At 70.1% G+C, this 57,671-nt stretch carries 48 protein-coding genes and 4 pseudogenes; 29 read left to right on the forward strand and 23 right to left on the reverse strand.

Features of this window, described 5'->3' with window-relative positions; translation table 11 throughout:
• Nucleotides 1–197: 197 nt before the first annotated feature.
• The 4 genes from TR46_RS05145 to TR46_RS05160 form a co-directional block, all read right to left on the reverse strand.
• The gene (locus TR46_RS05145) at nucleotides 198–962 is read right to left on the reverse strand and encodes a hypothetical protein (protein WP_042394266.1); all 765 of its coding nucleotides are present in this window, start codon (nucleotides 960–962) and stop codon (nucleotides 198–200) included.
• A gap of 287 nt (nucleotides 963–1,249) precedes the next feature.
• Nucleotides 1,250–1,450: a DoxX family protein gene (locus TR46_RS39085; protein ID WP_084717946.1), complete on the reverse strand. Its 201-nt coding sequence runs from the start codon at nucleotides 1,448–1,450 to the stop codon at nucleotides 1,250–1,252.
• A gap of 155 nt (nucleotides 1,451–1,605) precedes the next feature.
• On the reverse strand, nucleotides 1,606–2,292 hold the full coding sequence (locus tag TR46_RS05155) for a VOC family protein (RefSeq protein WP_042394279.1): 687 nt from the start codon (nucleotides 2,290–2,292) through the stop codon (nucleotides 1,606–1,608).
• A 68-nt stretch (nucleotides 2,293–2,360) separates the two neighbouring features.
• On the reverse strand, nucleotides 2,361–2,972 hold the full coding sequence (locus TR46_RS05160) for a serine aminopeptidase domain-containing protein (RefSeq protein WP_052432559.1): 612 nt from the start codon (nucleotides 2,970–2,972) through the stop codon (nucleotides 2,361–2,363).
• 258 nt (nucleotides 2,973–3,230) lie between these two features.
• Here TR46_RS05160 and TR46_RS05165 point away from each other — a divergent pair, with 258 nt between their 5' ends.
• Nucleotides 3,231–4,460: an ROK family protein gene (locus TR46_RS05165; RefSeq protein ID WP_042394280.1), complete on the forward strand. Its 1,230-nt coding sequence runs from the start codon at nucleotides 3,231–3,233 to the stop codon at nucleotides 4,458–4,460.
• Between the two features lie 501 nt (nucleotides 4,461–4,961).
• Here the strand turns inward: TR46_RS05165 and TR46_RS05170 are convergent.
• Complete coding sequence (locus TR46_RS05170; protein WP_084717950.1) at nucleotides 4,962–5,984, reverse strand: hypothetical protein; 1,023 nt, start codon at nucleotides 5,982–5,984, stop codon at nucleotides 4,962–4,964.
• Nucleotides 5,985–6,193: 209 nt separating this feature from the next.
• Here TR46_RS05170 and TR46_RS05175 point away from each other — a divergent pair, with 209 nt between their 5' ends.
• On the forward strand, nucleotides 6,194–6,787 hold the full coding sequence (locus tag TR46_RS05175; RefSeq protein WP_042394284.1) for a DUF4291 domain-containing protein: 594 nt from the start codon (nucleotides 6,194–6,196) through the stop codon (nucleotides 6,785–6,787).
• Between the two features lie 306 nt (nucleotides 6,788–7,093).
• Here the strand turns inward: TR46_RS05175 and TR46_RS05180 are convergent, their stop codons facing one another.
• Entirely contained in the window at nucleotides 7,094–7,543 is a 450-nt protein-coding gene (locus TR46_RS05180) for an ester cyclase (protein WP_236655208.1), read from the reverse strand.
• Between the two features lie 86 nt (nucleotides 7,544–7,629).
• On the opposite strand from TR46_RS05180, the gene TR46_RS05185 reads away from it, so the two are divergent.
• The gene (locus tag TR46_RS05185) at nucleotides 7,630–8,547 is read left to right on the forward strand and encodes a LysR family transcriptional regulator (protein WP_042394291.1); all 918 of its coding nucleotides are present in this window, start codon (nucleotides 7,630–7,632) and stop codon (nucleotides 8,545–8,547) included.
• A gap of 388 nt (nucleotides 8,548–8,935) precedes the next feature.
• Entirely contained in the window at nucleotides 8,936–9,799 is an 864-nt protein-coding gene (locus tag TR46_RS05190) for a class I SAM-dependent methyltransferase (protein WP_042394295.1), read from the forward strand.
• A gap of 31 nt (nucleotides 9,800–9,830) precedes the next feature.
• Here the strand turns inward: TR46_RS05190 and TR46_RS05195 are convergent.
• Nucleotides 9,831–10,145: pseudogene (locus TR46_RS05195) on the reverse strand (helix-turn-helix domain-containing protein); the annotation flags it as partial.
• On the opposite strand from TR46_RS05195, the pseudogene TR46_RS45520 reads away from it, so the two are divergent.
• From TR46_RS45520 to TR46_RS05225, 7 genes and pseudogenes are all read left to right on the forward strand, one after another.
• A pseudogene (locus tag TR46_RS45520) lies at nucleotides 10,144–10,227 on the forward strand (alpha/beta fold hydrolase); the annotation flags it as partial. The pseudogenes TR46_RS05195 and TR46_RS45520 sit on opposite strands and share 2 nt — an antisense overlap.
• Before the next feature lie 240 nt (nucleotides 10,228–10,467).
• The gene (locus TR46_RS05200; RefSeq protein WP_152626314.1) at nucleotides 10,468–11,469 is read left to right on the forward strand and encodes a LacI family DNA-binding transcriptional regulator; all 1,002 of its coding nucleotides are present in this window, start codon (nucleotides 10,468–10,470) and stop codon (nucleotides 11,467–11,469) included.
• Between the two features lie 291 nt (nucleotides 11,470–11,760).
• Nucleotides 11,761–13,143, forward strand: coding sequence for an ABC transporter substrate-binding protein (locus TR46_RS05205; RefSeq protein ID WP_042394299.1), 1,383 nt, complete (start codon nucleotides 11,761–11,763; stop codon nucleotides 13,141–13,143).
• A gap of 19 nt (nucleotides 13,144–13,162) precedes the next feature.
• Nucleotides 13,163–14,080, forward strand: a complete 918-nt coding sequence (locus TR46_RS05210; protein ID WP_042394302.1) for a carbohydrate ABC transporter permease — start codon at nucleotides 13,163–13,165, stop codon at nucleotides 14,078–14,080.
• Nucleotides 14,077–15,003, forward strand: a complete 927-nt coding sequence (locus TR46_RS05215) for a carbohydrate ABC transporter permease (RefSeq protein WP_042394306.1) — start codon at nucleotides 14,077–14,079, stop codon at nucleotides 15,001–15,003. The genes TR46_RS05210 and TR46_RS05215 overlap by 4 nt, the downstream gene beginning before the upstream one ends.
• Nucleotides 15,004–15,065: 62 nt before the next feature.
• Nucleotides 15,066–17,210, forward strand: a complete 2,145-nt coding sequence (locus TR46_RS05220; RefSeq protein WP_042394311.1) for a beta-galactosidase — start codon at nucleotides 15,066–15,068, stop codon at nucleotides 17,208–17,210.
• 143 nt (nucleotides 17,211–17,353) lie between these two features.
• The gene (locus TR46_RS05225; RefSeq protein ID WP_084717952.1) at nucleotides 17,354–19,180 is read left to right on the forward strand and encodes an RICIN domain-containing protein; all 1,827 of its coding nucleotides are present in this window, start codon (nucleotides 17,354–17,356) and stop codon (nucleotides 19,178–19,180) included.
• Nucleotides 19,181–19,476: 296 nt separating this feature from the next.
• Here the strand turns inward: TR46_RS05225 and TR46_RS05230 are convergent, their stop codons facing one another.
• Nucleotides 19,477–20,709, reverse strand: coding sequence for a PP2C family protein-serine/threonine phosphatase (locus TR46_RS05230; RefSeq protein WP_042394313.1), 1,233 nt, complete (start codon nucleotides 20,707–20,709; stop codon nucleotides 19,477–19,479).
• 548 nt (nucleotides 20,710–21,257) lie between these two features.
• Between TR46_RS05230 and TR46_RS05235 the strand changes: the two genes are divergently transcribed.
• Nucleotides 21,258–22,025 (forward strand): maleylpyruvate isomerase family mycothiol-dependent enzyme, encoded by a 768-nt coding sequence (locus TR46_RS05235; protein ID WP_042394315.1) that lies wholly within the window; start codon nucleotides 21,258–21,260, stop codon nucleotides 22,023–22,025.
• A 226-nt stretch (nucleotides 22,026–22,251) separates the two neighbouring features.
• Here the strand turns inward: TR46_RS05235 and TR46_RS05240 are convergent, their stop codons facing one another.
• Nucleotides 22,252–22,722 carry a nuclear transport factor 2 family protein gene (locus TR46_RS05240; RefSeq protein WP_042394318.1) on the reverse strand — a complete coding sequence of 157 codons (471 nt, stop codon included), beginning with the start codon at nucleotides 22,720–22,722 and terminating at the stop codon, nucleotides 22,252–22,254.
• A gap of 102 nt (nucleotides 22,723–22,824) precedes the next feature.
• On the opposite strand from TR46_RS05240, the gene TR46_RS05245 reads away from it, so the two are divergent.
• From TR46_RS05245 to TR46_RS05260, 4 genes are all read left to right on the forward strand, one after another.
• Nucleotides 22,825–23,403, forward strand: a complete 579-nt coding sequence (locus TR46_RS05245; protein ID WP_042394323.1) for a TetR/AcrR family transcriptional regulator — start codon at nucleotides 22,825–22,827, stop codon at nucleotides 23,401–23,403.
• Between the two features lie 124 nt (nucleotides 23,404–23,527).
• Entirely contained in the window at nucleotides 23,528–24,556 is a 1,029-nt protein-coding gene (locus tag TR46_RS05250; protein WP_042394325.1) for a nitronate monooxygenase, read from the forward strand.
• Between the two features lie 431 nt (nucleotides 24,557–24,987).
• On the forward strand, nucleotides 24,988–25,572 hold the full coding sequence (locus TR46_RS05255; RefSeq protein ID WP_042394327.1) for a hypothetical protein: 585 nt from the start codon (nucleotides 24,988–24,990) through the stop codon (nucleotides 25,570–25,572).
• 10 nt (nucleotides 25,573–25,582) lie between these two features.
• Nucleotides 25,583–27,868, forward strand: coding sequence for an FdhF/YdeP family oxidoreductase (locus tag TR46_RS05260; protein ID WP_042394331.1), 2,286 nt, complete (start codon nucleotides 25,583–25,585; stop codon nucleotides 27,866–27,868).
• 223 nt (nucleotides 27,869–28,091) lie between these two features.
• Here the strand turns inward: TR46_RS05260 and TR46_RS37685 are convergent, their stop codons facing one another.
• The 6 genes and pseudogenes from TR46_RS37685 to TR46_RS05285 all read right to left on the reverse strand — a co-directional run bounded on the left by TR46_RS37685 (nucleotide 28,092) and on the right by TR46_RS05285 (nucleotide 31,789).
• Nucleotides 28,092–28,616 (reverse strand): DUF2231 domain-containing protein, encoded by a 525-nt coding sequence (locus TR46_RS37685; protein ID WP_052432560.1) that lies wholly within the window; start codon nucleotides 28,614–28,616, stop codon nucleotides 28,092–28,094.
• Between the two features lie 270 nt (nucleotides 28,617–28,886).
• A complete protein-coding gene (phoU, locus tag TR46_RS05270; RefSeq protein ID WP_042394334.1) occupies nucleotides 28,887–29,540 on the reverse strand; it encodes a phosphate signaling complex protein PhoU in 654 nt (217 codons plus the stop codon).
• A 366-nt stretch (nucleotides 29,541–29,906) separates the two neighbouring features.
• On the reverse strand, nucleotides 29,907–30,188 hold the full coding sequence (locus TR46_RS43020; protein WP_169790632.1) for an MGMT family protein: 282 nt from the start codon (nucleotides 30,186–30,188) through the stop codon (nucleotides 29,907–29,909).
• 21 nt (nucleotides 30,189–30,209) lie between these two features.
• A pseudogene (locus tag TR46_RS43025) lies at nucleotides 30,210–30,725 on the reverse strand (DUF488 domain-containing protein); the annotation flags it as partial.
• A gap of 53 nt (nucleotides 30,726–30,778) precedes the next feature.
• The gene (locus TR46_RS05280; RefSeq protein WP_042394337.1) at nucleotides 30,779–30,997 is read right to left on the reverse strand and encodes a hypervirulence associated TUDOR domain-containing protein; all 219 of its coding nucleotides are present in this window, start codon (nucleotides 30,995–30,997) and stop codon (nucleotides 30,779–30,781) included.
• Nucleotides 30,998–31,249: 252 nt separating this feature from the next.
• A complete protein-coding gene (locus TR46_RS05285; protein WP_439654342.1) occupies nucleotides 31,250–31,789 on the reverse strand; it encodes a hypothetical protein in 540 nt (179 codons plus the stop codon).
• A gap of 547 nt (nucleotides 31,790–32,336) precedes the next feature.
• On the opposite strand from TR46_RS05285, the gene TR46_RS05290 reads away from it, so the two are divergent.
• Complete coding sequence (locus TR46_RS05290) at nucleotides 32,337–34,829, forward strand: DEAD/DEAH box helicase (RefSeq protein ID WP_052432561.1); 2,493 nt, start codon at nucleotides 32,337–32,339, stop codon at nucleotides 34,827–34,829.
• Between the two features lie 117 nt (nucleotides 34,830–34,946).
• On the opposite strand, the gene TR46_RS39095 is transcribed toward TR46_RS05290, so the two are convergent.
• Both TR46_RS39095 and TR46_RS05295 read right to left on the reverse strand, forming a co-directional pair.
• Nucleotides 34,947–35,120, reverse strand: coding sequence for a CsbD family protein (locus TR46_RS39095; protein ID WP_084717956.1), 174 nt, complete (start codon nucleotides 35,118–35,120; stop codon nucleotides 34,947–34,949).
• A gap of 62 nt (nucleotides 35,121–35,182) precedes the next feature.
• A complete protein-coding gene (locus TR46_RS05295) occupies nucleotides 35,183–35,362 on the reverse strand; it encodes a hydrophobic protein (protein ID WP_084717958.1) in 180 nt (59 codons plus the stop codon).
• Nucleotides 35,363–35,620: 258 nt separating this feature from the next.
• Between TR46_RS05295 and TR46_RS05300 the strand changes: the two genes are divergently transcribed.
• Nucleotides 35,621–35,995 (forward strand): hypothetical protein, encoded by a 375-nt coding sequence (locus tag TR46_RS05300; RefSeq protein WP_052432562.1) that lies wholly within the window; start codon nucleotides 35,621–35,623, stop codon nucleotides 35,993–35,995.
• 109 nt (nucleotides 35,996–36,104) lie between these two features.
• On the opposite strand, the gene TR46_RS05305 is transcribed toward TR46_RS05300, so the two are convergent.
• Nucleotides 36,105–38,105, reverse strand: coding sequence for an RICIN domain-containing protein (locus TR46_RS05305; RefSeq protein ID WP_042394348.1), 2,001 nt, complete (start codon nucleotides 38,103–38,105; stop codon nucleotides 36,105–36,107).
• Between the two features lie 518 nt (nucleotides 38,106–38,623).
• Between TR46_RS05305 and TR46_RS05310 the strand changes: the two genes are divergently transcribed.
• From TR46_RS05310 to TR46_RS05330, 5 genes are all read left to right on the forward strand, one after another.
• Entirely contained in the window at nucleotides 38,624–39,622 is a 999-nt protein-coding gene (locus tag TR46_RS05310; protein ID WP_042394350.1) for a LacI family DNA-binding transcriptional regulator, read from the forward strand.
• 219 nt (nucleotides 39,623–39,841) lie between these two features.
• The gene (locus TR46_RS05315) at nucleotides 39,842–41,143 is read left to right on the forward strand and encodes an ABC transporter substrate-binding protein (protein WP_042394352.1); all 1,302 of its coding nucleotides are present in this window, start codon (nucleotides 39,842–39,844) and stop codon (nucleotides 41,141–41,143) included.
• An 86-nt stretch (nucleotides 41,144–41,229) separates the two neighbouring features.
• A complete protein-coding gene (locus tag TR46_RS05320; protein WP_042394356.1) occupies nucleotides 41,230–42,114 on the forward strand; it encodes a carbohydrate ABC transporter permease in 885 nt (294 codons plus the stop codon).
• Nucleotides 42,115–42,119: 5 nt separating this feature from the next.
• Nucleotides 42,120–43,016 carry a carbohydrate ABC transporter permease gene (locus TR46_RS05325; protein ID WP_042394359.1) on the forward strand — a complete coding sequence of 299 codons (897 nt, stop codon included), beginning with the start codon at nucleotides 42,120–42,122 and terminating at the stop codon, nucleotides 43,014–43,016.
• On the forward strand, nucleotides 43,013–45,604 hold the full coding sequence (locus tag TR46_RS05330; RefSeq protein ID WP_042394362.1) for an alpha-L-rhamnosidase: 2,592 nt from the start codon (nucleotides 43,013–43,015) through the stop codon (nucleotides 45,602–45,604). Before TR46_RS05325 ends, TR46_RS05330 begins: the two co-directional genes overlap by 4 nt.
• Before the next feature lie 126 nt (nucleotides 45,605–45,730).
• Here TR46_RS05330 and TR46_RS05335 read toward each other — a convergent pair whose 3' ends face one another.
• The 4 genes and pseudogenes from TR46_RS05335 to TR46_RS43970 form a co-directional block, all read right to left on the reverse strand.
• Nucleotides 45,731–46,513, reverse strand: a complete 783-nt coding sequence (locus TR46_RS05335) for an SDR family NAD(P)-dependent oxidoreductase (protein WP_042394364.1) — start codon at nucleotides 46,511–46,513, stop codon at nucleotides 45,731–45,733.
• A 77-nt stretch (nucleotides 46,514–46,590) separates the two neighbouring features.
• Nucleotides 46,591–47,169: a TetR/AcrR family transcriptional regulator gene (locus tag TR46_RS05340; protein WP_042394367.1), complete on the reverse strand. Its 579-nt coding sequence runs from the start codon at nucleotides 47,167–47,169 to the stop codon at nucleotides 46,591–46,593.
• Between the two features lie 260 nt (nucleotides 47,170–47,429).
• Nucleotides 47,430–48,242 carry a nuclear transport factor 2 family protein gene (locus TR46_RS43965; protein ID WP_236655217.1) on the reverse strand — a complete coding sequence of 271 codons (813 nt, stop codon included), beginning with the start codon at nucleotides 48,240–48,242 and terminating at the stop codon, nucleotides 47,430–47,432.
• A pseudogene (locus TR46_RS43970) lies at nucleotides 48,228–49,166 on the reverse strand (NADP-dependent oxidoreductase); the annotation flags it as partial. The pseudogene TR46_RS43970 and the gene TR46_RS43965, both read right to left, overlap by 15 nt.
• Nucleotides 49,167–49,627: 461 nt before the next feature.
• On the opposite strand from TR46_RS43970, the gene TR46_RS05350 reads away from it, so the two are divergent.
• The 6 genes from TR46_RS05350 (at nucleotide 49,628) to TR46_RS05375 (ending at nucleotide 56,413) form a co-directional block, all read left to right on the forward strand.
• Nucleotides 49,628–50,614, forward strand: a complete 987-nt coding sequence (locus tag TR46_RS05350) for a GlxA family transcriptional regulator (RefSeq protein WP_042394370.1) — start codon at nucleotides 49,628–49,630, stop codon at nucleotides 50,612–50,614.
• Between the two features lie 298 nt (nucleotides 50,615–50,912).
• The gene (locus tag TR46_RS05355) at nucleotides 50,913–51,737 is read left to right on the forward strand and encodes an oxidoreductase (RefSeq protein ID WP_152626306.1); all 825 of its coding nucleotides are present in this window, start codon (nucleotides 50,913–50,915) and stop codon (nucleotides 51,735–51,737) included.
• Nucleotides 51,738–51,903: 166 nt separating this feature from the next.
• Entirely contained in the window at nucleotides 51,904–52,920 is a 1,017-nt protein-coding gene (locus TR46_RS05360; protein ID WP_042394379.1) for an NADP-dependent oxidoreductase, read from the forward strand.
• Nucleotides 52,921–53,436: 516 nt separating this feature from the next.
• Nucleotides 53,437–54,135: an SDR family oxidoreductase gene (locus TR46_RS05365; protein ID WP_042394381.1), complete on the forward strand. Its 699-nt coding sequence runs from the start codon at nucleotides 53,437–53,439 to the stop codon at nucleotides 54,133–54,135.
• Nucleotides 54,136–54,271: 136 nt separating this feature from the next.
• On the forward strand, nucleotides 54,272–55,723 hold the full coding sequence (locus TR46_RS05370) for a DHA2 family efflux MFS transporter permease subunit (RefSeq protein WP_042394383.1): 1,452 nt from the start codon (nucleotides 54,272–54,274) through the stop codon (nucleotides 55,721–55,723).
• A 117-nt stretch (nucleotides 55,724–55,840) separates the two neighbouring features.
• Nucleotides 55,841–56,413 carry a TetR/AcrR family transcriptional regulator gene (locus TR46_RS05375; protein ID WP_042394386.1) on the forward strand — a complete coding sequence of 191 codons (573 nt, stop codon included), beginning with the start codon at nucleotides 55,841–55,843 and terminating at the stop codon, nucleotides 56,411–56,413.
• Nucleotides 56,414–56,679: 266 nt separating this feature from the next.
• Here TR46_RS05375 and TR46_RS05380 read toward each other — a convergent pair whose 3' ends face one another.
• On the reverse strand, nucleotides 56,680–57,549 hold the full coding sequence (locus tag TR46_RS05380; RefSeq protein ID WP_042394388.1) for an alpha/beta fold hydrolase: 870 nt from the start codon (nucleotides 57,547–57,549) through the stop codon (nucleotides 56,680–56,682).
• Nucleotides 57,550–57,671: the final 122 nt, after the last annotated feature.

Below are 57,671 nucleotides of genomic sequence, written 5' to 3' on the forward strand. Positions count from 1 at the left end.
GGTGTGTGCTGCCGTCACGTCCGTCTCCTTTCGTCCTCGTCGTCGAGGACTCTGAAGCTAGGACGGCCCGCAGATGACTTCCAGGTTTCGTGGTTAACCCGCCATTAAGCTCTTAAGGTGCACCTCTGTTCATTTTGCTCACATGACCAGGCGACCCACCGCCGCCGACCGTAGCCCGCCGCGCCGACCGGGGCCCGTCAGGCCGACCCCGCCGCACGAACCGCCGCCGTGGCACGCGCCAGTTCGAATCGGGCGACGGTATTGACCTGCTCGTTCCACGGCTCCGCCCCGCACCAGGGTCCCAGCCGCCGGAACTGATCCAGGGCCGCGTCGTAGTGCCGGGCGTTGCACAGGTAGAAGGCGAGCTTGTGCCGCAGGCGCTGCACCCTGCCGTCGTCCTCGGCGACCTGGTCCAGCGACCGGGCAACCTGCAGCAGGGTCGCGCGGGCGGCCGCGGACCAGCTCGTGACGTGCGCGGCCTCGGTGCGGTTGACCCGGTTGCTCCGCTCTGACAGTTGGTTGGCGTAGCCGGTGCCGCGCGCTGCCCAGGCCTGATGCACCAGCAGTGAGGCATGGACGCTCAGGGCGTCGCCGTTCTGCGGTTGCGCCTGGAGCCAGGCGCCGAGCCACTGCGGGGTCCGGTCCGCGAGCTGCTGGAGCAGCTGGGTCCTGGACCAGCGCTCGTCGTAGTCCTGGCCCGCGCCCTCCGCATAGGCTGCGGCGGGCTTCCAGTCGCCCTTCCGTGCGGCCTCGATGACCGCGTCACGCTCACCGGCATGGTCGTCCGGCACATCAGGGCCTGCCTTGCGCGGGTCCAGCAAGGCTGAGGGGGCCAGCCCGTAGCGGACCGGATCGAAGTCCTTGGGCACGGCGCGCAGCAGGAAACGGCGGCGCCGGTAACGCAGAAGACCGAGCGGCCCGCCGATGAGGGCCGCGAGTATCAACAGGTAGACGATGGTCACACCGGTGATCTTGCTGTAGCGGCGGGTGGGGCGGCAAGAGGTTTCAAGGACCCGTGAGGGAAGGGTCAGGAGGACAATGTCGCTCGCCCCTCAGCGCTCAGGGCGTCGGCTGCCGGCGCCAGCAGCCGGTTTGCCGGGGCAGCAACTGAGCCGGACCTGCAGACGCATGCTCAGCCGCTGCCCTGCGGCGCGCTCTGCCCAACACAGTCAGTCGAGGTAGGCGGCGAGGCGCTGGGCGAGCTGCTCGGGGGTGATGACCTCAATTCCCAGGGTGCGGGCCTCAACGGTCACGACGTCGCGAGGCGCAGGAGGAGTACCGCGAGCGCAACCACGGCGAAGAGCACCGCAGGGACGAGGGCCTTCGCGACGTCCTTGGCGCGCAGGTGGGACAGGACGGCGCCGACGAGCATCAGGAGCAGCGCGACGGCAGCCGTCACGCCGAGCGGCCAGAGCCACAGGCCGCTGACCAGTCCGACCGCACCGGCCAGCCAAAAGAGCCGGACATCCGGGAGTCAGGAGAGGCAGGCGATGGCTGCTCACTAGCGGTTCTCGCGAGCGGAGGCGCATGCCCCCTCAGGGAGGGGCGCCCGACGCATGCGCGCGGACCTGCGTCCGAAAGCGCTGCCGCCGGGCTCTGGGATGTTCAGTCCTCGGCCTTCACCGGTGGCTCGGTCTCGCTGAGCATCTCCCGGATCTGCTCGTCGGTGGCGGTGGCCAGGAACTCGTAGATCTCGTCGGGGAAGGCCATGTGCGGCCTGGTGCGGTCCAGAGTCGGCTGGGGCACGGCCTCGGCGGGCCGGATGTAGTCGGCGGGCTTGCGGTAGCGGGCGAGGTCCTCAGCGTTGATGCCCGCCTTCTCGACGACCTCGGGGTCGAGCCAGGCCATCTCCGGAATCGCCTCGCCGGCGGTGAGTTCGAGGACCAGTCCTTCGGGCCCGGCGAAGTAGATCGAACGGCAGAAGCCGTGGTCGACGGGACCGATGACCATGATGCCGCGGCTGCGGATCCGGTCGCGCAGAGTCAGCAGCTCCTCGTCGTCGGCGACGTCGAGGGCGATGTGCTGCATGGCGCCGACGGCCACCGTTCCGGTCGGGGTGCCGGCGTGGGTGAGTCCGACCTCTATCTTGTCGGGGTTGTCGGGGTGCTGGACGAAGGCGATGTAGCACGTGGGGTTGAGTTCGAGAAAGCCGTGCCAGGCGCCGTCGACACCGTGCATCCAGAACAGAGCCTTGAGCCTGCAGCCCAGGACGTCGGTGAAGAACTCGATCTGGGTCTTGATGTCCCGGGTGGCGAAGGCGATGTGGTTCAGCGCACGGGGGTGGACAGACATGTTCGATCACTCCCTTGTGATCAGCGGCCGGAGACGGCCGGGATGCGATGGACGGACATGGTCGGTGATCAGGCGGCCTCGGCTGCCGGACGGGTCAGACGCTTCCTGCACCACTCGCTGACCACAGCGGAGTAGTCGGCGGTGTGGAAGATCATCAGCTGGTGGACGCCGTCGGGGTGCACGTGCAATTGGACAGGTCCGCCGGTCGCGGCGACCACGCCGCGGGCGATGTCCGGGGTGAAGACCGGGTCCTTCTCGCCGACCGTGAAGAGGATCGGCTTGGTGTTCTCGGCCAGCGGCACGGTCGGCTCGTAGCGCATGAGGGAGCCCACCGAGGACAGTTCGTACGTCCAGGTGTTGAGCGGGTCCTCCCGCTTCTGCTGCCGGGCGCCCTTGTAGCCGTAGTCGAGATCGAGGTCGTAGAAGCGGTCGATGTCCAGGAGCAGTGCATCGCCGAACTGGGTGATCAGCTGCTCGAAGGCGTTGGTGCGGAAGGGATTGTCCGCGGGGATCATCGGTGAGGACGGGATCGCGTATCCCATCAGGACGGCGCCGGTGAAGACGTCCGAGGCCGCGTAGGCGCCGTAGGCGGCGGCCGCGCCCAGTGAGGAACCCTTGATGAACACCGGCAGGCCGGTGCACTCGTTGATGTGCTCGGCGACCTCGACGGCCGCCTCCACCCACTCCTCCAGCGTGAACCGTCCTGCCGGTCGTACCCAACGCCCGACTCGGTCGCCCGGCTCGCGGACCGGTCTCCGCAGGTCGCAAAGGATGCCGGCTCAGCAGGGAGGCGTGTCGCAGAAACGCCACACCGCCGCAACACGCGTCCATTGACCGTACCCGACCGCGTTGCGACGATGCCCGCATGACCTCCTCGACCTGTCCCGGCAGCCGGCAGCCGTAGCCGATCCGTACCCCGTCGACCGAGGACTCCGCCGATGCCGCTCGCGCTGATCGCCACACCCGCCCCGCCGCCCGTGCCCGACCGGCCCGACGGAGCGGCCGCCGTGCTCCGCGCCGCCCTGCGCGGCGGGCCCCTGGCCCGCACGACGATCAGCAGGGAGACCGGGCTGAGCCCGGCGGCCGTCTCCCGGCACGCCGCCGAGCTGATGGCCCTCGGCCTGCTCCACGAACCCAGGGAACAGCCTTCCCCGCCCCGCCCCGGGCGCCCCCGGATCCCGCTGGACGTCGACACCGGCCGCCACCTCGCCGCCGGGGTGCACATCGCGGTGCCGCAGCTGACCTTTTCGCTCACCGACCTGCGGGGCCGGGTGGTCGCCCAGGAACGGGTCCCACGCGTGGCGACCCCGGCGGCGGTGCTGCAGGACATCGCCGCACGGTTGCCCGGCTTCCTGCGCAGGAGCGCCGGCGGACGCTCGGTGCTGGGGCTGGGCGTGGTCACCGGCGGCTGGGTGGACCCGGAGACCGGGACCGTGGTCGAGAACACCGCGCTGGGCTGGCGCGACGTCCCGCTGCGGCAGTCCCTGCTGTCCGCGACCCGGCTGCCGATCCATGTGGACAGCCACGCCCGCGCGCTGGCCCAGGCCGAACTCCTCTTCGGCGCAGGACAGCAGGCTCGACGGCACGCGGGCCGCCTTGGCCAGGAGGGCGACCTGGTGCACCTCTTCGTCGGCAACGTCGTCGACGCGGCCATCGTCGCCGGCGGGGTCCTGCTGAGGGGACGGCGCAACGGCGCGGGCGGTATCGCCCATCTGCCGGTACCGGGCTCCAGCACGGCCTGCCCCTGCGGCGCGAGCGGCTGCCTGCAGGCCACCGTCTCCGACCGGGCCGTCCTCGAACGAGCGGTCGCCGACGGGATCGTGCCGCGCCCCGAACTCGGCCTGCTCATGGCGGCGGCGGCAGCGGGCCACGGACGCGCCCTGGACCTGTGCCGGACCCGGCTGCGGCTGATCGCCCCGGCGGTGGCACTGCTGCTGGACATGCTCAGCCCGGACCTGCTGGTACTCACCGAGGCGGTCACACTCCACCTGCCGGAACTGCTCGGGGTGCTGCACGAGGAGGTGGCCGCCCGGACCCGGCAACCGGTGGAGCAGATCGTCCGTCCCAGTTCCTTCGGGCCGGGCGCGCTCGCTGTCGCCGCCGGCGCGCCCGTGCTGGCCGCCGTGCACCAGGACCCGCTGGCACTGCGAACCGCGAGGTCGGCATGACAGTCCAGGTTATTTCCACCGCGTCAGAAACCGTTGCCGCCGCGGCGGCCGGACGGCAGACCCGGGGTATGGACGCACAGCAGAGGGCGACGATCCGGGAGGCCGCAGGCCGGCACCGGTGAACGCCTTCCGCCTGCACCACTTCGCCGGACTGGGCGGTGGGCACAGCGTCCGTTCCTTTCCCCGTCCCCTGCCCCCCTGATCGCTCCGGGGGCTGACGGTAGGTCACCCTCGCACGCCTCCACCCGAACCGAGCGCGTGCACAGCTCCGCACGCCGCCCTATGTCGCCCGCTGGGCCTCCCCGCCGGAGAGCGTGATCGGCCAGTCCCGGGCCCGCTCGGTCAGGCCCCCGTAGTGCTTCCGCATGCCTTCCAACGGCAGTCACACCGACTCCGGCGTCGGGGCGCCGGCCGACCTGGGCTTCATCGGCGTGGAGGACCCCCAGGACACCCACGCCGCTTCCACGCCGCCCTGGCCTGGCCGTTCCGGCGATCCACCACCTACGAGTGGTCGAAGCCCACGTGGACGTGGTCGTGGTGGGTGTCGTCGGAGAAGAACTGGTTTCCGGTTCCTCCGGACAGCTGCCGCGGCCCACCCACGTTGTAGGAGCCGGCCGCCGCGGCCGCACGCATGAAGCCGTCCACCAGGGCGTGCGAGGTGGCCGGGTCCACCACGGCGTGACCGTCGACGCGCCAGACGTCGAAGGCGCGTCCCTTCGGGTGGTCGCTCGGACGGGAGGTGCCGAAGACGTCGATCGGATGGCCGGAGCGGACGACGCTCAGCTCGATCCGGTACGCCTTCGACAGCGTCAGCATCGCCTCCAGCGCGCTGTCGTGGACGTTGCCGCTGCGGACGTCCGCGAGGGCGGCGGGCGGCAGTGTGATCGCGTCGGAGGCCAGTACCTTCCGTGCCGCCGTACTAAGCGTGGAGGCGGCGGCTCCCGGCTGCGAGGGGTGCAGCGCGGTCACCCGCCACTGCGGCTGCGCCCCGATCAGTCGGACGTCCACGGTGGCGCCGCCGGTGGCGCCGGGCGTCCACTGGCGGCAGACCACCAGGACGCTGGCCGAGTCGCTGAGGATCCCACCGTACTGCGCCTCCAGTACCTGCAACGCGGCCTCGGGCGCTGCGCTCAACAGCGTCCCGGCCTCGGCGGCGAGGGCGGGGTCGTACCCGGCGGCGGTGGCGCGCTGCCGCGCGGCGGCCTGGCCCTGGCCCCCCTGGCCCCAGTTACCCAGAGCCTCGATCAGCCGAACCGCGCGCAGTTTGACGGCCGGTTGGATGTCATTGCTGCTCGGCTGCCAGGCCGTCGGCACGGGCAGCGAGGCGGTCGGGGAGGCACTGACCGCTGGGTTGGTGGCGCTGGGATGGGCCGAGGCCGGGGCCTTGGCCGTGGCGGTGGGCGGGGTCGTGGGCGTGGCTGAGGCCGTGGCGGCGGGTCGCGACGGTGAGCCGCCGCACCCGGCCACGCCCAGGACGCCCGCCGCCCCGCTGACGAGCAGGCCCCGCCTGCTGAGAGAACTCATCCCACCAGTCTGCGCCCCTGTGCGGCGATCTTGAGGTAGGTGACAGGTAGCCAGACGTTGCGAGCCGTCGAACGAGGCGTGGGCGCGGTCGGCACCAAGTCTACCGACCCGCATCCAGTGCACGGCTGGTTCGGCGTCGCGTCGTGGGGATCTCATCCGACCTGGTAATTCGATGGCGCGATGCGCACCCAACGTCGAATCTGGTCACCGTGTCAGAACCCAAGCATCAGATCCGTGCCCTCCATACGGCCACCACAGTGACGGTCTACCAGGCGTACGCGCCGGAGATCGGCCTGCCCGCCGCACTCGACGGCCGCTTTTCCGCGACCTGGCAGCGGGACCGAATGACATGGATCAAGCCGTCGTTCCTCTGGATGATGTATCGCTGCGGATGGGCGGCCAAGGAAGGCCAGGAGACCGTCCTCGCGATCGAGATCACCCGCGAGGGCTTCGAATGGGCCCTGGAAAACGCCTGTTTGGCCCACTACGACCGCGGGCTGCATCCAGACCGCGCCACCTGGAAGCGCCGGCTGAAGCGAGCCCCGGCCCGAGTGCAGTGGGATCCCGAACGCGATCTGCACCTGCAGCCGCTTGCTCACCGCTCCCTGCAACTCGGCCTCGCCGGCGAGGCCGCCGAACGTTACGCAGAGACGTGGATCGTCTCGATCAACGACGTCACCGCGCTCGCGCATTCGATCCATGCCCACGTAAGGGACGGGGCTCTGGAAGCCGCCCAGCAACTACTCCCTGCAGAACGCCCCTACCCGGCGAGCGACAAGCTTCTGGCCCATCTGCGCGGCTGAGTCGGCCCGACCACCTGGGACTGCAGAATCCTCGTTCCAGCACCGCCGCCTGGGCAACTCTACGACGATCCAATACGCGATTCCATCAGTACGAGTCGACTGACCTCCTCGAAGCGGGTCTGGACCCACGATCCGGTGCCGCCCTGCCGCCTTGCCGTCCTCGCCCCCGTAGCCCTGTCGCAATGGGTTGGCATCGTCGATGAGGCTCGCGCGGCCAACCCGGGCCACGGTCACGCCGCTGGTGGCGGCGTTCTTGCCTCTGCTGCGCGACGTCGCCGTCAGCCTCACCCCGTAGTGGCTGTCCGGCTATTGGCTTCCTACGGCGTCCAGCTGGCGCAAGACTCCGCGATTGTCGACGCGTACCCACTCCTCGACGAGGCGTCCCCGATCGTCGAAGCGGAAGATGTTGATCAGGTCGAACACGACGCGTTTGCCGTTGGGCGGCAGCGGGCCGACCGGTGATTGCGTGAACTCACGGGCGAATGTGCCTTCGATCCACGTCTGGCAGGCCAGGTGGTCGCCTTCGGCCACCATGATGCCGCGCCGTATCGACCGGTCGTCGAATGCCTCGCGCACCGACACGAAGTAGTCGTTGAGCCCGGCGAAGTCGGACTCGAAGCCGTCCGGCCCGTGGAAGCGGAACTTCTCGGTGTCGAAGTACGACGCGGCCTCGGTCATGTCCTCGCCCGACACCTCCAGTTCGCCGGCCCGGACCAGGCGCGCCACGAGTTCGTCACGAGTGAATTGCTGTGTCATGCCACCAGCCTGTCCGCCCCAAGCCATGCGGTCAAACGCTGATTCGGCACCACTTCCATGACAGATGCGCATGCTAGGTTCTGGCCATGGCAGAGTTCACCCTCACGGGCTTCCGCGTGGTTCACCAGGTCGCCACCGCGGGATCGTTCACCAGGGCCGCCGAAATGCTCGGCTACACACAATCCGGGGTCTCCCGCCAGGTTGCTGCCATGGAGGCGGCAGCCGGAGCACCGATCTTCGACCGCACTCGACGCGGCGTAGCGCTCACACCGGCAGGCCAGGTGCTCGTCCGGCGTGCGACGGAGGTTCTCGCCGACGTGGCGGCGACCGAGCTGGAGCTCGCCGGCCTGCGCGACCGGCTCGCGGGCCGCCTGACGATCGGCGCGTTCCCCACCGCCGCCATGGGGTTGGTCCCGCGAGCGATGGCGCAGGTGGCCTCCGACCATCCGGGCCTCGCCGTGCTCCTGGAGGAGGCCTCGACCCCCGCCCTGCTCCGGCGGCTACGGACCGGCCGGCTGGCTGTGGCCGTCATCGGGGTCGGCCACGGCCTGCCGGACTACGACCTGAGCGAACTCCGGCAGACCACGGTGCTCCAAGGCGATCTTCTGGTGGTCGTCCCGGACACGCACCGGTTCGCGGGGCACGCCCGCGTCACCGTGCCGGACCTGGCCCAGGAGCATTGGATCGCCGGGGACGGAGGGGCGGGTGAGCCGCAGTTCGGAGCTTGGCCGACCCTGCCGGACCCCCACATCGCCCACACCGCGCGCAGCTGGTCGACACGTCTCGGCCTGGTCGCGGCCGGCCTGGGCGTCACCGTCATCCCCGACCTGGCCCTACCGGCCCTTCCGGCTGGCGTACGAACCGTGGCCGTCATCGACAACCACTGGCCCGGCCGCGCGACCGTCGCCGTGACCCGGCCGCGCCCTTCCGCCCAGGCACAGGCGATGGTGACAGCCCTGCAGAACCAGGCTGCCTGCCTGCAGGAACCGCGTGAGGAGTCCTAGCAGGAAGAGATCTTCGGGCGGCGTGCCGTGCCGCACTTCAAAGGATCGCGTCAGCTCGGTGATTGCGGCGTTCGCCTGCGACCACCAGCCGCGGACCCATTCGGCATCAAGCCGTTCACCAGCCACGACAACCCTTCGAGCCTGCGGAGGCGAGGCTCCTGCTTGACCAGCGTCCAACTACGGGCCAGGAACCGGTCATGACCCACTCTCAGCTACTTCCACCCACAGCGGCCCGGGTATCGCTCCCGCTCCGCAGCCGGCCGCCGGGCTCTACGGCATCGACGTTCAACTGGCCCCGGATGCGGAGCGGCTTGGGTCAGGCCCTGCTGGGCACCAGGCGACCCAGCGCCCGCATCTGTCCCGGGGCGAACAGGGTTAGGCTGCTGCAATGACTGAGAGCCAGGGGCAGGTGCGGCCTTCCGGGGTGTGGGCCACGGCGGTTGGGGTGGCCCGGGTGCGGGCCATGGAGACCACCCGGGAGAACGCGTTGTTCCGCGACCCGCTGGCGTTGGCCTTCGCCACCGCCGGCGGGATCGGGCCGGATTCGCCCCTGCCCGCGCGCGACGACGAGGCCGCCAGGCGGCGCTGGCTGGGCGTGGCGTTCTCCATCATCATCCGGACCAAGTTCCTCGACGACCTGCTGGAGCAGGCCTCCGCGGCCGCTGTGCGGCAGGTCGTGCTGCTCGGCGCGGGTATGGACAGCCGGGCGTTCCGGATGGACTGGCCCGAAGGTACCCGGCTGTTCGAGGTCGACACCGCCGAACCGCTGGGCTTCAAGGCCTCGGTGCTGCGCCAGGAGAAGGCCGTCGCGCGCTGTGAGCGGATCACCGTCCCGGTCGATCTGCGCGAGGACTGGCCCGCGGCGCTGGCTGCTGCCGGACACGACCCCACGCTGCCCACGGTGTGGATCGCCGAGGGTCTGCTGATCTATCTGCCCGAGGACGCGGTGGAGCTGCTGCTCGCCCGGATCGGCGCGCAGTCCGCACCTGGCAGCCGGATGGGCCTGACGCTGGGCTCGCGCGGGGTGATCGAGCGCTTCGGCGCGGACGCGGGCCCCGGATCGGCGGTGTCGATGTGGCTCTCGGAGATGCCGGAGGACCCGGTCGGCTGGCTGGCCGGGCACGGCTGGGACGCCGAGAGCCACACCTTGCGCGAGCGCGCCGCCGCGTACGGGCGTCCGATCAGCACGCCGCCCGAGCGGGCGGAAGGGCCTGGCGGACTGATCTCCGCAGTACGTCGGGCCTCGATTTAGCCAGGCGGCTCCGAGGGTGCAGCACCGGTGGTCAGTCAAGGAGCGTCGCCGCCTGCCAGGCGCCGGGGCGCATGCCCGTCGCGTTCTGGAAGAAGAGCGAGAAGTTCGACGTGTCCGGAAACCCTAGTTCGCTCGCACACCGCGCCGCGGTGACGCGGTCGTGGGCGAGCAGGCGCTTGGCCTCCAGCACGATCCGTTCCACGATGTACGCCTTCGCGGTACGCCCGGTGACCTGCTGCACCGCCCGGGTCAGGGTGCGCGGGGCGAAACCGAGCGCATCCGCGTAGTAACCGGCGTCGTGGTGGGTCCGGAAGTGCGCCTCGACGCTGGAGCGGAACAGCTGGATTCCCGACACCGGGCACCTGATCCCGCTCGAAGCCCCCGACGAACTCGTCGACGTGATCACCGCGTTCGCACCGGCCATCTGACCGGCGACGCCGTCGAGAGGAACCGGTCCCCGAGGTGCCAGGGCACGAGCAACGGGGTCGCCGTCCCGCCGCCGAGAGGGAAAAATGCCTCGGATCCATGCCGAACTCTTGACGGACAGGTGTCTGACTGCGTAGACATGACTCCGCAGTCAGACAGCCGCCAGGGGCTGGATGCTCGGCCGTGAGGAGACCGGCATGACGGGAACGATGCGACAGGCCGGCGCCGGCACGCCGCGCAGCGTGGACGTGGCCCGCCTGGCGGGCGTCTCACAGAAGACCGTGTCGCGGGTCTTCAACGACGAGCCGTACGTCTCCGAGGACGTGCGCCGGCGTGTGATGCAGGCTGCCGACGAGCTCGGGTACCGGCGCAACAACGCAGCCAGGATGCTGGCGAGCGGGCGCACCCGTTCCATCGGTGTGGTCACGCTGGGCACGGCTCTGTACGGCCCGACATCGCTGCTGATGGGCATCGAACGGGCAGCCCGGAGCGTGGGGTACGCGGTGCGCGTGGTCACCACGCTGGAGGACGACCCCGGTGGTCTGGCCGGCGCCGTCGAGTCGCTCCTGGACCAGGGGGTGGACGGCATCGTGATCTCCGAGCCGATCGACGAGGGCGAGGCGCCGATCCGGGTCGACGTTCCGGTGCTCTCACTGGGCGCGCCTTCGGCCTTCGCCTCCTCCCAGACCCTGAGCACCGGGGTCGGCGCCAGCGAGCTCGCGCGTACGGCCACCGAGCACCTGCTGGACCTGGGCCACCGGACCGTGCACCATCTCGCCGGCCCTGAGCGCTGGTACGCCGCGCGGGACCGAGCCGCAGGTTGGCGGGCCGCGCTGGCAGCCCGCGACAAACAGGAGCCCGCGCTGCTGCAGGGCGACTGGTCGGCCGCGTCCGGCTACGCCGTGGGGCGCGAGCTGGCTGCCGACTCCTCCGTCACGGCGGTGTTCGCGGCCAACGACGACATGGCCATCGGTCTGATCCGTGCCCTGCTGGACGCCGGGAGGCGCATTCCGCAGGACGTCAGCGTCGTCGGCTTCGACGACATCCCGCTGGCCCCCTACACCACTCCCCCGCTGACCACCGTCAGACAACCGTTTGACTTCGTGGCACGGGAGGGGCTCACGCTGTTGGTCCACGCCATTGAGAACCCAGAGGCGGACCTCCCCCCGGCGAGCGACCCACCGGTCGAACTCGTCGTCCGCGCGTCAACCGCGGCCCCGCGCCCGGGCGGCTCCGAGGGCTGACACCGCCCGCTGCCCGTTCACCCACCCCTACCCAGCACCGACACCCCAACCACCGGCCGCAAGCGCAGGTCCAAGTCGACTGCGCCATGGGGCACTTCACACCTTCACCCGGTTGCCGCGGCCTCCTCGTCGCGCCGCACCGGCGGCATCTGCGTGCCTCAGCGGGCACCCCGGCGTGCGGACCTCACCCCGTCGCGGTGCCTGCCTGCCCGGTATCCCCCCATCTGCTCATCTCCTTCCGGCACGCCACCCACCGGCGTGCCGTCACTCGCCCCTCGGCTGGAGTCCACCATGTCCAGATCCTCGTTCCCCTCCCCGGTCAGCCGCCGTTCGTTCCTGGCCGCAGCAGGCGCCGTGTCGCTCGGCGCAGCCCTCGCAGCCTGCGGCAGCGGCACCTCCAGCGGTTCGTCGTCCGCCGCCAAGACGGTCAGTCAGAGCGACATCGACAAGGCGATGGCGACCCCGACCACCATCACCTTCTGGACCTGGGCACCCAACATCCAGGACGAGGTCGCGCTGTTCCAGAAGAAGTACCCCGCGATCAAGGTCAACGTCGTCAACGCCGGCCAGGGCGCCGCCCAGTACACCAAGCTGCGCACCGCACTCCAGGCCGGCACCGGGGCGCCGGACGTGTGCCAGATCGAGTACCAGTACATCCCCACCTTCACCATCACCGACAGCCTGGTGGACCTGCGGCCCTACGGCGCCTCCGCACTGCAGGGCAAGTTCGTCGACTGGGTCTGGGGCCAGGTCAGCGGGGCCAACGGAGAGGTGTGGGCGATCCCGCAGGACACCGGCCCGATGGGACTGCTCTACCGCAAGGACATCTTCGACCAGCACGGCATCCAGGTCCCCACGACCTGGGACGAGTTCGCCACCGCGGCGCGCAAACTGCACGCCGCGGACCCGAACGTCTACCTGACCAACATGGCTGCCAATGAACCAGCCGGCTGGCAGGGCCTGATGTGGCAGGCCGGCGCCTACCCCTACGTCATGGCCGGCAAGTCCAGCATCGCCGTCAACACCGACGACGCCGCCTCGCAGAAGGTCGCCGCCTACTGGGGCGCCCTGGCCAAGGCCGGCGTGATCAGCACCGACCCCGACTTCACCGACGACTGGTACGCCGGGTTCAACAAGGGCAAGTACGCCACCTGGATCACCGCGGCCTGGGGCCCGGCCTTCCTGTCCGGCTCAGCAGCAGCCACCACCGGCAAGTGGCGGGCCGCGCCGCTACCGCAGTGGGACCCCGCCAAGCCCAGCTCGGGCAACTGGGGCGGCTCGACGTCCGCCGTCATCAAAGGAACCGGCCACGCGATCGCGGCCGCGATGTTCGCGCAGTTCCTCAACAGCGACCCCCAGTCCGCCGCCATGCTCGCGAGCAAGCAGTCCTTCTTCCCGGCGACCAAGGCCCTGCTGGCCGACCCCGCCTTCGCCGGACAGACGCCCGCCTTCTACGGCGGCCAGAAGGTCAACCAGGTCTTCGCCGACATCAGCGGCACCGTCGACCCCAAGTTCGACTGGCCCCCGTTCCTGGACCAGGTGGTCACCGACTGGACCGAGACGGTCGGCAAGTCGCTGGCCGACCGCACCGACTCCGTCGCCGCCCTCGCCCAGTGGCAGTCGCGGATCACCACGTACGCCAAGGGCCAGGGCTTCACCGTCCAGGGCTCCTGATCCGCGGAGACCGACGACCATGACCACCCTCCCCGCACCTGCCGCGCCCGCCGGGCGCCGAAGCGCCCGCAGCCGGCAGTCCGCCGCCGGACCGCTGTTCGTAGCCCCGTTCATGCTGCTGTTCGTGCTGCTGTTCCTGGCCCCGCTGGGCTACGCCGCCTACCTGAGCCTGTTCCAGCACAAGCTCATCGGCGGCACCTCCTTCGTCGGACTGGACAACTACACCAAGGCCCTCCAGGACCCGCAGTTCCTGCACGGCGTGCTGCGGGTCGTGCTGTTCTTCCTGATCCAGGTCCCGGTGATGCTGCTGCTGGCCCTGCTGTTCGCCCTCGCGCTGGACAGCGGCCTGCTGCGGCTCGCCAAGGTGGTCCGACTGGGCATCTTCGTCCCCTACGCGGTGCCCAGCATCGTCGCCACCCTCATGTGGGGCTACCTCTACGGGCCGGACTTCGGGCCGTTCGCCCAGTTCAGCCGGCACTTCCAGCTGCCGCAACCGCACTTCCTCAGCAGCAGCTGGATGCTGGGCAGCCTGGCGAACATCGTCACCTGGGAGTTCGTCGGCTACAACATGATCATCCTCTATGCCGCGCTGCGCACCATCCCCGGCGACCTGTACGAGGCCGCCTCGGTGGACGGCGCCGGCGCCTGGCGGACCGCCTGGTCCATCAAACTGCCCGCGCTACGGCCGGCTCTGACCATGTGTCTGCTGTTCTCCATCATCGGCAGCTTCCAGCTCTTCAACGAACCCAAGCTGCTGCAGGCGATCGCGCCCTCGGTGATCGACAGCGGCTACACGGCCACCCTGTACGGCTACTCGCTGGCCTTCACCGGCCAGCAGGTCAACTACGCGGCCACCGTCTCCTTCCTCCTCGGCCTGGTCATCGTGATCGTCTCCTACACCTTCCTGCTCACCGCCAACCGCCGGAGGACCCCGTGACGACCGCGATCTCCAAGGCCCCCGCTGCCGCGGCCGCGCCCCGGGAGTCCGCCGCACCGCGCCGCCGCAGCACCAACCGCCGCAGCACACCGCTGACCATCGCCATGCTCGCCGTCCTGGCCTACTTCCTGCTACCGCTCCTCTGGCTGGTCATCGCCTCGACCAAGAGCTCACAGGACCTGTTCGACAGCTTCGGCCTGTGGTTCTCCCACTCGCCGCAACCGTGGACGAACGTGCGCGCCACACTCACCCAGGACCACGGCGTGTTCCTGCGCTGGCTGCTGAACACCGTGCTGTACGCCGGGGTCAGCGCGGTGGGGGCGGCGCTGCTGGCCGCGGCCGGCGGCTACGGCTTCGCCAAGTACCGGTTCCGCTTCGGCGGCGCGGCCTTCAACCTGGTGCTGGGTGCCGTCATGGTGCCCACCACCGCGCTGGCCATCCCCACCTATCTGCTGTTCGCCCAGGTCGGCCTGGTCAATACACCGTGGGCGGTGATCCTGCCCTCGCTGGTCAACCCCTTCGGCCTGTACCTGATGCGGATCTTCGCCCAGGACGCGGTGCCCGACAGCCTGATCGAGGCGGGCCGCATCGACGGCGCCGGCGAGGCGCGGATCTTCTTCCGGATCGCGCTTCGGCTGCTGGCCCCGGGCCTGGTGACGGTACTGCTGTTCACCCTCGTGTCGACCTGGAACAACTACCTGCTGCCGCTGATCATGCTGAACGACCCGCGGCTGTACCCGGTCACCGTCGGACTCGCGTCCTGGTCGGCCCAGGCGCAGAACGGCGGTTCCGGCGCCAGCAGCAACATGCTCGCGTTGGTGATGACCGGCTCGCTGCTGTCGATCATCCCGCTGGTCGTGGCCTTCGTACTGCTGCAGCGCTACTGGCAGAGCGGGCTGGCCACCGGCGCCGTCAAGCAGTGACACCACCCGAGAGTGACACCACTCGACACCTGATCACGCAATCCACCCCGGAGGTCCTGTCCATGGCGGTCCTGCCCGCCCGCGTCCTGTTCGGCGCCGCGTACTACCACGAGTACCAGCCCGCCTACGACCCCGACCTGCGCCCCGACCACCAGCTGAAGACCGACCTGGACCTGATGGCCGGAGCCGGCTTCAGCGTCATCCGGGTCGGCGAGTCGGTCTGGTCCACCTGGGAGCCGGAGAACGGCCGGTTCGAACTGGACTGGCTGCAACCGGTGCTGGACGGCGCCCACGAACGCGGGATCTCCGTCGTCCTGGGCACACCCACGTACGCGGTCCCGCCCTGGCTGGCCCGCCAGTACCCGGAGATCACCGGCGAACGCGGCACCGGGCAGCGCATCGGCTGGGGCGCGCGCCAGGAGGTGGACTTCACCCATCCCGCCTTCCGCTTCCACGCCGAACGGGTGATCCGCCGGATCGCCGAGCGGTACGCCGGGCACCCCGCGGTCATCGGCTTCCAGGTCGACAACGAACCGGGCCTGGAACTGCTGCACAACCACGGCGTCTTCCAGCGCTTCGTGGACCACCTGCGCCACACCTACGGCGACGTGGAGACGCTCAACCGGGAGTGGGGCCTGGTCTACTGGTCCCACCGCTTGTCCACCTGGGCCGACCTGTGGAAGCCGGACGGCAACACCCAGCCGCAGTACGACGTCGCCTGGCGGCAGTTCCAGGCCCGGCAGACCACCGAGCTGATCGCCTGGCAGGCCGCAATCGTGCGCGAGTACGCCCAGCCCGACCACTTCGTCACCACCTGCATCTCCTACACGCGCCCGGCCGTCGAGGACGACGAACTGACCGACGCGCTCGACGTGGCCTCCGGCAACCCCTACTACGACATGCAGGACGGCCTGCTGCTGCCCGACCCCACCCCCGACGGCCACGAGCAGACCTGGAAGACCACCGGGGTCTGGTCGCTGCACCAGACCGCGGACTGGATGTTCTCCTCGCGCCAGGAGCCGTTCCTGGTAACCGAGACCAACGCCTCCAGCATCGGCTTCCCCTGGGACAACCGCCCCGCCTACCAGGGCCAGTGGCGCCAGGCCGCCTGGGCGCTGGTGGGCCGCGGCGCACGCATGATCGAGTACTGGCACTGGCAGACACTGCGCTTCGGCGCCGAGACCTACTGGGGCGGGGTACTGCCGCACAGCGGCCGCCCCGGGCGCACCTACCGGGAACTCGCGGAACTGGGCGCCGAGTTCGCCACCGCCGAGGACCTGGTCGCCGGCCTGGAGCCGGACGCCGACATCACCATGGTGTACTCCACCCCCAGCAAGTGGCTGATGCAGAAGTACCCGCCGCTGGCGACCCCCGACGGCCAACCGGACCCCACCGCCTACCACCGGATCTTCGACCCCTTCTACCGCGGCGCCTTCGAGGCGGGACGCCAGGTGCGGATCGTCCACGCCAGGCAGCTCCACGACCCCAGCGGCCGACGCCCGGGCCCGGCACCCGAGGAGGCGGCGCTGCGGCACCCCGTCCTGGTCGTGCCAGGGCTGTACGCCGTCGCCGACTCGACCGCGGACTGGCTCGCCGCGTACGCCCTCGCCGGCGGTCACCTGGTCCTGGGCCCGCGCACCGGCTACGCCGACGACCAGGCCCGGGCCCGGCACGAACCGGCGCCCGGACGCCTGGCGGAGGCGGCCGGCGTGTACTACGAGGAGTTCAGCAACCTTCCCGAGGACCTGCCGGTCCACCCGGTGCCCGGCGCGAGGTTCCAGGTCCCGGACGGCGCGGCGGCCACCCGCTGGGCCGACGGGCTGATCGTCCTGGACGCCGAGGTGCTCGCCACCTACGACCACCCGCACTTCGGCCGCTTTCCCGCGATCACCACCCGCCCGCACGGCGCCGGCCGCATCACCGTCGCCGGCACCTTGCCCAACCGCGCCCTGGCCCAGGCGCTGGCCACCTGGCTGGCACCGGAACCTGTCGGCGGTTGGACCGGTCTCCCGGCGTCCGTCACCGCATCCAGCGGAACCTCCCCGGACGGACGCCGGGTGCACATCGTCCACAACTGGAGCTGGGAGACCGCCACCGTGCGCGCCCCGATCAACCTGAGAGACGTCCTCGACGGGCGCCCCGTCCCCGCCCGGACGGCGCTCGAGCTCGGCGCCTGGGACGTGAAGATCTTCGTCGCCACCCGGTGACGAACGGCCGCCCCCACCCCGGGGCGGCCCCAGCACACGGCCGGTTTGGCCCTGCCCGAATGCGAACCACCTGCCCCACTCGCGCCCCGCAGCGGCGACGTCAACGGCACCACCCGGCCCACGGCGAACACAGGAGACAGAACATGCGAGCAGGACCAAGACTGACCCGAGCCCTCCGCAGAATCGGGGTCGCCGCGGCGGCGCTGTGCACAGCCGCCTCCTCCCTGGTGGCGGCCGCGCCCGCGCACGCCTACAGCCCCACCCCCGGCACCATCTACCAACTGCCCAGCGGCCAGGCCTGCTTGAAGGGCCTGGGCAACTGCGCGATCTACCCGAAGGCGGCCCAACTGCCCGGCGGCCAACTGGTCGCCTCGTTCGAACTTGCCACCGTACCCGCCTCCGGCACGGCTGCCCACGAGACGCTGCCGGTCTACCGCAGCAGCGACGACGGAACCACCTGGCAGCTGCTCTCCCAGGTCCAAGCCCCGGCCTACCTGTCCACCGATCCGCAGTACGCCGAGTACACCAGCGCCTGGACCAACCCGTACCTCTACGTCCTGCCCCAGAACGTGGGCTCGCTGGCGGCCGGAACCCTGGTGATGGCCGCGGTGGTCTCGGGCGACGACCAGTACTACATCGAGCACAAGGCCGCGAACCCCAGCTGGACGCCCACCAACGACGGGGACCGTCAGAACCTGGCCATCGCCCTGTACTCCAGCACCGACCAGGGGGCGAACTGGAGCTTCGTCAACGTCATCACCACCGGGGGCTGGCAGGGCGGCAGCGCCGGCGCCATCGGCACCGACGTCTCCAACGCCAACACCTACCACCAGGTCGACCCGGTCTGGGAGCCGTACCTGATGGTCTACAAGGGCCAACTCGTCGCCTACTACTCGGACGAGAACGACTACACCGGCTACAACACCAGCACCGGCGCCCCCACCGTCGACCCGGCCAACGCCACCGCCACCGACTCCCAGGGGCAGATCCTCGCCCACCGCACCTGGAACGGCTCCGCGAACTCGTCCTGGAGCAGCCCGGTGGTCGACGTCGCCGGGACCACGGTCGCCATGGGCGGCGGGAAGAACGAGATCGGCGGCGGACGCCCCGGCATGGCCAACATCGTGCAGACCTCCGACGGCAAATGGATGCTCACCTTCGAGTACTGGGGCGGCGGCGACAACGTCCGCTACAAGGTCGCCGGCGACCCGCTGCACTTCTACTCCGTCGGCGGCACCAGCGGCACCGGCATCAGCGGCCTGCCGGTGACCACCGGCTCCAGCGCGCTGAGCCAGGGCGGCAGCCCCGTGCTCGTCCGACTGCCCGACGGGCGACTGGTCTACAACGCCGGCGGCAGCGGCAGCGTCTGGATGAACCCGACCGGCAGCAGCACCGGCACCTGGACGCAGTACCAGACGACCGTGCCGGCCGGCTACAGCCGCAACCTGACCTACGACACCGCCACCGGCCGCGTGGTGATCCTCGCCAACAGGGGCACCTCGACGATCATCAACGCCGACGTCGACCTCGGACATTCGGCCGGGATCTACCACCGCATCGTCAACAAGCTCACCGGCCAGGTCATCGGCACCCACGACAACCCCACCGACGCGAACATCGGCCACGGGAACGTCCCGGACGTCGACCTGGAGACCGCCGGCTCGGCCTCGAACCCGGACACCCAGTACTGGCACGTCACCGCCAAGCCGGGCGGGGTGACGCTGCTGAACAAGTCCGGCGGCCGCGCCGCCGAGATCTGGACCGGGAACCCCGTCGCGGGACAGCAGATCGGCCAGTGGGTCGACGACACCGCCTCAGGCCTGTGGAAGCTCATCCAGCTTTCCGACGGCTACTTCCAGTTCCAGTCCACCGGCAACCCCAGCCTGTACCTGACCGGCGCCTCCGCGGGCGCGACGCTCACTCTGCAGACGGCCACCAGCGACGGCTCCCAGGAGTGGCAGCTCTCCTAGCCGACGCAGACCATCGGTGGCGAAGGAGGCGTGAACGGACCGGCCCGGCGACACTCCACCGTGATCGGTCCGGCCTGGCGGGGTGCCGCGAGGCATCCCGCCAGAGCCATGTGAGCGGCGACCGCCTTCGCCGCGGCGCGGTTCGAGGTGGTCGGGACCGGCCACAGGACCGCAGGACCGCAGGACCGACTCTGCCTGCCGGGGCGACGCACCTCGATCTCGACGTGGCCGACGACGCGGGGAATCGCTCGCCGGCTACGGCGAACGGTCGCGTCAGATCGCTGTCTGACGCGGTGTCACAATTGCAGGACCACCAAAGCGGTGTCATCGGTGACGCCACCTCCCGGAAGCAGGTCGGCCAGCACCGCGTCCGCGAGAGCCTGGGGGTCTGCGCCGACGTGCGCGGCCAGGGAGGCGGCCAAGCGGTCCAGACCCGTGGTGATGTCCTGATGGCGGCGTTCGATGAGCCCGTCGGTGAACAGCACCAGGGCCTCACCCTCCGTGAACACCGTGACCGCTTCGGGGCGCGGCCCGGGTTCGGGCGACGCGTCCAGCGGAGGGTCCAGGGCCTGGTCCAGCCAGGTGACCGTCCCGTCGGCGTGCAGGTGCGCCGGCGGTGGGTGGCCGGCGCTGGAGTAGGTGATGGTGTGCCGGTCCCAGTCGACGAAGCACGTCACGGCGGTGGTGGACTCCGCGCCGTCGACGAAGCCGGCGTACCGGCCGAGCACGTCCAGGGCCTGGGCCGGGCCGTCGGCGACCCGGGAAGCGGCAGCCAGCGCGCTCCGCAGCTGGCCCATCACACAGGCGGCCTCCAGTCCGTGGCCGACCACGTCCCCCACGCTGACACCGGCGCGGTCGCCGCCGGTCAGGTCGGTGATGTCGTACCAGTCGCCGCACACGTTCAAGGCGCCGCCGGTCGCGGGCCGGTACCGCACCGCGGCGCGGTGGCGGAGCAGTGGCCGCGGCTGGGGCAGCATCGCCCGCTGCAGCGTGAGGGCGACCTCGCGGTCGCGGGCGTGGGCTCGGCGCAGCCGCTCGTTGAGTTCCTGCAACTCCCTCGCGCGGGTGTACAGCTCGGCCTCCAGGACGTGTCGGCGTCCGTCCTCAGGCAGGTCGCGGGCGCGGATCAGCTCGGTGATCTCCTCGACCCGGTGCACGACCAGCACCACATGCCCGGCCGCGTCCAGGACGGGGGCGTTGACCGGGCTCCAATACCGCTCCTCCCACTCATCGGGCCGCTCCAGAGACCGGACGTCGTAGCGCTGCAGCGCCATCGTGTCGCGTTCCCCGCTCTCAAGGACGCGACGCAGCGACGCTTCCAGGTTCCGCGCGCCGCCCCCGGGATTATCCGGGTTGTCCGGAAATACGTCGAACAGGAAACGGCCGATCAGCCGCTCGCGCGGACGGCCCGACAGACGCACGAAGTCCTCGTTCGCGTCCACGAACACCAGCTGCGGATCCAGCAGCGCCACCATGCCCGGCAAGGCCTGGAACACGGCCCGGTAGTCGATAGCGCCAGCGTCGGTCACAACCACCCCGTCCTCGCGTTGGTCCGACGCCTGCAGGACCCGGCGGTGCCGCGCCGAGGCCGCGCCGGGCTTGGGGCGAACGCTACCCGCGGTCGCGGACGTGATCGCCCCACCACGCCGGACCTGCCGCCCAGAAGGTGCAGCGCAAGCGAACGAGGCGGGCGGGTGAGCAGGGCGTGCGGGGTTGCCCTCTTTCCCTGATTGGTGACCGGCGAGACCCGCCGCAGCCTGCTGCAGTCCGGCGCCGCCTGTGCGGCGCTGACCGGCCGGCTGTACCAGGACGCCGGAGACCTGGCCGCAGCCGCGCTCTGGCGGGCCGTCACGGACGAGGCAGCGGAGCGGTCCAGCGGCGCACAGCTGCAGGGCTACGCCCTGGTCAACCACTCCTGCGTCCGCACCGGCCTGCCATGCGGATCGTCGAGACGCGCACCGGTCAGGACTGACGATGAGCCAGCTCGTCCTTCATTACAGTGGATCCAGCACACACGCGGTAGGCCGGAACGCACCTCACCCGACTCGAATCGAGCCGGCGACTGATCGGAACCCCTATGCCTGACCTGGATGCCTGGATCTCGGCAGTACGCAGCTCGCAGAACCACTTCGCCGCTCTGCTGGCACCACTCGACGCCGAGCAGGTGCAGCACCCGTCCTACGCCGACGACTGGTCCATCGCCCAGGTCGCCTCGCACCTGGGCAGCCAGTCCGAGATCTTCGACCTGGCCCTGGACGCGGGCCTGAACGGATCCCCGGCCCCGGGCATGGAGCAGTTCCAGCCCCTTTGGGACACCTGGAACAGCAGGTCCCCGCAGGACCAGGCGGCCGACAGCCTGAAGGCCAACGAGGCCTTCGTCTCCCGGGTCGAGGGCCTGTCCGGCGCCGACCGGGCCCGGTTCCGGGTGTCCCTGTTCGGACGGGACATCGACCTGGCCGGCCTGCTGGCCATGCGCCTGGGCGAGCACGCCCTGCACACCTGGGACATCGCCGTGGCCCTGGACTCCTCGGCCGTAGTGTCCCCCGACGCGGTCCGCCTGCTGATCGACGTACTGCCCGCCACCGCGGCACGGGCCGGCCGGGCCGCCGCCGAACCCCGTGTCCTCGCGGTCGAAACGGCCGACCCGCAGCGCCGGTTCACCCTCACCACCGGGCCCGACGTCGAACTCGCCTCCGCCTCGGGCACCGGGCCGGTGGACCTGGTCCTGCCGGCCGAGGAACTGCTGCGGCTCGTCTACGGGCGCCTGGACCCGGACCGGACCTCGGCGGAACTGCCGGGCCACGAGGTGGTCCCCGAACTGCTGCAGGTCTTCCCGGGCGTCTGACCCCGCCGCGGTCGTCTCGCCGCCCGCCCGCATCGCCCTACCGCCGAACGGTTGTGGCCGACCGCATAGGCGCCGCCCAGATCTCCCTGATCGGGCGAACGCGTCCGCCTTCTGTCGCCGTTCCGGCGATCTGGACGGCGGGCCCACTCGGATGGTCACAGCCTGGCGGGGCTGCGAGGTGGTCGACGTGGTGGATGTTTCGGTGACGGGGCGGCGACTGCGGGGCTCAGAGCCCGAGGTCGGACAGGCCTGGGTGGTCTTCGGGTCGGCGGCCCAGCGGCCAGTGGAACTTGCGCTCCTCCTCGGCGATGGGCAGGTCGTTGATGCTCGCGTGGCGCACGGCCATGAGACCGTTGTCGTCGAACTCCCAGTTCTCGTTGCCGTAGGCGCGGAACCACTGGCCGGAGTCGTCGTGGCACTCGTAGGCGAAGCGCACCGCGATGCGGTTGCCGTCGAATGCCCACAGTTCCTTGATGAGGCGGTAGTCCAGTTCCCGGTCCCACTTGCGGGTCAAGAACGCCACGATCTCAGTGCGGCCGGTGACGAACTCGGCGCGGTTTCGCCAGCGGGAGTCAGGCGTGTAGGCGAGGGCGACCTTCTCGGGATCGCGGGTGTTCCAGCCGTCCTCGGCCCGACGGACCTTGCTCACGGCGGTTTCCCGGGTGAACGGCGGGAAGGGCGGGCGCTGCTCAGACATGGTGCGCTCCTCTGGAAGGGCCGGCGAAGGTGAGAACGGCCGTTCTCGCCCTGCCGTTGATAGTATGAGAACGATGGTTCTCGCGCAAAGGGAGCAGAAACCTTGGACACCGACCTTGCACGCGAGCGCATCCTCGACGCCGCCGAAGACCTGTTCTACGCCCGAGGCATCCAGGCCGTCGGCATGGACGCGGTCCGCGACGCCGCGGGCGTGACGCTGCGCCGCATGTACCAGCTGTTCCCCTCCAAGGGCGACCTCGTCGAGGCATACCTGGCCCGCAGGGACGCCCGCTGGCTCGACAGCCTCGCCACCCACGTCGACACGGTCGGGCCGACCGCACAAGCCAGGGTGCTCGCCGTCTTCGACTGGCTGGAAGACTGGTTCGCCCGGCCCGACTTCCACGGGTGCGCGTTCATCAACTCCTTCGGCGAACTGGCCGGCACATCGCCCCAGGTCACCGCCGCCGCCCGCCACCACAAGGACGCGTTCCACGCCTACCTGCACCAGCTCACGACCGCAGCGGGAGCAACGGCGGCCACCGGCGCCCAGATCGCCCTGCTGGCCGAGGGAGCCATGACGACCGCCGCCATCTCCGGGACACCGGCACCGGCCCGCCACGCCAAGGCGGCCGCCCTGAACCTGCTCACGCTCGACGCACGTCCCGTCGCCTCCCCCGCCTAGCACCAGATGCGACCCTTGGCCCCGAACGCCCGCCCAGCGTGAGGGACGACCGGATGAAAGCCGCCAGGAAGGCAGCCCAGAACCTCGCCGGCCTGCGACAGCATGCCAACCACCAGGAGTTGTCGTGAGCAGCCTGCTGTCAGACCTCGGAGCGGATCTTCCCCTCCTCGCAGCGCCGATGGCCGGCGGACCGAGCACACCCGCCCTGGTCACCGCCGCCGCCCGCGCCGGCGGCCTCGGCTTCCTCGCCGGCGGCTACAAGACCGCCCAGGCCCTCGCCGGACAGATCCACACCCTGCGAGCCCAGGGTGTCCCGTTCGGCGTCAACCTCTTCGCGCCCAACCCGGTCGCGGTCTCCACCGAGGCCTACCGGCGCTACGCACAGGCCCTGCGGGCGGAGGCCGACCGCTACGGCCTCACCCTGCCCGAGCGGCCGATCCAGGACGACGACCACTGGACCGACAAGATCGACCTGCTGACTTCCGCGCCCGTCCCCTGGGTGTCCTTCACCTTCGGCATCCCCGACCGTGCCGTGATCCGCGCCCTGCGCACGACGGGCAGCACGGTCCTGCAGAGCGTCACCTCCCCCGAGGAGGCCCGCCAGGCGGCCGAAACCGGCGTCGACGCGCTCGTCGTGCAGGCAGCGGCCGGTGGCGGCCACTCGGCGACACTCACCCCCGCCACCCTGCCCGCGCCCATCGCGCTCACCGACCTCATCGCCACCGTCCGCCGCGCCGTCCCCCTGCCCGTCATCGCCACCGGCGGCATCACCACCTCCACCGACGTGACCTCCGCACTGGCCGCAGGCGCGGAAGCAGCCATGATCGGCACCGCCCTCCTGCGCGCCCACGAGAGCGGAGCCTCCGCCCCGCACAAAGCGGCCCTGGCCGACCCCGCCTTCGCCGGCACCATCGTCACCCGCGCCTTCACCGGACGACCCGCACGCGCCCTGCGCAACCACTTCACCGACCAGTACGACGCAATCGCCCCCGACGGCTATCCCGCCCTGCACCACCTCACCCGGCCCCTGCGCCAGGCCGCCACCGCGGCCGGCGACACCCGCCTGATCCACCTGTGGGCCGGAACCGGCCACCGCCAGGCGCAGGCCGAACCCGCCATAGACACCCTCACCCGACTCGCCGCCCGGCTCTGACCCCCTGTCGCCGTCACCGGAACGGGCACGCGGCAGGAGCGGGCCGCCAGCAGCCGTACCCAGCCACGGGACGTCCCGCAGCGCGCCGCGAGCGGGCGCCTCCGAGCGGCGGGCGGCCCGACCCGCAGGCACCAGTGCCGTTGACCCCGGACCGGGGCAACGTTGTCAGGGCCTCTGCAACGAGCAACAATTGTCCTGGGTAAAGAGTTGCGGAAGTTCGCTGCGCCTTCCCGGGAGGTGATCGATGACTCGCTCCCTCACCCGGCTCCATGAGGCCGGAGTGTCCGTGCGACTGGACTCCATCGGTCGCGACGGGTTGATCAGCGGCAGACTGGCCCGTCTCGTGGGCTCGCACCACGTGGGCGGGGCCCTCACCGATCCAACGGCCGGCCCGGTCGGACCGGCTCCCTTCCCTTCCTAGGAGGGCGACGATGCTTACGTTCGCCACCTCGGTCTATCCGCCGCTGGCCCTCGGCTTCTTCGGCCTGGGCACCGGCTACCTGATCTACGGCCCGCACGAGTTGTTCGGCTACCCGGGCAAGAGCGAGCGCAGCGACCGCGCGCTGGGAGTGTGGGGCGTGTGGATGCCCGGCTTCTGCCAGCTGCTCACCGGGCTGATCCTCTTCATCGGCCTGACCTGGTTCCAGGTCTTCGCCAAGTCCCCGCCGCTGTACATGGCCGCGCTGGCGTTCACCGCCTACGGCGTCCACTGGTTCGCCATCGGGATGAACCGGTACCGCGACAGCGACCCGCGCACCAACGCCGGGATGTCGGTGGCCTACATGGTCATCTCGGCCATAGGCGCGACGGTCTTCTTCAAGGTCGCGGACTGGCCCGTCGGCCTGCTGTTCGTCGGCCTCTTCGCGATCTACTTCAGCGACTTCTTCGCCTCCGTCGGCGTCGGTCTCGGGAAGCGGGCACTGGGCCTCTTCCACCTGGCCACCGGCGCCTGGCTGATGTACCTGACCTACGCGGTCGCCGTCAACTTCTCCCTCGGCTACCACTGGCGCGTGTAGGAGGCATCCCGTGGCTGAACACGACCGAACCGGCGAGGCGAGCGAACTGCGCACCGGTGATCCGAAGACGTCGAGCGTCGGCGTGCGCGGCATCACCGAGACCGTGAAGTACGCGCGGGAGGAGACGGGGCCGGTACGCGGACTGCGCACGCTGCTCGCCCTCAACCAGGTCGACGGGTTCGACTGCCCCAGCTGCGCCTGGGCCGACCCCCCGCCCGGGGAGCGCAAGCACGCGGAGTTCTGCGAGAACGGCGCCAAGGCCGTCGCCTGGGAGGCCACCCGCAAGCGCGTCGGCCGTGACTTCTTCGCCACCCACTCCGTCGCCCAACTGCGCGAGCGCGACGGCCACAGTCTGGAGGCCGAGGGCCGCCTGACCGAGCCGATGCACCTCGCGCCGGGGGCCACGCACTACACCCCGATCTCCTGGGACGACGCCCTGCGACTCACCGCCGACCGGCTGCGCGCCATGGACGATCCGAACCGGGCCGTCTTCTACACCAGCGGACGCACCAGCAACGAGGCCGCCTTCGCCTACCAACTGCTGGCCCGGCGCCTCGGCACCAACAACCTGCCCGACTGCTCGAACATGTGCCACGAGTCCAGCGGCGCGGCCCTGTCCGAGACCATCGGCGTGGGCAAGGGCGTGGTCACCCTGCAGGACATCACCGACCACGCCGAGCTGATCATGGTCGTCGGCCAGAACCCCGGCACCTGCCACCCGCGCATGCTGACCGCGTTGGAACAGGCCAAACGGCGCGGAGCGAAGATCATCGCCGTCAACCCGCTGCCCGAAGCCGGGTTCGGCCGGTTCCACAACCCGCAGAACGTGCGCGGCCTGGCCGGTCCCGGTACCCAGCTGACCGACCGCCACCTGCCGATCCGCGTCAACGGCGACCTCGCCTTCTTCGCCGGCCTCAACCGGGCCTTGCTGGCCGCGGAGGAAGCCGCCCCAGGCACCGTGTTCGACCACGACTTCATCGACCGCTACTGCGACGGGCTCGACGCGGCGGTCTCGGGGTGGCGCGGCCTGGACTGGGCGCGCATCGAGGAGCTCAGCGGCCTGACCCGGCGCGCGATCGAGCGCACCGCCGCCGACGTCATCGCTGCCGACAGCGTGATCGTCTGCTGGGCCATGGGCCTGACCCAGCACCGCAACGCCGTGCCGACCATCCGGGAGATCGTCAACTTCCTGCTGCTGCGCGGCAACATCGGCCGCCCGGGCGCCGGGCCCGCCCCGATCCGCGGCCACAGCAACGTCCAGGGCGACCGCACGGTGGGGATCTGGGAGAAGATGCCCGACGCCTTCCTGGACAAGCTCCGCGACGAGTTCGGCTTCGAGCCGCCCCGCGCCCACGGCCTCGACACCGTCGACTGCATCCGGGCCATGCGCGACGGCAGGATTGACGTCTTCTTCGCCCTCGGGGGCAACTTCGCCGCCGCAACCCCGGACACCGCCGTCACCGAGACCGCGCTGGCCAACTGCGCGCTGACCGTCCACGTCGCCACCAAGCTCAACCGCTCCCACCTGTGCCACGGCACCGAGGCACTGCTACTGCCCTGCCTGGGCCGCACCGAGCGCGACATCCAGGACGGCGGCGAACAGTTCGTCACCGTCGAGGACTCCATGGCGATGGTCCACGCCTCACGCGGGCGCCTGCTGCCCGGTTCGCCGCAGCTGCGCAGCGAGGTCGCGATCGTCACCGGCCTCGGCCGGGAGCTCTTCGGCGACGCGCTCGGCTGGAGCGAGATGGCTCGGGACTACTCCGTGATCCGCCGTCACATCGAGCACGTCGTCCCCGGCTTCCACGCCTACGAACAGCGCGTCGCCCAGCCCGGCGGGTTCATGCTGCCGCGCGGACCGCACGACGCGCGTACCTTCCCCACGGCCACGGGCAAGGCCCGGTTCACCGTCAACCCGGTCACCGCGGTCGAGGTCCCGGCGGGTCGGCTGCTGCTGACCACGGTCCGTTCCCACGATCAGTTCAACACCACCGTCTACGGCCTCGATGACCGCTACCGCGGCGTCACCGGCGGCCGCCGCGTCGTCTTCCTGAACGAGGACGACCTGCGCGAGCTGGACCTCCACGACGGCGACCTGGTCGACCTGGTCAGCGACTACCCGGACGGCGAACGCCGCGCGCCCAGCTTCCGCGCCACCCGCTACCCCACTCCGCGCGGCTGCGCCGCGACCTATTTCCCGGAGGCCAATGTGCTGGTCCCGCTCGACTCGACGGCGGAGACCAGCAATACGCCGAACACCAAGTCCGTGATCGTCCGCCTCGAACCCGCCCGCTGAGCTGAGGAAGGAGGCCCAGCGGGGACTACCGGCAGCCGACCGCCGTCGCCCCCGACTCGCGACCGCCTCGGAATGCCTTCCGGCCTCTCCGGACAACCGCTGCGGCCGACTGCCGTGCGCACGGCCCTGTGGCGGCACCGAGGCGCAGCCCAGGACTGGGCTCGGCGTCGCCCGCGCCGTGACGCGTGCGAACCCGCAGCGGTCGGTCGCCCGCTTCGCCGCGTCAGGCCGCTCGGTTGTGGTGGATGTGCAGGGGTGCCGGGGCGTTCTGCACCGCGAGCTCGTCTCGCTGCTGCTCCGGGGTGAGCTCGACGCCGATGTGGTAGGTCTGGACGAGCATCCAGCCGAGGAACCCGGCGCCGATCGTGCACACGACGCCCGCTGCGGCGAGACCCAACCCCAACGCGGCACCGCGCGGCGGCCCGTTCCAGTGCCCGGCGTAGAACCCGAGGCTGATCGCGAACAGGGCCAGCGCGACGACGTTGAGACCCGCGTGCGCGAGCCCGACCGTCTTGGCCGCGGACGAGCGCGGGATCCCGAGCAACCAGTCGGCGAAGCCGGGAAGCGCCGCCAACAGCGCGCCCCCGACGCCGGCGATATTCATCACGATCGCGAAGTTCAGCCAGAACTGCTGACCGTTCGCGGCGTACACCGCGAAACCCACCAACGTGCCGGTGTAACCCGCCACGGGGTAGCCGATCAGCATCGGATGGACCGGATGGCCCCCAAGCGTGACCTTGCTGTACATGGCAACCTCCGTTCGGAGACTTCCTCAAGCGTCCAACCGCCCACAGCACCACGCAACCGGACCCCATCAGCGCCGCCGGCATCGCGTGCCGGTCACCCGGACAACGACGGGCGGCCTACAGCCCGCCGCCCCCGGTGACCAGCACCACCAGCGTCCGCCGGCCCCCTCGACGCAGCCGCAGCGCCGCCGCACGGCGAGTACTACGCGGTGGTCGCCTGGCCGGTCGGAGTCGAAGGGCAACAATGAGTTGCTGAGGCCCGCTGAGCTGAGTCACTCGTCGGCGGGCTCGTACTCGCCCGTGACCAGGTAGACGACGCGCCTGGCGACGGAGACGGCGTGGTCGGCGAACCGTTCGTAGAAGCGTCCGGCCAGGGTGACGTCGACGGCGGCTTCGACGCTGTGGGGCCAGCGGTCGTCCAGCAGGCGGCGGAAGAGGGCGCGGTGCAGGTCGTCCATGGCGTCGTCGTCGCCCTCCAGTTCCAGGGCCGCGCCGATGTCGCGGGTGGCGATGACGTCGGCGGCCTTGGCCATCAGGCGCTGCGCGACGTGTCCCATCTCCAGCACCGTGGCGCGCAGTTCGCTCGGCACCGCGTCGTCGGGGTAGCGGCGCCGTGCCAGTTTGGCCACGTTCACGGCCAGGTCGCCGGAGCGCTCCAGGTCGGCGCTGATCCGCAGCGCGGTCACCGCGGCGCGGAGTTCGGTGGCAACCGGCTGCTGGCGGGCCAGGACCGCGATGGTGCGGTCCTCGAGGTCGCGCTGCAACTGGTCGAGCTTTTCGTCAGAGGCGATGACGCGTTCGGCGAGTTGCAGGTCGGGATCCAGCAGTGCGGTCGTGGCGCGGCCGATCGCCGAGTCGGCGAGTCTCGCCATCCGTTCCAGCCCGTCGGTGATCGCTGCGAGCTCTTCGCGGTACGCGTCGCGCATTGCTCTCCATTCCTCTGGCGGAAGCCCTCGTCTGCGGGGTCGTCCTCACAGGGATACACCACCGGGATGAACTTAACCCGGGCCGCACTCACATGGCTGGCGGGCCACCCGGTGGGCAACGGGGTCCGGCGGCTCTGCCTGCGGTCCCGCCGCCATCGCGCGCACACTGGAGAAGCGGCGACCGGACCGCCCGAATCGGGCCCTGCGCGGCGACCGGGTGGGGAGGAGCAGATGGCCGAGGGGCACGCTGCAGCCCGGCGCAGCCACCGCATCCCCGGATCCGTACGCGTCTGAGCACCTTCGCCGCCGGCCGGACCGCGACACCGGCTCGTCTCTCCGACGGCATCGACGCAGCCCGTCGGCGGCTCACTTCGCGGGGTGCCGTGCGCGCTGCATGTCCACCCGCGTGCCTCGCATCGGTGTCCCCTCGGCCCGCAGAAGCTCAGGCGCCCTCCCGCCGTGGCAGGAGGCGGGCGTGCCGTCGCCATGGACCACGCGCCACCAGGGGACGCCGTCATCGAGCTGACCCATCGCCCCTCCCACCTGCCGCGGCCCCGCTGAGATCCGCTCGCCGATGTCGCCGTAGGACGCGACGCACCCGGCGGGGATTGCCAGGACCTGCTCGCGGACCTCCTCGACCAGGCCCATGCCCGCCCCCTGGGACTGAGCCGGGTAGACGAGGTGCCCGTCCTGCACCTCGGCGTGCTCGTTCAGCACCGCAGGCGTGACCCTGGTGGGCGAGAGGATGTGCGAGACCTGGCGGCCCGCGACGAGCAGCGCATCAGCGATGAGCCTGCGGTGGCAGCGCCACGGCACCGCCTCGCTGCACATGATCACGGGGCGCCCTTCGTCGGCGAGTGCCAGGAGTTCGGCGAGGCCGGCGGCGAAGTCGGGGGTGGCCATGTAGTCGGCGTAGTCACGGAACGCCTTCACCCTCCAGGCTCCGTTCACGCTCGGCACGTCCTTGGGGGTGTGCCGGCGGCCGCCCAGTTGCGCGATCCACCGGTAGCCGACGTCTCCGGGAAGCGCGTCGATGACGGCCTGCTGGTTCCACTGCGGATACTTCCTCGACGAGGGGAACGAGCGGACGTCGACCAGGTGCGTGATCCCGTTGGCGCGCAGCAGGGCCAGTGCGTCGTCGAAGTCGCGTGTCGAGTGCCCCACCGTGAAGATGCGGTCGTCCATGCCTGCCCCGCCCTACTGCGACCAGCCGGCCCGAGGTTGCCGCGCGTGAACGGCTAGCCGCTCCTCGGGATCTTCGTCAGCGCCCCGCCCTTGTGAAGGGCGATGTGGTCACTCTTGTCGCTCTTGATCTCGTACTGCGGGTCGTCCTCGGTGCAGTGGTGCACATGGCCCTTCCAGTCCACGTCGCGGGTGTGCTTCTTGACGATGACGCCCTGAACGGATCCGGCTTCGGAGTTCCACCGGACATGGTCGCCCACCGAGAATCGTGTCACCGTCCCTCACCCCATCCGTCGCCCATGCCTACCCGGTGCCCGTCATGCCGGGCCCGGACCGTGCGAACAAGCGGACGTCGTCGGCCTTGACTTCCCAGTATGGCCCGGCAACCGACGCTTGTCCGCGCACCACGGCACCGTCCGTGGGCCGGAGGACGCCGACGTGCCACGGGCAGCGAAGGCAGCCCCCCGGCCGGGATGGGCGGGTCCGTCGGCGCGGGGTGCAGCGGATGGCCCGGGATGCGCGGGTCGTCAGTCGGCCGGGCCGGCGGTGTCGCTGCCGGTCGGCTTGAGGCCGAGCTTGGCCTCAGCGCTCTGCCAGTCGGTGGCGATCGCCTGCTGGGCGGCCGCCAGGGTGACCTGGTGCTTGCACACCGCGGTGTGCAGCCGGTTCTCCACCGCGTCCTTCGGGTTGTTCGGCCCGGCCCCGGCCTTGTGGTCCGGCGAGGGAGGCTCCACCCACAGATTGCGCGGATCGTTCGGGTCCCCGCCCAACTGCAGGCTGATCAGGTGGTCGTACTCCGCGTCGTGCAGCGCCCCGGTGTAGCCGTAGGACTTCGCGTTCGCCGCCTTCTCCTTGTCCGTGATCCCCACCGGCGGACGGATCGTGGAGGTGTAACCGCCCTTGCGGCATATCGTGGTAGCAAGGGTGGCCTGCGTGACGGCCGGCGACAGCGCACCGGGCGTGCACCTGGGGTCGGGCAGCGGCTGCCCGTGGTCGTCCCCGTAGCGGCACGAACCCGCCGCCGGCTGCACCTGTACCGTGTACGTCTTCTGCGGACCCGACCCCATCGGTACCGCCCCTGTTCCTGCGTCACCGGACCCCGGCCGCGAGGTCGGTGACGCCGCGTCACCCGACCCGGCGGACCCGGCGTGCGAGCAACCGGACAGGACAGCACACACCACCGCGACAGCGGCCACACCTGTACGACGCACCAGGACTCCCCCGGGCAGGACAGCAATACCCAATACCCTGGAACAATACCGGCATCCAGGCGGGAAGTTTGACAGACCGCCACATCACCCCAGCAACCAGGAGACCCACCCCAGCCGCGCCCAGCCAGTGGCACTGAGGGCAACCGGCTCCGGCGGACCACTCCCCCGCACGGGCACCGCGCCCATGCCCCGATAGAGGTGCGTGCGGCGCGGGCAGTGGTAGTGGCAGCGCCCGCAGCGGGCGAGCGCCTGGTGGTGCCTTCGCCGGCGGGACCAGCGGAGCCGTTGCCGGCCCACCAAGGCTGAGCAGCTAGGATCGTCGGTAGGCTGACATACCGCCGCTGACCGCTCGCCTACTGACGCCGGACCGGCATGTCGCACGTGCCGGGGAGGGAATCGCGCGGTGGAGCTTCGGGACTACCAGGTCGAACCGGTGTCGGATGTCATCCGGGAGTTGACGCTGCAACCTGGCCGAGCCATGCCGCCGGACGGACTGCGGGCCCAGCTCATCGCCTCCCCCGGGACGGGGAAGACGATGATGGCGGCGTTCGTGGGCATGCGGATCGCGCCCAGGCATCCCGTTCTGGTGGAGGTGCCGACGCTCGATCTGCTGGGCCAGACGATCGAGACCTGGCGCGCCGCGGGGCGGGGTGGGCGAATGTACGCGGTGTGCTCCATGGCGGACCACGAGCCCGCCGCCGGGGTACTGTGCACCACCAGCTCCGAGCGGCTGGCCTACTGGCTCTCCCAGGTCCCGGACGGGGAGCCGGTGACGGTCTTCGGGACCTACGCCAGCCTGCCCACCGTCCTCGGAGTCCACAGCGGCGACTTCACCCCCTACGGCATCGCCCCGGCCCGGCCCTGGGCGCTGGTGGTCGTCGACGAGGCCCACAGGACCAGCGGCGCGGCGTCGAAGCCGTGGGCGGCGGTGCACGACAACCGGGCGCTGCCCGCTGTGGCCCGGCTCTACATGACCGCCACGCCGCGGGTGTGGAACGTCCCGCAGACCCTGGACACCGGCTCGGTGAGCGAGGAGCCGGAGCCTGGCTCCGCGTTGCGGGCGCTGCCCAGGGAACTGGCGATGTCCATGGACGACGAGGCCGTGTTCGGGAAGGTGGCGAACAGGTCGCTGACCCTGGCGCGCTGCCAGGACCTCGGGATCCTGGCGCGGTTTCAGCTCGTGGCCCTGGAGATCGCGGACCCGGTCCTGCACGCCATGCTGGAGGGCGACCAGGACTCGGCAGCCGAGGCGCGGCTGGCCGCTGTGCAGGTGGCGGTCCTGAAGGCCGTCGAGAGCCAGGGCCTGCAGAAGGTCATCACGTTCCACAACCGCATCGCCGAGGCGCAGGTCTTCGCTTCCACTCTTGCGAGCCGCGTCCACACCGACGACGGTCTTCGAGAAGCGTTCCCCCACGGGGTCTGGGCGCACTGGCTGTCCGGGGAGCACACGGGCCGTCACCGCCGCCGGGTGCTGGACGAGTTCGACCACGACCGGCCCGGCGGCCTGGAGCGTCCCGCCGTGCTGGCCAACAGCAAGGTCCTCACCGAGGGACTGGACACCCGGTCGGACTGCGTGGTGTTCACCAGTTCCAAGGGCAGCCTGGTCGACCTGATCCAGGCCATCGGCCGCGCCCTGCGCCAGCAGCCCGGTGCGGGCAAGGTCGCCTCCATCCTGGTGCCCACCGTCGTGGCCAGGGCCGCGACGGACTCGATCGAGCACGCCGCCACCACCAGCGACCTGCTGGCGGACCCCGGATTCGCGCCCCTGTTCGACATCCTCCAGGGGCTGCGCGCCTACGACAGCGCCCTCATCGAAGGCCTCGCCGTACCCCAACGACGCTCACGCACCCAGCAGGCCGACCCCTGGCGCGAGGACGACCAACCGGACCAGGAGCAGCCCGACAAAGCCGGGGAGGCGGGGCCGGCGGCGCCCCGCCTGGTGCTGGAGTTCGCCGGCGGCCTCCACTCGGCCGCCGAGGTGGCAGCCGCGATCCGGCTGCGGGTACTCAGCCCCGAGGCCCAGAGCTGGCTGCGGGGCTACGCGGCGGCCCGGCACTGGCACGCCATCCATGGCAACCTCGCGGTCCCGACCAACGCCACCGAGCCCGGATCGGACTTTCCACTGGGCCGGTGGGTCACCTCCCAGCGGGCCGCCTACGCGGCCGACGAACTGCTGCCCTCACGGGTGGAACGGCTCAACGACCTGGACATGCTGTGGTCCGCGCACGAGGCGGCATGGGACGCCGGCCTGGCCGCCGCCCGCGGCTACGCCGCCACCCATGCCGCGGGTCTGGCCTGCCCCACAGCCGCACTGTTCGACGGGCACAAGGTGGGCCGGTGGCTCGCCGAACAGCGGGCCGCCGCCGGCGCCGGGACCCTGACCCAGGCACGGACCGCGCAACTGGAGGGCATCGACCCCTGGTGGAACCCGCCCTGGCCCATCCCCTGGCAGCGCAGCTTCCGCATCGCCCTGGCCCACGTCGAGAACGGCGGCACCCTCGCCGACCTCCTGGACATGCCCGAAGGCACGAAAATGTCCGGCGAGGACATCGGCACCTGGGCCCGGCAGCAGACGGCCCAGTGGCACCAGCTCCAGGAGCAGCGCCAGGAAATGCTCGGCTGGATCGGCTACACCGCGCCGGAGCAGCCCGTGGCGCCGACGGCGGCCCCGCGCAGCCAGACCGACCGGTTCAACGCCGCACTGGCGGCAGCCACTGCCTGGGCAGCCGAGCACGGCGGCACCATCGCCGATGTGAAGCGCAAGGACGTGCAGCCCATGCCCGACACCGAGAAGCCCCTCGCCCTAGGGGTGTGGATCATGAACATGAGACAACGGGCTGTCAAGCTCAGCACCGAGCAGCGCGCCGCCCTGGACGCCCTCGGCATGCGCTGGTGAACGACGGATAGCAGCTGGGTGCGCACCAGGCGATCGTCCTGCCGGGCTCGCATCCGAATGCGCTTGTGGGGGCCACCCGAGATCGGGTGGCCCCCACAGTCCGCTTCCGGCAGGCGGTCAGTCCTTCAGCGCGTCCTTGGCCTTCTCGACAGCCTGCTTGGCGTCGCCCTTGACCTGGTCGGCCTTGCCTTCGGCCTGCAGACGCTCGTTGCCCACGGCCTTGCCCGCTGACTCCTTCGCCTTGCCCTTGAGCTTGTCCGCGGTGTTCGCTGCCTTGTCGTCGGCGCCCATCGTCGTCTCCTTCGTCGTGGTGGGACAGAGTGCCTCGCTGATGAAACGTCAATTGCTACTGACTACCAGCGGTACCAGCGTCCGCGAGGTCCGCCTGTTCCAGCTCCGCGGAACACGAAGCCCAGTGCCCATACGACCAGCACGATGACGGCGATCCACCACAGAATATGAACCGCGAAGCCCGCGCCGCCCAGGATCAGGGCGAGCAGCAGAACCAAGAGAAGTGCACCCATAGTTATCATCCTCCTGACCAGCGCATGCCCCCGAACCGGTGACCCATGCCAGCGGCCGATGGCACTTCTGGGTGCCGGCGGAGTGGCGGGCCGGCGCTGCGCGTCGGCGAGGATCAAGACGTCGCTGGGGTCGGGCGGAATTGACCCGCTGGCGAAACACCTACCGCCCAGAATCCCCTCCGGGCGCACCCGCCAGGGGCGATACCTTGCCGCCATGTGCATTTCGACAGGCGACGCCCTGACCAGTTCTCCGACCACAGCATTGCCGTGTGCTGCTTCGACAACGCCGACGTGCAACTGGCCAAGCCTCTGCTGCTCTGGTACCCGCCCCTCGAACCGGACCGACTGACCCTGCCGGCCCTGGACAGCCACACCGGAGGGGTGCCGGACCTCGCCACCGAGGTGCCCGTGGACCACTGGGTCCTTCTCTCCACCGACCAGGCCCCCTCCGAGTGGGGCGCCCCTGTCGACTACCCGAAGGACATGCGCCACGGCCTGCGGACCTTCCTTCCGACCAGCGTCGTGGGCAGGTACTACGGCCCAGGTCACGCTCTGCTCAACGGAGATTTCGCCATCGGCCACCACGAACTTCTCGCCGGCGACCTCGACCGGATCACCCGTGTCCAGCCGAACGCCCGCTGAGAAGCAGGATGCCGGCACCCGATGCTCCAGGAACTCGCCAGGGCGGGCCGCCCGGCCGACTCCTGGTGTCCGGGGTGTGCTCCGGGCACCAGGAGGTCGGACGACGGTCTCAGTCGATCTTGGTGATGGTCCAGAGCTGGGAGGAGGCCGAGGCGGTGGCCTCCTGGTCCAGGAGCGCGCCGTCGCCGGTCGAGGCCGCGACCACGTTCAGGGCCAGCCCGGAGGCCCGGTTGACCACCTGGTAGTGTCCCGCGCCGGTGTCGGTCAGGGTCCACTGCTGGGTGGTGGCGCCGGAGGCAGGCTTCTGGACGACTGCGCTCCCGCTGGTTGCAGCGCCGTTGGAGTCGAGCAGGTCGCCCGAGGAGACGTCGGTGATGGTCCAGTAGGAGCCCACCTGGGTGAAGGTCCAGTACTGGTCGGGGTGGTTGACGTCGCGGTACTGGTCGGCCTGGGTTCCGTTGCCGGCGCCTGCCACTTCCGCGTACTTGCCGCTGTTCTCGTTGGCGATCACGAACTGGCCGGTGCTGAGGTCGGGGGCGGTGGTCTGGGTCAGGTTCCAGCGCTGGTCGGGGGCGGAGGTCAGGGCGGCCTGGGTGACCTGTTCGCCGGTCGACGTCTGTCCGTTGGCGTCGGTGGCCATCGTCAGCGCCAGGTCGCTGCGGCGGTTGGTGACGGTGTAGCCGCCGGCCGGTGACGGTTCGACTGACCAGTCCTGTTCCGCCCCGCCGGTGGTGGTCCACTGGATGGCGCCCGTACCCGGGTTCAGGGAGCCGCCGGGCACGGCCAGGTACTTGCCGCTGAAGGTGTTCAGGATGCGGTAGTAGCCGTTGCTCTGGAGCAGGAACTGCCAGTTGTGGTCCGGCGTGCCGTTGTCGGCCGCCTGCACGACCGGGGCGCCCGAACTGCTGGTTGGTATGCCCAGGACCTGGGAGCTGAGCACGTTCTGGATTTTGTAGCCCGCGCCGGTGGAGATGCCGCCGCCGTAGTCGTCGATGCCGTACGTCACCTGGTTGGTGCCGTTGGTGGTCAGCGTGCCGCCTCGGGTGACCAGCAGGCTCTTGCCGTCGGCGAGCGGGAGCAGGCCGCGGCTGTAGCCCGCGACGGTGTTGGAGAACATCCGGACCCAGGTCGTCCCGTAGTCGGTGCTCTCGTACAGCTGCTGGTCGCTGTAGGCCTGGACCACGATCGTGCCGTCCGGTCCACCGGTCGGCAGCCAGGTCACGTAGGGGTCGCCGTCGGGCTTGTGGTTGTCGGTGGTGACCAGTTGGACGCCGGTCGCCGAACCGAAGGCCTCGGGACTGGCGGCGATCTTGTAGTAGACGGGGCAGCCACCGGTGGGGGCGTTGCAGTACTCGTAGGTGAGGATGTACTGGCCGTTGCCCAGGCGGGCGACGATGGCCATGCCGGGGCGGGCGCTGTAGGCCGGGTAGGCGACGTCGTCGACCTCGGTGGACCAGTTCACACCGTCGGTGGTGGTGAAGTGGCTCAGCTTCTGGCCGTGGGCGGGGTCGCGCTGGTCCGAGATCCAGGCGATGAGCTTGTTGTCGGCCACCAGGAAGTACGGCTCCCAGACCGGTGTCTGGCCGTTGACGTCGACTGCGGAGCCGCCGGTGGCGATGGAGCTGGCGAAGCTCCAGGTGACGCCGCCGTCGGTGCTGGCATACATGTCGATCTTCGTCTTGGAGTTGTCCGACGGGATCGAGTCGCCGGCCGCGATGATCGTGCCGGCCGGATAGGACCCGATCGCCTGCGGGAGCTCGTAGAGCACTGGTTCGAGCTGGATGTTGTTCCAGCTGTTCACCTGGTCGTGGATGGTGGAGATCTGGGTCCAGGTGCCGCCGGAGTCCGTGCTGCGGTACACCGGCATGTCGTCGCCGGAGTACTGCTCGAAGGAGGCCAGCAGGGTGCCGTTGGCGTCCGTGCTGTGCTGGAGCCTGATGGCGTGCGCGTAGAGCGAGCCGTAGGAGGGAGCGCCGCTGGGCGGTGTCCACATCACGCCGCCGGTGTAGGTGACGGCGTTCGCCGGCTGGGTCGGGGCCGCGAGCGCGAGCAGCGCTGCGGTGGCGCCCAGGGCGGCGGCTCTGACCCGGGCGTTTCGCTTGCTGTGCATGGTTGGAACTCCCTCGCCTGTGAGAGAAGGGGAACGGGCGCGCCGGTGGCAGCCGTCGGGGATACCGGACGGCGGTGGAAGGGCGCGTGGGGGTGGTGAAATCAGCCGCTGCAGCGGGGTACGGGGTGGCACACTGATTGATGCGCTTCAATCTGTGAGGCGATGCGAGACTGGCATGGCACCGGGTCGGCGTCAAGAGACTGCGCATACGTCCGCATTCGTCGGGGCGGCTCCGGGCCCGCGGGTCGGTCCGGCGCCGTGGCACCGGCCGGCGGCGCGATGTCCCTTGTTCCGCGTACGGAGCGGCCCCAGTGCTCCTACCTGCACCGGCTGTTCGCCGGTCCGCGGTCGGCCCGAAAGTCGTCGCGCCTGATGATTAGAGCGCTTTAACCGGGATCATGTATGGTTCCGACTGCAGTTGGGCCACAGCTGTCGTATGCAGGACCGAACGATCCCGGAGGGCCAGGAGCACCGTGGCGACCCCACGTCCGCGAACACAGGGGCATGCCGGTCCGAGCATGCAGGATGTCGCCGCGACCGCCGGCGTCTCGCTCGGCACCGTTTCCAACGTGCTCAACCACCCGGCCAAGGTCAGTCCGGCGACGACCCAGCGGGTCCGCGACGCCATAGCCGCACTCGGCTTCGTACGCAACGACGCGGCCCGGTCCCTGGCCTCCGGGTCGAACAGCAGCGTCGGGATGGTCCTTGCCGATGTCGAGAACTCACTGTTCATCGACATGGCCTACGGCGCCCAGGAGGCAGCCCGCGCCGAGGGCCTGAAGCTTCTGCTGGCCAACGCCGTCTGTGACATGCAGTTCCAGGACGAGTACCTCGACCTGTTCGACGAGTCGCGGGTGACCGGGGTCCTGCTGGCTCCCATGCAGGACTCCAGCGCGGGCATCGCCCGGATGCGCGCCCACGGGCGGCAGATCGTGCTGCTCAACTACGCACCCAGGCCCGGTACGTGCTGCTCGGTGCTGGTGAACAACGAGAACGTCGGCTATCTGGCGGCTCGGCACCTGATCGATGCGGGGTGCACCAGGCTCGCCTATGTCAGCGCCCACGGTGACTACCAGCCCGTGCAGGACCGGCGCAGGGGGGTGCGGGCAGCGGTGGAGGAGGCCGGTCCGGGCGTCTCCCTGGAGGAGATCGACAGCGGCGGACTGACCACCGCGCACGGGCACGGGACCGGTCGGAAGCTGGCGCGGCGCTCCGCCGACGCGCTGCCGGACGGGCTGGTGGCGGTCACCGACGAGTTGGCCGTGGGCATCATCCACGAGCTGCACACCGTCGCGGGCATCAGTGTTCCCGGGCAGGTGGCGGTGGTGGGGTGCGAGAACAATCGCACCGCAGGCTCGGCCGACGTGCCGCTCACCGTGGTGGACTCCCCCGGCCGACTCATGGGCCAGGCGGCGATGCGCCTGCTGCTGGAGGAGGTCTCGGCGGGCGACCGGCATCGGCACGCCACCGTCGTGCTCGAGCCCGAACTTGTGGTCCGGTCGAGCACACCTCGCTGACCGGACGCGTTCCAGCACCGGACGCGCGCCCTCGACCGGACCTCTTCTGAGCAGGCACGTTCCATGCAGCCGTGGCACCCGGCAGGGTTCGCCACGGCTTTCGCACGCCTTGGCGACGATGCGGAAACATTCATGAATCGCCCTTGACATCCCAATGAAGCGGGACATAGGTTCCGGACATCATTTGAAGCGCTTCAAAGCGCTGGCAGAGGAGTGACCGTGCACCTGCCCCCCAAGTCCCGCCTGTTCGCTTCCCTTGCGACCGCGACCACTGCGACCCTGCTGCTCGCCGCCTGTGGCGGTACCGGCGCCGCAAGCAGCGGCGAGGCCAAGGACTTCAGCCTCACCATCAACGACGACAACCACATCGTCCAGCAGGAACTCACCACGCTGAGCACCGGCGCCTGCAAGAGCCAGAACCAGGCCCTGCCGCTGAAGATCCAGACGCTTCCCATCGGCGACGTGGACCAGAAGGTGCAGCTGCTGGCCGGCCAGGACGCCCTGCCGGTGCAGTTCGCCGCCGGCAGCACCCCGCAGCTGACCAAGACCCTCGACAAGGGCGGCCAGGTACAGGACCTGGAGAAGTCCCTGAAGGACCTCGGCGTCTGGGACGACATCCAGCCCGCCGCGGCCAAGACCGTGGAGAACCTCTACGGCAAGTTCAATGTGATGCCGTATCAGTTCAACATCGAGGGCATCTGGTTCAACAAGAAGCTCTTCGCCCAGCACGGCATCACCGTTCCGCAGACCTACGACCAGCTGGTCGCGGCCGCCGCGAAGCTGAAAGGCGCCGGCGTGGTCCCGTTCTCCGCCTCCGGCAAGGCCGGCTGGCCGATCACCCGCCTGGTCAGCGGCTACCTCTACCGCGAGCTGGGGCCGGACGCGCTGCAGGCGGTCGCGGACGGCAAGGCGAAGCTGACCGACCCGGCCTACGTCAAGGCCGCCCAGGCCGTCGCGGACCTCGGCAAGGCAGGGGACTTCGGCGCCGGGGTCGAGTCGATCGACTACGACACCTCGGTGCAGCAGTTCCTCACCGGCAAGGCCGCCATGTTCTACATGGGCAGCTGGGAACTCGGCGACTTCAACGACGCCACCAAGGACCTGATCGGCGCCGCGAACATCGGCTTCATGCCCTTCCCGACGGTTGCCGGCGGCAAGGGCAGCGCCGACCAGATCCCCGCCAACGTCGGCCTGCCGGTCGCCGTCTCCGCCAAGTCGTACAACACCAAGGTCGGCGACTGGCTGTCCTGCGTCGCCAAGAACTACGGCGCCTCCTCCCTGAAGAACCAGGGCACCATCTCCGGCTTCAAGGCCAACGGCGACACCGGCACCCTGCCCCCGCTCACGCAGATGGTCCAGAACACCATCGACAAGACCACCACCAGCACCCTGTGGTTCGAGGCCCTGTTCAACACCAAGGCCACCGAGACCAGCCAGACCAACGCCGCGTCCCTGGTGACCGGCACGCTCTCGGCGCAGGACTTCATGCAGAAGGTCCAGAGCGACCTCGCCAACGGCTGACCGACCGGACCACCGGTTGCCTCCGGGCCCGCGCGTTCCCGCCCGATCCCATCCGATCCCATCCGATCCCATCCGAAAGAGCCGACATGCGTTCCGTTCTGGGAGACCGCCGAGCCATAGCCGTCCTGCTCGGACCGGCGCTGCTCCTGTACACCCTGGTGATGCTGGTCCCGATGGGCTGGTCGCTGGGCTACACCTTCTTCACCGGCAATGTGATCGAGGGCTTCAGCTTCGACGGGCTCGGCAACTTCACCAAGCTGTGGCAGGACCCGCAGGCGCGCTCCGCACTGCGGGTCACTCTGGAGTACGGAGCCGCGGTCACCGTCGCGCAGGTGCTGTGCGGGTACCTGCTCGCACTGCTCTATGTCTTCGTGCTGCGCAAGTCCTCCGCCTTCGTGCGGACGCTGGTGTTCTTCCCGGTGATCCTGCCGACCGTGGCCGTCGCGCTGATGTTCCAGAAGCTGTTCGCCATCGCCCCGCAGAAAGGCCTGGCCGGCATCGCCTTCGAGGCGCTCGGCCTGCACCACGGCGACTGGTTCGCCAGCGGCGCCGGCGCCTTCTTCGTGATCGTACTGATGGACGTGTGGCGCTCCATGGGCTTCTACGGCGTGCTCATCTACGCGGGACTGCTGGACATCCCCGAGGAGACCCTGGAGTCCGCCCGTCTGGACGGCGCCACCGGATGGCGGCTGATCCGCCACATCGTCCTGCCGCTGTCCTGGCCGGTGGTGCTGTCCTCGCTCGTGTTCAGCATCAACGGCACCCTCAAGGTGTTCGACTCGGTTCTCGCCCTGACCAACGGCGGCCCGGGCAGCGACACCACCCCCCTGACGCTCTACATGTTCCGCACCGCCTTCTCCTACGGCGACTACGGGTACGGCAGCACCATCGCACTGCTGCTCACCGTGGTCTGCCTCGGCGTCACCCTGCTGATCTTCCGCTTCTCGCGCCGCGACCCGACCAAGGGCTGAACCCCATGACCGACACCCTGACGGCCCCGGCGCGCGGACAGCGCACCGAGCCGGGCCCCGCCCCCGCCCGACGCCGCCGGTATGCGCGCCATCTCACCCGGAACCTGCTGGTCACGCTGCTGGTCCTGGTCGAAGCGGCCCCGCTGGCCTGGATGCTGCTCAGCTCCTTCAAGACCCAGGCCGAGTTCGTCAACGATCCGGCCTGGTCCCTGCCCGCGCACTGGGGCTTCGGCAACTACACCGACGCCTGGACCAACGGCCACATCGGGCTCTACATCCGCAACAGCCTGCTGGCCACGGTCCCCTCGCTCGCGCTGATCATCCTGCTCGGCGTCGCCGCGGGCTTCGCACTGGAGGTGATGATCTGGCGCGGCCGCCACCAGGTCCTGCTGGTCTTCCTGATCGGCATCATGGTGCCCAGCCAGATGATCCTGCTGCCGCTGTTCCGGATCTACTTCCAGGCCGGCCTGTCGGGCACACTGCTGCCGCTGATCATCACCTACACCGCGACCGGCCTGCCCCTGACCGTCTTCATGATGGCCACCTACTTCCGGGCCATCCCCCGCGAGGTCTTCGAGGCCGCCACCATCGACGGAGCCACCATCCTGCAGGCCTTCTGGCGCATCGGCTTCCCCCTGGTCCGCAACGCCGTCTTCACCGTCGCACTCGTGCAGTTCTTCTTCATCTGGAACGACCTGCTCATCGCCATGACCTTCACCAACGACGACAGCCTGCGCACCGTCCAGGTCGGCCTGCTCAACTTCACCGGCCAGTACGGCGAAACCTCCTACGGACCGCTCTTCGCCGCCATCAGCATCAACGTCCTCGGGGCGCTCGGACTCTACCTGGCCATCAACCAGCGCATCATCAAGGGCCTGACCGCCGGGGCGGTGAAGGGGTGACCCGCACGCCCGCCCCGCTCGTCGCCCCGCCCACCACCGAACACCACCGCAGCCCGCTCGGCATCGGCGAGCCCGCACCCCGGCTCTCCTGGAAGTCCACCGCGCCCCCCGGCTGGCGCCAGCAGGCCTACCGCATCGCCGTCGAACGTGAGGGCCGACTGCTGTACAGCGACTGGATCCAGTCCGAGGACTCCGTCCTGGTCCCCTGGCCGTTCCCGCCGCTGACCTCGCGCGAGACCGCGCAGGTGCGCGTCCGGGTGCGCGGCGCCGACCGGCAAGCCGGCCCCTGGAGCCCGCCGCTGCGCCTGGAGGCCGGACTGCTGGATCCCTCCGACTGGACCGCCGCGGCCATCGCCCCGGCGTGGCCCGAGGATCGCCACGCCCTCAGGCGTCCACCCCTACTGCGCAAGGAATTTGAAGTACCGTCAGGGATACGTCGGGCCCGGCTGTACGTCACCGCCCACGGCCTGTACGAGATCGAGGTCAACGGCCGCCGTGTGGGCGACCAGACCCTGGCCCCCGGCTGGACCAGCTACCACCACCGTCTTCGCTACCAGACCCTCGACGTCACCGAGCACCTGCAGACCGGCGCCAACGCCCTGGGTGCCTGGTTGGCCGACGGCTGGTACTGCGGTCGGCTCGGATTCCACGGCGGCCACGCCAACCTGTACGGCGACCGGCTGGCCCTGCTCGCCCAGTTGGAGATCCTGCACGACGACGGCACCCTCACCACCGTGGGCACCGACCCGACGTGGCTGGCCGGCCACGGTCCGATCCTCGCCTCCGGACTCCTGGACGGCGAGACCCACGACGCCCGCAGGGAACTGTCCGGCTGGTCCGCCCCCGGATTCGACGACACCGACTGGCAGCTGGTCGACACCGTGCCACGGGACCCCGCGACCCTGGTCGCGCCCACCGGTCCCCCCGTCCGATGCACCCAGGAACTTCGTCCGCTCCAGGTGACCGCGCTCGACGGCGACCGGCTCCTGCTGGACTTCGGACAGAACCTGGTCGGCCGGCTGCGGATCACCGTCGAGGGGCCCGAAGGGCATCGGGTCGTGATCCGCCACGCCGAGGTCCTCCAGGACGGCGAACTGTGCGTGCGCCCGCTGCGCGGCGCCCGCTCGACCGACACCTACATCCTGCGCGGCAACGGGCCCGAGACCTGGGAACCCCGTTTCACCCTCCACGGCTTCCGCTACGCCGAAATCACCGGATGGCGCGGCGGCGACCCCGCGCACCAGGTCACGGCCCGGGTCCAGCACACCGACATGGCCCGCACCGGCTGGTTCGCCTGCTCCAACGAGCAGGTCAACCAGCTGCACGAGAACATCGTCTGGAGCCTGCGGGGCAACTTCGTCGACATCCCCACCGACTGCCCGCAGCGCGACGAACGGCTCGGCTGGACCGGAGACATCCAGATCTTCGCGCCCACAGCCGCCTTTCTCTACGACTGCCACGGCCTGCTCACCTCCTGGCTGCGCGACGTGGCCGCCGAACAGCACCAGGACGGCACCGTCCCCTGGTACGTCCCCGCCATCCCCGGCGGCGAGCAGTGGACGCCGGCCCGACCCGGCGCCGGCTGGGCCGACGTCGTCACCCTCACCCCTTGGGACCTGCACCAGGACTCCGGCGACACCGGACTGCTCGCCGACCAGTACGACAGCGCCCGCCGCTGGGTCGACCTCGTCACCACCCTCGCTGACCCTTCCGGCCGTTGGGACCGCGGCTACCAGCTCGGCGACTGGCTCGACCCCACCGCACCCCCCGAGGACCCGGGCGCCGGGCGCACCGACCGCCATCTGATCGCCACCGCCTACTACGCCCGGTCCGCGCACCGCCTCGCCCAGAACGCCCACGTGCTGGGCAAGGAGGAGGACCGGGCCCGATACCAGCAGCTCGCCGATCGGGTACGCAACGCCTTCATCGACGCCTACGTGCGGCCCGACGGCTCGATGACCAGTGACACCCAGACCGCCTACGCCATCGCCCTCCAGTTCGACCTGCTCCCCGACCAGGCGGCTCGCCGAAGGGCCGGACAGCGGCTGGCCGAACTGGTCACCGAAGCCGGCCACACCATCCGGACCGGCTTCATCGGCACCCCGCTGCTGGCCCCCGCACTGACCGCCACCGACCACACCGACGACGCCTACGCCCTGCTGCTGCAACAGGACTGCCCCTCCTGGCTCTACGCCCTCAAGCACGACGCCACCACCGTCTGGGAACGCTGGGACAGCATGCTCCCCGACGGGCGGATCAACCCCGGGGACATGACCTCCTTCAACCACTACGCCCTGGGAGCCATCGCCCACTGGCTCCACACCACCGTCGCCGGACTCAACCCGGCAGCCCCCGGCTACCGCGAGATCCTCTTCCGCCCCCGCCCCGGCGGCGGCCTCACCTGGGCCCAGGCCACCCACGAATCCCCCTACGGAAGCGTGTCCATCCGCTGGGAAGGAAGCGGCGACGCCCTGACGGTGCTCACCACTGTGCCCACCGGCACCACCGCGCGTATCCAGTGGCCCGACAACACGATCACAACTCTGTCCAGTGGGACGAACAACACCGCATGGAGCAACACCAATTGACGGCTCGCCGGGCACGCGCGCGGCGGGCTCACGCCAAGGCGGACGGGGCCCGCTCCCGTCCGCCTTCATCCCCTGCACGGCCCGTGCTCCAGCCCGCCGAGGGGGCCTCGCCGGCGGCAGCAAGACCTAGACAGCCTTGAGCTGCCCGCCGTCGATGACGTAGTCCGCGCCCATGACGCTGGAGGTGACACCGGACAGCAGCAGGGTGATGAGGGTCGCGACCTCCTTGGGCTCGACGAAGCGGCCCGAGGTGATGCCGAGGGCAGCGGGCGCCTGTTCGATGAAGGTGGGGATGTCCATGCCGAAGACGGCCGCGACCTTCCCGCCGAAGTTCTCCGGGCTGTCGTAGATGGAGCTGCGCACGAAGCCCGGGGACACCGTGTTGACCCGGACGCCCTGGGGGCCGAACTCCTCGGCCAGGGTCTTGCCGAGCGCGGTGAGAGCGGCCTTCGAGGAGGCGTAGGCGACGGGGCCGAGACCCGGCAGGTGGGCGACGACCGAGGACACGTTGACGATCGCGCCCTTGCGCTCGACGATGCTGGGCAGGGCTGCGCGGGTGACCCGGACGGTGCTGAGCAGATTGATGTCGAAGATCGACGTCCACTGCTCGTCGTCGGTGTCGAGGAAACCCTTGACGTCGAGGTCGTCGCCGCCGCCGACGTTGTTGACCAGCAGGTCGATGCCGCCCAGCTCCGCGATGGCCGCGTCGACGAGGGTGCGCGCGCCCTCGGCGGTGCTCAGGTCGGCGCTCACGGTGACGGCGCCGGTCTCCTTCAGCTCACTGGTGATCGTGCGGGCGGCGCCCAGGACACGGACGCCTTCGGCGGTCAGCGCCTGGACGGTGGCCAGGCCGATGCCACGGCTGGCTCCGGTGACGACAACGGTCTTGCCGGCGAGGTCGAGGTTCATGACTCATCCTTTTCTTGAACTCTAGGTACAAAATTGGGGTGCGGTGCTGCCCGAGTGGAAATCGCACGCAGGCAGGGTCAGAGAAGGTCGACGGTGGCGTCGATGATCCGCAGGAGGCGCTCGGGCCCCGACCCCGCACGGGCCATGAGCTTCACACCGTTGACGGTATTCACCAGCACCCCGGCCAGGGCCCTGGCGTCACGCCCGGAGTCGATCTCCCCGGCGCGCTGTCCCTCCTCGACCAAGGCGCGGAAGGCGACCTCGAATCGGTCGAACATGCCTTGCACCTGCGAGGTGACGGCTTCGTCCGTGCGACCGAACTCCATTGCGGCGTTCAGTGCCAGACAGCCACGGCGGTCGGGGTCGGCGAGGTCCGCCTGGGCGACGGCGTACAGCGCCGCGCGCAGCCGCTCCTTCACCGGCCCGGAGTCGTCGAGCAATTCCGCCACAGTCGCGTCCTGCAGGTCCAGGTAGCGACGCAACGCCAGGTCGAACAACTGGCGCTTGCCGCCGAATGCGTTGTAGAGACTGCCCTTTCCGATACCGAGGGCGTCGACCAGGCACTGAGGTGTGGTGGCGCCGTAACCATGACGCCAGAACACCTGCATCGCCTGCTCGACAGCCGCGTCCGGATCGAACTGCTTGGGCCTTCCCATGACACCCACACTAAGCATTCTTGACCTGGAGGTCAAATAGACATGGGCGGTGACCCGGCAGGTCAGCGAGCACCCTGGGCACGGCGCCTACGGCGCCAGCTCAGGGGCCAGGAGACTGAGGGCGCCGAACCACAGGATGCCCGGGTTGACGTGCTCGGGGCGCAGGACAAGCGTCCCCTCGAAGAAGTCCATCGGCGTGGGCGAGCCCTGGAGCAGCCGGTCCGCGTCGGCCCCGTGGGATCGCTGTGAACCGGCGGCCGTCAGAACATCGTGTTGTCGTTGGCGGCGTTCTCCGGCACGTCCTGTGAGGCGTCCCAGTGCTCGACGATCTTTCCGTGCCGTACCCGGAAGAGGTCGATGACCGACTTGCCGCGCTCGCCGGGCGAGTTGACGACGTGGAGGTGGGCGGCCACCAGGTCGCCCTCGCCCATGACCCGCTTCAGGCTGATCTTCAGCTCCGGGAACTCGTCGGTGTACGCCTGCAGCCCGGCCTTCAGGTCCGCCGCGCCGGCCGGGACACCCGGATTGTGCTCCCGGCGCTCGGGGCTCATGTGCGCGTCGATGGCACTCAGGTCCTGGTTCACCAGGAGCCGTTCGACGTAGTCGGTGACGATCCCCTTGTTGTACGCGGTGAGCCATCGCTGTGAGGGCCTACGGGTCCGCGGCTCGCTGAGGGTGGAGAACAGGTCGTGGCCGTCGGCCGTACTGGCGGGCACCTGCTGGAGGATGTCCCAGTGCTCGGCGATCTTCCCGTCCTGGAAACGGAAGAGGTCGAAGATCGCGAGCTCGGGGACGTCGGGGTTGCCGGGGACCAGGACGCCATGGGAGTGCAGGAGCACCATGTCACCGTCGGTGATGGCCCGCTTCTCCTCGTACGTGGCATCCGGGTACTGCTGCTTCCAGGCGGCACCGAAGGCCTTCATGGCCTCAGGGCCGTCCGCGGCGAGCGGGTTGTGCTGGATGTAGTCGGGCCGGATGTGCCGGTCGATGACGGTCGTGTCACCTGCTTCGAAGGCGGCCCGGAGCACCCTGGCGACGATGTCCGCCGGCCGGGACCCCTCCACCGTCAGCACGATCTTGCCGATCGTACGGCCGGTCTCGCCCAGCGCGTGTGCGTTGGCCGCCTCCGCGAGCGGGAAGACGGCCTCGATATGGGCGCGCAGGGCGCCGGCCTCGACGAGGGCGGCGATGGCCCGCATGCCCGCCTGGTCGGCCTCGACGAGAAGGGACTCGAAGCGGATGCCCAGCTCGGCGATCTTCGCCAACTCGTCGGCCCCGACCGGGACGGGAAGGATCGAGACGAGGGTGCCGCCCGGGCGCAGCACGGCCAGGGAGCGGGCGCGGGCCGCGGAGTCCAGGGAGATCGGGTCGAGGACCACGTCGATGTCCGTGAGGACCTCGGTGAAGTCGACCGCGTGGTAGTCGATGACCTCGTCGGCTCCGAGGGAGCGCAGGAAGTCGTGCTTGGCGGCGCTGGCGGTGCCGACGACGAACGCGCCACGGGACTTGGCGATCTGGACGGCGAGATGGCCGACGCCGCCGGCCGCCGCGTGGATGAGGACGCGCTGGCCGGGCTGGATGTCGGCGGTGTCGACGAGCGCCTGGTAGGCGGTGAGGGCGGCGAGCGGGAGGGCTCCGGCCTGGACGTGGTCGATGCTCTCGGGCTTGGCGGCGAAGGACCGGGCCGGGGCGGTCACGTACTCGGCGTGCGAGCCTGCCCCGTGGGGGTAGGGCAGCATGCCGAAGACCTCGTCGCCCGGCTTGAACACGGTGACGCCGACACCGACGGCCTCGACGACCCCGGAGACGTCCCAGCCGAGGACCAGCGGCATGCGGTCGATGGTCAGGGGCCGGGCACGGTTGTACCAGTCGGTCGGGTTGACGCCGGCCGCGCGGACGGCGACCAGGATCTCGCTCGGGCCCGGCTCGGGACGGGGAAGTCCGACTTCCTGGAGAACCTCGGGGGAACCGTGGGTCTCCTGGCGGATGGCACGCATGGTGGCGGGAGTGCTGTTCGTCATGTGTCCACCGTGGCCGTCCTCCACCCCCCGCCGCCATGGCATGAATGCCAACTTTCAACGGAATCACGCCACGGCGTCCTGTCGCGGAGAGCGGGGCCTGGACGACGTCCACTGCGTCCGCACCCCGCCGTGCGTGCTCCCGACGACGCACACCGAAACGGCCGACGACCGAATGCCGGCCTGCTCGAACAGGCCCCTCGTGACCTGGACGGCGCCGAGGGCCCGGATGTGGTGGGAGCGGCGACCGTGGACGCGGCGGTGAGGGCAAGGCGGCGGACGGGTGCGGCACTCTCACGGCGACCTCGTCCCCGAACCGGGCGAACTGGCAGGGGCGTTGACGAACAGCTCGGACGGGGGACGTTCGCCACGGGGTCGGCATGACCACCGGTGCCGTTCGCTACGATGGCATGAAAGCCTACTTTCGACGGGATCGCGCCATGGCACACGTTCACCGGGTCGTCGTTCTGGCCGTCGACGGGGTGTACCCCTTCGAACTGGGTATCCCCAGCCGGGTCTTCGAGGCGGCGGACCGCCGCTACGAGGTCCTCACCTGCAGCGTCGACGGCCGCCCGGTCCGCACCAACTCCGACTTCTCCATAACCGTCGAGCACGGACCGGAGGCGCTGCGCACCGCCGACACCGTCGTCATTCCGCCGTTCGTCAGCACCGCCGTCACCCCGGAAATCCCCCGGGCCGTCGTGGCGGCACTCGCGTCCGTGGCTCCGGCCACCCGCCTGGTGTCGATCTGCACCGGCGCCTTCGTACTCGCCGCCGCCGGGCTCCTCGACGGTCGCCCCGCCACCACCCACTGGGTGGTGGCGGACCTCTTCCGCGCATGGTTCCCCAAGGTCGCCCTGGACCCGAATGTCCTTTTCATCGACGACGGGGACGTGCTGACCTCGGCCGGCGCCGCCTCCGGACTGGACGTCTGCCTGCATCTCATCCGCAGGGACCACGGCAGCGAGGTCGCCAACCAGGTCGCCCGCATGTGCGTCACGCCGCCGTGGCGCGACGGAGGACAGGCGCAGTACATACAGCACCCGGTGCCCGAGCCCGCGGCAAGCGGAACGGCCGCCGCCCGGCAGTGGGCTTGGGAGAACCTCCACGAGCCCATGACCCTGGCGAATCTCGCCGAGCACTCCCACATGAGCCTGCGCACCTTCGCCCGCCGTTTCACCGAGGAGGTGGGCATGAGTCCAGGGCGCTGGCTGATCCAGCAGCGCGTCGAGCGGGCACGGCACCTCCTGGAAACCACCGATCTCCCGGTGGACGAGATCGCCGGCCGGGTCGGCTTCGCCGGCGGCACCTCGCTGCGCGAACACCTGCACGCCGCCCTCGGCGTCTCCCCGATCGCCTATCGGCGCACCTTCCGCGGCGCACTGTCGCCCAGCCCGCTGACCACTGCCGCACATGCCACCGCGTAAGGAGACGGGTCGAGCCGCATGCCCGACCTGCTGATGGACGCCGCGAGGCACCCGGCCGTACAAGGCGGCCCAGGGCACGAAGACAGAGCCCCGAGCGCGGCCCGGAGTGGCCAAACCGCTTAGAGCGCCAAGGCCTTGTCGCCGCCTCCGTCCTACATGTTGATCATGTGGCGGCCGGGGCGTGCACGGCTTCCTTGACGGATCGCCGAGGTGACCCCCTTGCCAACGACCGACAGCCCCCATATTGTCGTACGAACGTAAGGCATACGGGCGTAATTCAAAGCCAAGGGAGTTCGTGATGGCGACAACTCGGCCGGTGGTGCTCGTGACAGGCGCCTCATCAGGGATCGGCAAGGAGACGGCCCGGGCCTTCGCCGCGGCGGGCTTCGAGGTAATCGGGACCGCTCGCAACACCGCGCGAGTCACCGCGCCCGCCGGGGTGGCGTACCTCGACCTCGACGTGACCAGTGACGAATCGGTCGCCTCCGTGGTCAAGCAGGTCATCGACCGGTTCGGCCGCATCGACGTCCTGGTCAACAATGCCGGCGTCGGCGCCAACGGCGCCGCCGAGGAGTTCTCCGTCGCCCGGACGCAGGAAGTCTTCGACGTCAACGTCTACGGCATCATGCGGATGACCAAGGCGGTTCTGCCGCACATGCGCACTCAACGGCGCGGACGCGTCATCAACGTCTCCTCCCTCAGCGGGTTCGTCCCCAGCCCGTTCATGGCCATCTACACCTCGACCAAGCACGCGGTCGAGGGCTACTCCGGGTCGCTGGACCACGAGGTCCGCGAGCACGGCGTCCGGATCCTGCTCGTCGAGCCCGGCCCGATCAACACCCCGTTCGGGGACCACAGCGTGCAGGGCGACACCCCGATGCCGCTCTACGCGCCAGGACGGCGCACCTTCGACGAGGTGCTGGCGAAGAACACCAGCGGCGGGGACGATCCCGCCGTCGTGGCCAAGGTGATCGTCGCGGCGGCCACCGACAAGAATCCGAAGCTGCGGCGCACCGCCGGCTCGACGGCCGCGAGCATCAGCGTGCTGCACCGCGTCCTTCCGGCCCGGACCTTCGACCGCATCGTCCGCCGATTCAACCGGATGCCGAACCGCTCCAGTTGACGCTCCTCATCGACGGCACACCGGCGGCGACACGCGTCCAGCACGCCGGCACTGTCGCCACCGCCACCACCACCACCACCGGCCAAGCGGCACACACCATGATCGACGCGGCCACCACGACGCGCCTCACATCGAATCCACTTACTGTCGAAGGGACTTGATCCACATGTCCGAGCAGACCCTCCCCACCACCGCACGCGTCTGGCACCTGGACTCCCGCCCGGAGGGGCGGCCCGTCACGTCGGACTTCTCGCTGCGCCAGGTGGAGCTCCCCGCTCCCGGGCCGGGGCAGCTCCTGGTCACCAACGAGTACCTCTCGGTCGACCCCTACATGCGCGGCCGCATGAGCGACAAGAAGTCCTACATCGAGCCGTACGACGTGAACGCGCCGCTGGACGGCCCTGCGGTCGGCCGCGTCCTGGTCTCCAACGCTGAGGGCTTCGCGCCCGGCGACAGCGTCGTGCACGTCCTCGGCTGGCGCGACCACGCCGTCCTCGATGCCGCGGGCGCCCAGAAAGTGGACCCGGACCTGGCACCGCTGAGCGCGTACCTCGGCGTGCTCGGTGTCACCGGCCTCACCGCGTACATCGGGCTGGAGCGGTTCGCGAAGATCAAGGAGGGCGACACGGTCTTCGTGTCCGGCGCGGCGGGCGCGGTCGGCAGCGTGGCCGGCCAGATCGCCAAACTCAAGGGTGCGGGACGGGTGATCGGCAGCGCTGGCTCGGACGACAAGGTCAAGTCACTGATCGAGGAGTACAGCTACGACGCTGCGTTCAACTACAAGAACGGGGTGGTCGCCGAACAGTTGGCCCAGGCCGCGCCGGACGGCATCGACGTCTTCTTCGACAACGTCGGCGGCGAGCACCTTGAGGCGGCCATCGGCGCGCTCAGGTTGCACGCCCGCATCGTCCTGTGCGGGATGGTCTCCCAGTACAACGACGAGAAGGTCGTCGGACCGCGCAACCTGTGGAACCTGTCCGTGACGCGTTCGGACATCCTGTCCTTCATGTTCAGCGAAGAGCTGGACCTCCAGCCCGGCTTCGTCCGCGAGGTCGGCGGCTGGCTCGCCGCCGGCAAGCTCCGCTACCGCGAAACCGTACGGGACGGCCTGGACAACACCCTGGACGCCTTCCTTTCGATGATGCGGGGCGAGAACATCGGAAAGATGATCGTCAAGCTCTGAGCCCGGACCGGGGTGGCGGCCGAGGAGTGCACCGTGGGCACGGTGGCCCTCGGCCGCTTGTGCACCGCCGATCGACGCGCCATCCACGCCGCCGATTTCGGCACCGTCCGTGCCGCCGGGAACACGCGACGACTGCGGCCTTGACCGCTTCACGAGCGATCGCCGGACACGAGGGCGCCAGCGGGGTGAGTTCGCACGCCTCCGCAAAGCGAACGGGGGCGCCAGAGCCCGCCGGTCACACACGCCGATCGCCGATGGCGAGCGCACCCTCCGGAGCAGGGCCCCGGCATCACACCCACAGCGCTTTTCCCGCAGGGCGCTTGCGATCACCGAGTCCGGCTACATAGTATTACGATCGTCAGCTAAAAGCTGGCCCTCCGCCGACGCCTCGACAGACACATCTCGCGGCACTCTCCCGGCGGACCCGAAGGGCAGACCTCACATGCGCCACCTCCGCCGGAGGGGCGACCGGTCTCCTCGCTCTCAGCACGCCTCTCACTTCATCAGGAGCTTCCCGTGGACCTCTCCACCAGCACCGCCCTGGTAACCGGAGCCAACCGCGGCTTCGGCCGGGCCCTCGCCACCGAACTGCTCAAGCGCGGCGCGACCGTCTATGCCGGCGCCCGCAACCCCGACCACGTCGACCTTCCCGGCGCCAAGCCGATCGCGCTCGACATCACCGATCCGGCCTCGGTCGCCGCCGCAGCCGCGGCCACCGGCGACGTGAACCTCCTGATCAACAATGCCGGGTCGAGCACCGGCGCCGACCTGCTCACCGCAGACCTGCACGACATCCGCCTGGAGATGGACACGCACTACTTCGGCACGCTCAGCGTGGTCCGCGGCTTCGCTCCGCAGATCGCGGCCAACGGCGGAGGGGCGATCCTGAACATCCTTTCCGGCCTTTCCTGGGTCAGCTTCCCCGAGCTCGGCGCCTACTGCGCCGCCAAGTCGGCTGAGTGGTCACTCACCAACACCCTCCGCGTGCAACTTGCCGACCAGGGCATCCGAGTGTCCGGACTGCACGTCGGCTACATGGACACCGACATGGCCCGGGCAGTCGACGCAGAGAAGTCCGACCCCGCCGACATAGCCCGGATCGCCGTCGACGGCATCGCCGCCGGCGCCTACGAGATCCTCGCCGACAACGCCGCCCGCCAGGCACAGGCCGCGCTGGCCGGAGGCGTCTCCGCGCTCTACCCCCAACTCCCCTGAGAACGGGCCGCTCAGGAATCCGCGCCGACCGGGGAGTCCGGCGCTCGAGAACACACCGTGGACCGTCGCAAGCCACTCGCGACACTCCAGTCCATTTGCCCCATCGCCACGCACGCACGTCTGCCGAGGGAACGTCATGCAACAGCTCCGCAAGCCGCCCACCGGCTCCGCCGGCACCGTCTGGGCCCTCGTCGTCACCAGCGCGGCCGGATTCATCACCGCGCTCGACAACCTGATCGTCACCACCGCTCTCCCCTCCATCCGCAGGGACCTCGGCGGCGGCCTCGCCGACCTCGAATGGACGGTGAGCGCCTACACCCTCACCTTCGCGGTGCTGGTGATGTTCGGCGCCTCCCTCGGTGACCGCTTCGGCCGCAGACGGCTGTTCGTGATCGGGCTCACGATCTTCACCGTCGCCTCCGCCGCGGCCGCCCTCGCCCCGGGTATGAACGAACTGATCGCCGCCCGTGCGGTGCAGGGCCTGGGAGCCGCGATCATCACGCCGGTGACACTGACCCTGCTGTCGGCGGCCGTACCGCCCGAGCGGCGCGGTGCGGCCTTCGGCATCTGGGGCGCTGTCAGCGGCATAGCCGTGGCCACCGGACCCCTCATCGGAGGCACGCTCACAGAGCACCTCTCGTGGCAGTGGATCTTCTGGGTGAACGTCCCGCTCGGCCTGGCGCTGATCCCGCTGGGCCGGCTGCGCCTGAACGAGAGCCGCGGCTCCGACGCGAGCCTCGACGTTCCCGGCACACTCCTGGTCAGCGGCGGCCTCTTCGGCATCGTCTACGCCCTGGTGCGGGGCAACACGGACGGCTGGACCAGCATGACGATCCTGGGCGGCTTCGTCGCGGGTACCGCGCTGCTGATCGGCTTCGTCGGGTACGAACTGCGCGCCAAGCACCCGATGCTGCCGATGCGTCTCTTCCGCCACCGCTCCTTCAGCATCATCAACGTGGCCAGTCTGCTGATGTTCCTGGGCATGTTCGGGGCGATCTTCCTGCTCAGCCAGTACCTTCAGACGGTCGGCGGCTACTCGCCGATGGAGGCGGGCGTGCGGATGCTGCCGTGGACGGCCATGCCCATGATCGCCGGGCCGCTCGCCGGAGCACTGTCCGACCGGGTCGGCGGCGCGCCCGTCGTCGCGGCAGGCATGGCTCTCAACGCGCTGGGCCTCGGGCTGTGGGCACTGGCCGTCGAGCCGCGGGTGTCGTACACCCATCTGCTGCCCGCGCTGATAGTCTGCGGAATCGGCATGGGCATGTTCTTCGCCCCCAGCGCGAACCTCGTCCTGAGCTCGGTCCGTCCGGAGGAGGAGGGAATCGCCTCCGGTGCCAACAACGCGATCCGCGAGGTCGGCGGCGCCATCGGCGTCGCCTCACTGGGAGCCGTCTTCGCCGCCCAGGGCGGCTACGGTTCCGCGTCGCTGTTCGTGGACGGGCTGGTCCCGGCGCTCTGGGCCGGGGCGGGTGCGGTCGCCCTCGCAGCGGCCCTGGCGTTCCTGATGCCGCGTCAGCGCAGGACCGACGGCCCGGACACCGGCCTTGCCGCAGGGGAAACCGATATCGGCGCCGCGGTCGCGAACTGAGCCCACGTCCCAGATCAACTGCCGGATCGACCCACCGATCGTAATATTACGTGCGACAGGCCATGGATTAGGCTGGAGTGCGCCGCAGCAATGTTACGAAGCGAGTGGAGAACGTCAGTGGTGCGTTACGCCCAGGAGCACAAGCAGATCACCCGGCAGCGGATCATCGAGAAGGCCGGGCAGCGGTTCAAGCAGGACGGCATAGACGGTTCCGGCGTCACCACCCTGATGTCGGACGCCGGACTGACCAACGGAGCCTTCTACGCCCACTTCGCGTCCAAGGACGACCTCGTCGCCAACGTCGTCGCTGCGGAGCTGCGCGCGCAGGTGGAGACGTACGACACCCTGCGGCCGGGACGCCAGGGGCTCGAAGACCTCATTCGCGAGTATCTCTCACCCCAGCACCGGGACCATCCCGAAATCGGATGCCCCTCAGCCGCCCTGCTCGACGAGATCGGCCGCTGCGGGGAGACGACCAAGCAGGCCTACACCGACGGCGCGAAGGCCATCGTCGAAGAGATCGCCGCCCGGCTGGCACCGGAGGATCCGAAGTCCGCCCGCGGCAAGGCCGTCGGGCTCTACACCATGATGGTCGGAACGCTGCAGCTGTCCCGCGCGCTCTCCGACCAGTCGCTCGCGGATGAGGTGCTCGAGCAGGGCATCGAGAACGGCCTCGCCTTCATGCGCTGAGCGTTCCCGACCGAGCGTTCCTGTGCTGAGCCCTCCCGCACTGAGCGGGAGGGACGGCCGGTCCGCAGCACCGTGAGGCACGTGCCGTGAGGTCACCCGCCTCCGCCGTGGCATGCCCGGGACGTCTACTCCGGACCGCGCCCCCGCCATCGCGGAACGTCCCAGGAACCTGCATGTCAGCCACACTCGACCGGCCCTCGAGCCGATCGCCCCGACGGGCATCACGGCCCTGAGGCAGTCTTCGCGGCTTGATGGACGCCCAGCCCCTACGGCCGTGCGAGGAACTCGAGAGCCGTGCCCACGAACTCCTGGTGGAACTGGAAGATGCCGCCGTGACCGGCGTCGGGGTAGATCACCAACTCGGCGTTCGGCAGCCGCCGGACCATGTCGGCCGAGTTCGGCGACGGCACCATCCTGTCGTGGTCGCCGTTGGCGACGAGGACGGGCTGCTGGACAACGGAAAGATCCTGCGGCCGCTCCAGTCCCCAGCGGTGGATGGCCTTGAGCTGGGTGAGGTACGCGATCGGGGAGATCGCCTTGTCCCGGTCCTGGGTGCGCTCCTTCAGCCGGGCCAGGAATTCCTTGCCGGCCCGGCGCCCGTTGGCCGTGCGGGTGAAGAAGAGGAACTGCTTGGGGTCCTGGAGGGTGAGCAGCGCCCGGACGGTGTCGAGGTGGGACAACCGGGTCACGTTCTTGATGCCCTCGCCACCCGCAGGGCCGGTACCCGTGAGGATCAGCTTGCGGACGAGCTGCGGCTCCTCCTGCACGATCACCTGGGCGATCATGCCGCCCATCGAGAAGCCGTGGATGTCCACCTGCTCGAGCCCGAGCGCCCGGATGAAGGTGACCGTGTCCTTCGCCATCGCCTGGATGGTGTCCGGCGTCGAACCGCTGGAGGCGCCGACACCCCTGTTGTCGAACGTGATGACCCGGTGCTTGGCGGCGATGCCGTCGACCACCCGGGGGTCCCAGTTGTCGAGCACGGCGGCGAGGTGGGTGATGAACACCACCGGGACACCGGTGCGCGGGCCGAGATCGCGGTAGGCGAAGGTCACTCCCCCGGCGGTGACGGTACGGGTCGGCGCGTCCTTGTACGACGTCACGACATCGCCCCGCGCTGCTGCTGAGTCATTCATCTTCGTGCCCTTCTGAGGGAGTTTCCGCGAGTGCACCCCCTTCTCACGGGAGAGGGTGCAGCACGGATACCTGGGTCTCTCGGCTGCGACTGCAGTCCGGGGTCGGAGCGAAGGCTGATGGG

Origin of the sequence: Streptacidiphilus carbonis (assembly GCF_000787775.1) — a bacterium.
GTDB lineage: Bacteria > Actinomycetota > Actinomycetes > Streptomycetales > Streptomycetaceae > Streptacidiphilus > Streptacidiphilus carbonis.

Bases quoted from the DNA above. Each gene is read 5' to 3' on its own strand.
- TR46_RS05155 (WP_042394279.1), bottom strand. From the start codon at position 2,292: ATGTCTGTCCACCCCCGTGCGCTGAACCACATCGCCTTCGCCACCCGG.
- TR46_RS05165 (WP_042394280.1), top strand. From the start codon at position 3,231: ATGCCGCTCGCGCTGATCGCCACACCCGCCCCGCCGCCCGTGCCCGAC.
- TR46_RS05170 (WP_084717950.1), bottom strand. From the start codon at position 5,984: ATGAGTTCTCTCAGCAGGCGGGGCCTGCTCGTCAGCGGGGCGGCGGGC.
- TR46_RS05180 (WP_236655208.1), bottom strand. From the start codon at position 7,543: ATGACACAGCAATTCACTCGTGACGAACTCGTGGCGCGCCTGGTCCGG.
- TR46_RS05185 (WP_042394291.1), top strand. From the start codon at position 7,630: ATGGCAGAGTTCACCCTCACGGGCTTCCGCGTGGTTCACCAGGTCGCC.
- TR46_RS05190 (WP_042394295.1), top strand. From the start codon at position 8,936: ATGACTGAGAGCCAGGGGCAGGTGCGGCCTTCCGGGGTGTGGGCCACG.
- TR46_RS05205 (WP_042394299.1), top strand. From the start codon at position 11,761: ATGTCCAGATCCTCGTTCCCCTCCCCGGTCAGCCGCCGTTCGTTCCTG.
- TR46_RS05210 (WP_042394302.1), top strand. From the start codon at position 13,163: ATGACCACCCTCCCCGCACCTGCCGCGCCCGCCGGGCGCCGAAGCGCC.
- TR46_RS05220 (WP_042394311.1), top strand. From the start codon at position 15,066: ATGGCGGTCCTGCCCGCCCGCGTCCTGTTCGGCGCCGCGTACTACCAC.
- TR46_RS05225 (WP_084717952.1), top strand. From the start codon at position 17,354: ATGCGAGCAGGACCAAGACTGACCCGAGCCCTCCGCAGAATCGGGGTC.
- TR46_RS05235 (WP_042394315.1), top strand. From the start codon at position 21,258: ATGCCTGACCTGGATGCCTGGATCTCGGCAGTACGCAGCTCGCAGAAC.
- TR46_RS05240 (WP_042394318.1), bottom strand. From the start codon at position 22,722: ATGTCTGAGCAGCGCCCGCCCTTCCCGCCGTTCACCCGGGAAACCGCC.
- TR46_RS05255 (WP_042394327.1), top strand. From the start codon at position 24,988: ATGCTTACGTTCGCCACCTCGGTCTATCCGCCGCTGGCCCTCGGCTTC.
- TR46_RS37685 (WP_052432560.1), bottom strand. From the start codon at position 28,616: ATGTACAGCAAGGTCACGCTTGGGGGCCATCCGGTCCATCCGATGCTG.
- phoU (WP_042394334.1), bottom strand. From the start codon at position 29,540: ATGCGCGACGCGTACCGCGAAGAGCTCGCAGCGATCACCGACGGGCTG.
- TR46_RS43020 (WP_169790632.1), bottom strand. From the start codon at position 30,188: ATGGGCCTGGTCGAGGAGGTCCGCGAGCAGGTCCTGGCAATCCCCGCC.
- TR46_RS05285 (WP_439654342.1), bottom strand. From the start codon at position 31,789: ATGGGGTCGGGTCCGCAGAAGACGTACACGGTACAGGTGCAGCCGGCG.
- TR46_RS39095 (WP_084717956.1), bottom strand. From the start codon at position 35,120: ATGGGCGCCGACGACAAGGCAGCGAACACCGCGGACAAGCTCAAGGGC.
- TR46_RS05295 (WP_084717958.1), bottom strand. From the start codon at position 35,362: ATGATAACTATGGGTGCACTTCTCTTGGTTCTGCTGCTCGCCCTGATC.
- TR46_RS05305 (WP_042394348.1), bottom strand. From the start codon at position 38,105: ATGCACAGCAAGCGAAACGCCCGGGTCAGAGCCGCCGCCCTGGGCGCC.
- TR46_RS05310 (WP_042394350.1), top strand. From the start codon at position 38,624: ATGCAGGATGTCGCCGCGACCGCCGGCGTCTCGCTCGGCACCGTTTCC.
- TR46_RS05320 (WP_042394356.1), top strand. From the start codon at position 41,230: ATGCGTTCCGTTCTGGGAGACCGCCGAGCCATAGCCGTCCTGCTCGGA.
- TR46_RS05325 (WP_042394359.1), top strand. From the start codon at position 42,120: ATGACCGACACCCTGACGGCCCCGGCGCGCGGACAGCGCACCGAGCCG.
- TR46_RS05335 (WP_042394364.1), bottom strand. From the start codon at position 46,513: ATGAACCTCGACCTCGCCGGCAAGACCGTTGTCGTCACCGGAGCCAGC.
- TR46_RS05340 (WP_042394367.1), bottom strand. From the start codon at position 47,169: ATGGGAAGGCCCAAGCAGTTCGATCCGGACGCGGCTGTCGAGCAGGCG.
- TR46_RS05350 (WP_042394370.1), top strand. From the start codon at position 49,628: ATGGCACACGTTCACCGGGTCGTCGTTCTGGCCGTCGACGGGGTGTAC.
- TR46_RS05355 (WP_152626306.1), top strand. From the start codon at position 50,913: ATGGCGACAACTCGGCCGGTGGTGCTCGTGACAGGCGCCTCATCAGGG.
- TR46_RS05360 (WP_042394379.1), top strand. From the start codon at position 51,904: ATGTCCGAGCAGACCCTCCCCACCACCGCACGCGTCTGGCACCTGGAC.
- TR46_RS05370 (WP_042394383.1), top strand. From the start codon at position 54,272: ATGCAACAGCTCCGCAAGCCGCCCACCGGCTCCGCCGGCACCGTCTGG.
- TR46_RS05380 (WP_042394388.1), bottom strand. From the start codon at position 57,549: ATGAATGACTCAGCAGCAGCGCGGGGCGATGTCGTGACGTCGTACAAG.